This window comes from Nostoc sp. (genome assembly GCF_036917935.1).
Lineage (GTDB): Bacteria > Cyanobacteriota > Cyanobacteriia > Cyanobacteriales > Nostocaceae > Nostoc.
This window is the reverse complement of record NZ_JBALEL010000015.1, coordinates 57,672-101,580: the sequence shown is the minus strand read 5'-3', so window position 1 is coordinate 101,580 and position 43,909 is coordinate 57,672. Positions and strand designations below refer to the sequence as shown.

The following is a 43,909-nucleotide window of genomic DNA, read 5'->3' as shown; positions in this document are numbered from 1 at the left end:
CGCGATGGGGTCTCCCCAAGTGGAGCGACTGGCGTGGGTTAGGGGGGATCAAAGTGCCTAAAATCACAGCCAAATACTTTTCAAACATCCTCTAATTGATATGATATAGCGTTTCCTAATCAGATGAGGTACATCATAGCCCCCTCCTCGCTTGCGGGGAGGGGGTTGGGGGTGGGGTTCCTTGTACCTCACTCAACCGATAACCGCTATACTCTCTAGGAGACGCGGGGCGTAGATTGCTTCTTTGCAGGAGTATGCAGACTCGCTACAGCTACGCTATCAGTGTGAGCTTCTGTACCCTCTTAATTACGAATTACGAATTACGAACTAGTAATTATTTAGTCAGCCTTTACACCTGATTATTCTCTCTCTATATCTAACTGTACTTGCAATCCATCATTGTCACTCCCTGACTGAGTTGGTGCTAAAAAGACCGAAGTGTCTGGCTGTGATAATGATTCGTTAAAGTGGATTTTAACTGGAGTTTTATTGTTTCTTCTATTATTGTTGGAAATGTTTGCTGGATTAGTTTGCTCAAAAAAACTTCTAAAGTCATCTTGGGCTGTTTTATTATCAATTCCAAATAGAGAATCACCAGTTAGTCTGTATTGTCCCGGATTTGAGCTTGATGTTGCAGACTGAGCGTAGACTGGGCTTCCTAAGCTGGCAAAGGCTACCGTAATTCCTAAGAAACCAATAATTTTGGCGTTCATTTGTTTTATCCAAATTCTTTTTAATATTGCTTGTCTATTATTTTCTCGGAAAACTATTTTAATTAACTCTATCGTTAGGTTGTATTACAATAATTGGATTGCGTATATACTTAGCGTGTCACTTATTTTTGCTGTTTTAGGCATTACCAAGCAATAAGTTAGGTATCCCTTTGGGCATGGGATTATCTGGTTTCGTTTCTAAGCGATCGCAGTTAAGAGGTTGTTTGAAAAATCCTCTTGTCGGTATCAAAATATTTTAGATCCCCCTAAATCCCCCTTAAAAAGGGGGACTTTGAGAGAGGTTGCCCCCCTTTTTAAGGGGGGTTAGGGGGGATCAAAGTGCCTAAAATCACAGCCAAATACTTTTCAAACATCCTCTAAGTTCGTTGAGATATACTAGCCTTCAATCTCTTCTATATGTTCTGTCTACGACGGGCTACGTCTACGCGCAAAGTCAATGTTTTAATCACGAATTAGTTGTTTAACAAATCGCCCAAGGCTTTTGGAGAGTAAAGCTAAATTGTTCAAGCTAGTAGCTACATTGGGATAGTCGCCAGCAAACAGGTTTAATTACCAACACTACGGTTTTCGTTACAAACATCATAATTTTCGTTACAATCTTACGAGTTTAGTTACCACCACTACGATTTTCGTTACAATGTTACGAGTTTAGTTACCACCACTACGATTTTCGTTACAAACATCATAGTTTTCGTTACAATGTTACGAGTTTAGTTACCACCACTACGATTTTCGTTACAAACATCATAGTTTTAGTTGATATTGCTGAGTCTATCGTTACATTAAACACCAACTTTGTGGATTTTACTCAACCAAAATCAAGCTTTAATAAGGCAAGCTAGTTCTAGAACACAATAAAAAGAACATAATTATGCCTCGTCAAAAGCGTACACATCGCGTTCTAGAAAAAGCTGAATTGAGAATCGCCGGACTCAAAGCAATTGATCCCACTATGGATTTTGGGGATGCTCGCAACTTGGAAAATATCACACAACTAATTCAGCAGTACCGTAGCAAAATAGATGCTTATAATACCACTCTGGCTGTGATTGACTCTTATAAAAATGAGATGGAAGAGTTGGAAAAAACTCTGAGCGATCTGAATGAAAAAATGCTCCTGGGAGTTGCCTTTAAGTACGGTAAAGACAGCCATGAATATCAGATGGCAGGTGGTGTCCGCAAAAGCGATCGCATCCGTAAAAGCACAGCAACACGCTTGAGAGCGATCCCAGAGGAACCAGCCACTAAGAGTGCTATAACTGCATAAAAAGCGCCCTTCAAGTCTGGAAATACTAAAACAAAGCCTGTTTTTAGCCGGATTTTAGGCATGAACAGGAGTTATGCAAAGTGGAACAATAACTGCTAATCTGTCATGCTTGAATTTGGATATTTTTTTTATTTTAAAGTCCCCACTCCCTACTCCCCCGCCTTTTTCCAAGGAAGCTTGACTGTAAATCGACTGCCTTTGCCTAACTGACTTTCGGCGTGGATAGTCCCACCATGCAACTCGACAATTTTTTGCACTATCACTAATCCTAAACCGGTGCCTGTAGAACGACGAGTGGAGGCATTTTCAACCTGCACAAAAGGTTGAAATAATTTGAAAAGGTCATCGGAAAGCATACCAATACCTGTATCTACTACGCTGAAAAAGATATATTCATTTGTAGAATTTGGCTGAACTTCAATCCAGACTTCACCTCCTTCTTTAGTAAACTTGATCGCGTTAGTCAACAAGTTGATAAATACTTGGCGGATGCGGCGTTCATCGACTTGGATGGGTTCGAGTTCTTCAGGTATTTGTGCCCTCAGCCGGATATTTTTCTGAAACGCCAGATGTTTGACAAAACTCAGGCAGAAGTCACATAATCCCTGAATCGAAGTAGCAGCTAGTTGTAGTTCTATCTTGCTGGATTCGGTGTCAGTAAGATCAAGGATTTGGTTAATTAATTCTAGTAGATTATTACCGCTAGATTCGAGCATATTTAACGACTGGCGTTGTTCTTCACTCACAGGGCCGTACATTCCATCTTTGAGTGCTTCTGTGATTACCAAAATGGAGTTTAAAGGAGTCCTCAGATCGTGGTTGATGTTTCCTAAAAAGGTTTTTTTGGCACGATTTGCCATTTCAGCAGCTTCTTTAGCCTCGCGCAGAGCGGATTCTGCACTTTTGCGATCGCATATTTCTAAAGTCAGGGCGACAAATTCCGCAATTGAGCTAACGAAGTTTTGCTCACTCATTTCCCATTTTCGGGGAATATCAACCTGTTCAGACAATACTGTTCCCACCATTTTGCCCCCAGCCCAAAGACTGGTATCAATTAGGGATACAATATTATTTGGTTCGAGCCATTTATCCCATAATTCTTGTATCCGTGGATCGGTGCGAGTGTCGGAAACGGCAATGGTACGAGAAACCGCCAAAGCTCTAAAGTAGATTAAATAATCTGCAAGGTTGCGTTCTAAATCTGCCGAATGTCTTTGATTGCTACGTTCATAGAGACTTATGCATTGTAGCTTGGTGCAATCGCTATTGAATAACCACACACTCACTCGTTCTACTTCTAAGGCATTAGCTGCTTTTTCTGTGATAACTTTGAATGCTGTTTGCAGATTTCCTTCAAAAACCGCTTTGTGATTTGCCAGTTCTGCTAATACTTGATGATGCTGGCCCAGTTTTTGCTCACTGTGAATGCGTTCTTGAATCTCCTGCTGTAATTCTTGAGTTCCCTGCTTAACTTGCAGTTCTAAATCTTCATTTTTGGTAATCAGTGCAGTAAAGGTTTTGCGTAACTGCTGCGCCATCTCGTTAAAAGATCCACCCAGCACCTCTAGTTCTTTAATGCCTTGTACTATCATCACTGAGTCTTTGCCATTGGGAAAATCGGCTAAATCTTTCGTCACCCGGCTGAAATACAAAATTTGCTGAGTTATCCAACGAGCGGTAACAATTCCTAGTATTGTAGTTAGTCCCAATGCTCCCAGACAGAGAAAAATTGTAGTTTGAATGTTGCGATTAATTTGTCCCATAAAGTCTGCTTCTGGGACAGCCACGATAATCAACCAGTTTACATTTGGTTCGCCCTGGAAAGGTCTAACTTCTAAAAATTGCCGTTTGCCGTCAAAGGAGAAATCTAATTGCTGTAAACTTTGAATTTGGTCAAAGTTACTAAATTTAGTTGTTAAATATTTAGCGGTTGCTTGAGTCAAAGCATTCCGGCTCTGGGAAGCTGCCAACCTAATGGGTTTACCATTTTGGAAGCGGAATGGTTCTTCGGTTGTGGAACTTGCAACTAATAGCCCCGATCGCTCGATAATAAAAATTTGGTCAGACTTGCCAACTTTGATGTTTTGCAGCAAATCCCCAATTTGTGATATGTGAGTGAGAGTGCTGTTGACTCCGAGTAATTCACCTTGGGAGTTATAGATGGGAAGAGAAGCACTAATCAGTAGTGTTGGTTCAGTGCGGGGTGTAAAAATCTGACTAAAGCTGAATTTTTTGGCGGTAACTGCTGTTTGATAATCAGGACGCGATCGCGCATCATAGTTTTTAATCACCTCTGGTAGTTGAGTACGTTCACCTTGAGAGTCAACTATGTAGGTGTAGAGGTTGTACCCAGTTGACTTTCCGGCTTTTCTGAGTAAAGATTGGCGATCGTTGAGCTTCTCCACCGCTAAATATTCTTGCTGTTCATTGCTTGCCGTTAAGGCCAATGCATCTGGAAAAATCTTTAACTGCTCTATTAAATATGACTCCCAGGTTGCAAGATTCTCTATTTTCAGTAACCCCATATTAATCAGATTTTGATTACTGCGTAGTACCTGACGCGGAGTTGACAAATAAGTTTCTAAATTTTGTTCTACTCGATTGGCAACTTCATGACGCAATTCGCTAGCTACCTCATTGACTGCCTTTTGCCCATTGCGGATTGATAAGTATGCAGTCAATCCCACAGCTAGCAACATTTGCAGCAAAAACAACGCTACCAAGATGCAACTTAGAGGTACGCCTTTAAACAGGGAAAAAACACTACTTTGCCCAGTATTTTTGTTCATCTGCCCACTCCCCCTGCTGCCCCTTCCTGTCCTGTAGTACTGAGTACAACACATCGAGTTTGCTGTCCTGTGGGCTTATCCATAGTTTGTACTGGGTCGGGTCAAGTGCCAATATAACACTTCTGGGAACATCCCGCTTTGCTTCATTCGCAATCACAGCTGATGTTTTTACACATTTGGGATGCTCCCCCACTTCTGGTAAAAGAACAAAACGTTACTTAGCTGTACCTGTAGATTTTACCAGCCAAAATATGACGATATGATATCGTGTCCGGTTAAAGACTTATTATTTACAGCAGTTTGCAAGTAAGTGAGGTACAAAATGCAAGACTCACAGATATAAAGAGTTTCTACCTCCTGCCTCCTGCCTTCTCTTTTGACACTCCCCGGCGTGAACGCACGGGGATTCTTTAATCTACGAAACAACTTGCTCATGCAGGATTTCTCCAACAAGAGTAGAGGTAGTTTCTCCTAAAGCGTTGCTTGCGTCTGTCTTGGAAAGGTTGACGCGGGAATCCTCCCGCGCCCAACTTTCCGCTAGCGCAAAGGTTCCGGTATGCCCTACCGCACCCAATCCTAAATTAAGAATGTTTAGAGAGGCGTTGTGATCTCTATCTAGCTTGCAGCCACACTGACAAACGTGTGTGCGAGTGGACAGAGACTTTTTCACAATGGAGCCACAGTTAGAACATTCCTGGCTTGTATATGAGGGATTTACCGAAATAGTAATCCTCTTAAATACTCTCCCAAAATACTCCAACCAAACTCTAAATTGATACCATCCCGCATCATTGATTGATTTTGCTAAACAATGATTTTTCACCATGTTCTTAATCCTCAAGTCTTCGTAGACGACTACATCGTTTGATGTGATTACGCACCTTGCCAGTTTCACGGCATGGTCTTTACGCTGCCTACTTATTTTGAGGTGAACTCTACCTAATCTATTTCGAGATGCGCGCCTATTGCTAGAACCTTTAACTTTGCGAGAAACAAGCCTTTGCGACCGTTTCATCTTCCGTTCCCCAGTTCGATAGAACCGAGGATTTTCAATCTTTAAACCATTCGAATCGGTGTAGAAGCTCTCCAACCCAACGTCCAACCCAACTGTCTGATGAGTTGGTTGTATGAACTCAAGGCGTTCTACATCAACACAAAATTGAGCATACACACCATCTGCACGTTTTACCAATCTCACCCGTTTTATCTGGTTGATTTGGTAGAAGTGCAGGTCACGAGTGCCTTTAAGCTTTAATCTTCCGATACCATTTTTATCAGTGAAAGTTATCGATTTACGATCATCTGCAAGCTTCCAGCCCGTTGATTTATATTCAACAGAACGACAATTTTTCTGGAATTGAGGGAATCCCTTTTTACCAGATATCTTTTTCTTACAAAGTTCTCCGGGGGGAGTATCCCCCCGGCAGACTTTGCGCGAAATGCGCCACGGGGATACTCCCCGGTGGTCACTTTCGCGCTTCTTGCAGTTGTCATAAAATCGAGAGATAGCAGCCCATGCCCGTTCTGCTGCGGCTTGTCTAGCCATTGAGTTTAACTTATTCGCAAAAGGAAATTCCTTAGCTAATAATGCACAATGCCGCGATAGTTCAATCCACGACGAAGCAAGACCTTCCATCCACAATCTGATAGCTTTGTTCCGAATGAACTGAGTCGTTCGGATTGCCTCATCGATTGCTTGGAATTGGAATGCTTTGCCGTAGGTTTTGAACTCAAAAACTAGCATGGATATGTTTTATTTCACTTATCTTATTGTAGCACACCTATCATAAGACTATCAAAGTATTCTTTTGGAAATATAATACAAAGCCGTGCTAGAAGCACGGGGCTTTTACCCAATTTTTTGGTAAATATGAAAGAAATTGATCAAAAGCTGAATCAATTCGTAGCTAGTTGAGATTTATCACTTATAACTGTTATTCTTATAATAAATCTAACTATAGACAGATGAAATTGCAAACGCTATTGCTGTAATAAGCGTGTCTTTTGGTGTTCAGACTATCTTCTAGTCTAGGCGCTAAAGAAAAGGAGTTAATCACTTAAAGATTGCTCCTAATTTTACAGCATCCTGCCCACAGCCAGCCCCAAGACATAGGTTTTATCACTCATGCTCAACGTATCCACTCACAATTCTCAACAAAATCAGCAATTAATTGACAATACTGACTGGAACGTTATTGAAACGGAGTTTAACCCGACGCAGTTACATCACAAAGAAACCGTCTTTACTCTTGGTAATGGGTTGCTAGGAGTGCGGGGTACATTTGAAGAAGGGTATTCACAGGATTTTCCAGCCATACTCATCCACGGTGTTTATGATGATGTGACAATTACTCATACCGAATTGGTAAACTGTCCCAACTGGCTGCCATTGGTGGTAAAAGTAGCAGGCGTTCGCTTTAATCTGGACAGTGGTGAAATTCTCAACTATGAACGTCGGCTTGACCTGCGCTTAGGTTTAGTTAGCCGTGATGTGCGGTGGCGTAGTCCTAGTGGTCATACCCTAGATTTTCACTTCCAGCGTTTCACCAGTTTAGCAGACCAACACGTTATGGCGATTCGCGCTCAAATTACATCCGTAGACTTTGAGGGTGAAATTACCGTTGAAGCAGGATTTGACAGCGAACCAGATACTCAAGGCGTCAAACATTGGCGAACCTTAAACCAAGGTGGCATAGAGGAGATTATCTGGTTAAATAGTAAAACTCTCCACTCAGATATTCAACTTGGGATGGCAGCTAAGTTAGTGGTAGATGGTGACGAGAATGAGACTACACTCGTGAGCGTCGAAAATGCTTCTAGTTCTCCCACTTTGACAACCACCTTAGAGTTATATCCCGGAAAAACGATAACTGTAGAAAAGATTGTCACCCTGTTTACTTCACGAGAGACAGAAATCCCCATTGCCGCCGCCTTACAAAGACTCGCTGATGAACCGAGATATACTACTCTCTTGGCAGCTCATATTGCGGCATGGGAGCAAGTGTGGCAAGACAGTGATATTATTATAGAAGGCGATCGCTTGGCTCAATTGAGCGTCCGTTATAATCTCTTCCAATTACTAGCGGTGACACCGCGTCACGACAATCGAGTAAGCATTCCTCCCAAAACCCTCTCCGGTTTTGCCTATAGCGGGCATATCTTTTGGGATACAGAAATATTCATCCTGCCTTTCCTCACCTTAACTCAACCAGCGCTCGCGCGTAACTTGCTCACCTACCGCTATCACACCCTACCAGGAGCGAGACGCAAAGCTCAAGAAGCAGGTTATCAAGGGGCAATGTTTGCTTGGGAAAGTGCCGCTACTGGCGATGAAGTAACTCCGCGCTGGGTACCTGCTCCCAACGGTGAATTAATCCGCATCTGGTGCGGTGACATTGAAGTGCATATCACCGCAGATATCGCTTATGCAATTTTACACTACTGGCAAACTACCAACGATGATGATTGGATGCGGGATTATGGCGCGGAAATTATCCTTGATACGGCTGTTTTCTGGGAAAGTCGGGTGCAGTGGAACCAAGAGCGCCACAGCTATGACATCCTAGATGTAATTGGCCCGGATGAAAATCACGATCGCGTCGATAATAATGCCTTCACCAATCTCATGGTACAGTGGCATTTGCAGTCAGCTTTGGCGCTGTGGGATTGGCTCAAACAAGCTTATCCTGAAACCTCAGCCCAACTGGTGCAAAAACTCAACTTAACCACAGAGCGTCTGCACCTTTGGGCGGAAATTCAAGAGCGTCTATTTGTCAATGAAGATCCCCAAACAGGTTTAATTGAGCAGTTTGAAGGCTTTTTCCAGCTAGAAGACGTTAACCTCGCTGATTACGAACCGCGCAGCAAATCTCTGCAAGGTTTGTTGGGAATTGAAGCCACCAGCCAAAAGCAGATTCTCAAGCAGCCAGATGTATTGATGCTCTTGTATTTATTGCGCGAACGTTATGACCATCAAACCCTCGCCACCAACTGGGACTATTACACCCAACGTACCGACCACAGTTATGGTTCTTCATTAGGCCCAGCCATTAACGCTATTTTAGCTTGTGACCTCAATCAACCAACCGAAGCCTATACACACTTTCTGCGAGCGGCCTTGGTTGACTTAGAGGATGTGAGGCATAACGCCGCCGAAGGAATTCACGCCGCCAGTGCTGGAGGAGTATGGCAAGCAGTAGTTTTCGGGTTTGGCGGCATTCGGATGACTCAATTTGGCCCCGTTGCCTGTCCCAACCTACCACCTAACTGGACGCGTTTGAAGTTTCGTCTGCAATGGCGTAACGAGTGGTATGACTTTGACTTACAAGCCGAAACAGAAGTTAAAATTCCTACCTTGGCAGATACACACTCGAAAATTGTCTAATAGACTTCTTGAAGCCCTCACCCTAAGTCCCTCTCCCAAGCTTGGGAGAGGGATTTAGGGTGAGGGATATATATAGCGTTTCCTAAGCAACTGAGGTACACCCAAATCTTATTTACCAAGGTTAGTAGGTTTGAAAATGTACCTAACCAGGGCGGGAACTGCTATAAGTCTGATTTTGTACAGAAAGTTTTTGTTCAGAAGATTTAAGAGATGGGAACTCTAGCTAATAAGCTTAATCACAGTATCCCACCCAACACTCCTAATCATGTCCCATCTTGCTCATTCCACATTGGGCCAATCTTCTTACCCTCGCTTGACTAGAAGCTTGAGTGCTGTTGAAAGTTGGGGCTTTGGTTTGACAGCGCATATTTCTTGGACAGCATTGGTTCCAGCGATTCATGCTGCTTTAGGTTCCCAAGCTATTTTTGTCTGGATACCTGCGGTGATTTTCGGAATGCTGCTTAACTATCAGGTAAAACGTTTGGGTATGCATTTCATCAATGTAGCTGGAGGAACACCTAACTATGCCACCAAGCTACTGCAAAACTACCCAGGACTAGCTCGCTATGCAGCTATTGGATACCTCCTCAATTGGGTTTCCTACCTGTCAGTGAATACAATCGTACTCAGAGATTTAATTAAAGTGAATTTGGAGGCGCTGGGTATTACCTGTCCAGACATATTTCTAGATATTAGCTTTACACTGTTGCCCTTTATCGTGGCGTTTAGTGGGACTCGCGCCCTGAGTATTTTACATTTGTTTTTTGTGATTCCCGCCTTTGGACTGCTAATGACCTTCTGTGTCCAAGGTCTTGGCTGGTTAGCGTTTTCTCCGGTAAGTCCTGGGTTTTTTCCTAGCAGTTGGTCATCTTTGAGCTTTGGGGATTGGGCAAAGTGGTTCTTTTTTGTCACTTACGCAACCTACAGCTGTGAAACGGCTTCTTCCTTTGTCGCCGATAGCCGCCACCCCACCCAGACGCTGCGGTTTCTAGACGTTGCCGCCTGGATGATGCCACCTATCTTTTTGGGAGGGTCTTGGGTAGTGATGCGGTTAGCAACAAATCCCAATCTTAAAGACAATGCTTTCCTAAATCTTGTGGCGGCTTCCCAGCCCTTTTGGGGAAGATTTGCTAGTGTAAGTGTTTCTTTTTTGCTAGTAGCTGCTTGTCTTTTAGGTTCGGCAACGGTGGTTTCTAATTGCCCGCGAATTTTGTATCAACTGGCGTTAGATAAGCAGATTTCACCAGTATTTTCTGTGGTCTCACGTCGGGGTGTGTTTGTCCCAGCATTGACATTAACACTGGTATTGTGCTTAATTTATCTGATTTGGGGAGATGTCGCGCGAATCGTAGCTGTTGGTAACATCGGGTGGTTTGTCTCCTTTATGTTACTGCATCTGGGGCTTTGGCTTCGGCGCGATCGCCCGGAAGTTTTGTTTCCTCGCATATCTCTGGGCATTCTGCTGTTAGAAGTTGTGGTGCTGTTCGTGGGCGGACTTGCCTGGGGTTGGCTCAACTTCCTAATTGGGCTATTATTTCCCATTGGTGTGCTGGGAATAGATGCGGTGATTCGCCGTGTGGACTTCCCTCCATTCCATCCCAGTTGGTGGATGCGGCGATATCGCACGCGCCCTGTAGTAATCATTAAAGACTCAGTAGTTCTTCAGGTGAGCATCCTGATTTTTTTACTGTGTAGCGCCGTGGGAGTTGGCTGGTTACTTGGTCTCAAACTTAATAAAGTGACAACTGCGGGGGGTGAGAATATATTTGTGGTGCTACTGATGAGTGTGGCATTTGTGGGAGTAGCGATCGCTTGTTGGACAAGTTTACCTCAAGTGGTGGCGATCGCAGAAGCGCGAGAAGCTGCCGAACACCTGTTTACTGTCGCCCAGGATGGTATTTTAGTCGTAGACGATCAAGGCATTATCCGGCAAGCTAACCCAGCCACTGAATCGTTCTTTGGTGTCAACCCCTCTGAGTTGCCAGGAAATCACCTCAACAAATGGCTACCCGCATTAGTCTACTATCCAGAGCAGTGGACAAAGCGTAGCGAACAAATCCTCATCGGTAATGGAAAAAACAGAACTCTGGAAGTTTCCATCTCAGATAGACCTCATCAGGATTTTCAGGAATATGTCGTCATTCTCCACGACATTACCCAGCGCAAACAAGCAGAGCAGATATTGCGATACTCAGAAGCACAATTGCGCCAAGAGGCAAAGCAGCTAGCATCTCAACTGGTGCATAGTGAAAAAATGTCGAGTTTGGGGCAGTTAGTAGCAGGTGTGGCGCACGAAATCAACAACCCAGTCAACTTTATCTATGGCAATATCGGCTATGCCAATCAATATATCCAAGATTTATTGAGACTGCTGCAATTATACCAGCAAAACTATCCTAATCCAGTAACAGAAATTCAAAAACAAACAGAAGCAATCGACTTAGATTTTCTGATTGCAGATTTGCCAAACTTGCTAACTTCTATGACAGTTGGTGCGGAACGAATTACAGAAATTGTCTTATCTCTGCGAAACTTTTCCCGGTTAGATGACGCAGAAATGAAAGCTGTGAATATCCATGATGGTATAGATAATACATTGATGATTCTGGAACATCGCCTCCAACCTAAATCTCATAATCTAGCAATTGAGGTGATTAAAGACTACGGCCACCTGCCATTAGTAGAATGTTATGCTGGACAACTGAATCAAGTATTTATGAATCTTTTAGCAAATGCGATCGATGCTTTAGAAGAGGCAGTGGAGAATGGTGAATGGGAAGTAGGGGAAAAAGCGCTCTCTACTCCCCAGATACGCATTAATACTAAACTCACGAGCGATAATCAGATAGTGATTTGTATTGGCGACAATGGTATAGGCATTCCAGAAAAGGTACAAAAACAATTATTTGAACCGTTTTTTACGACTAAACCAGTTAATAAGGGTACTGGGTTAGGTTTATCTATTAGTCATCAGATTATCACCCAAAAGCATCAGGGAAAATTAGAATGTATTTCTGCTCCTGGGCAGGGAACAGAATTTGTAATTGTAATTCCGCTAAATCAGCAAGCTATCTAAGAGGATGTCTGAGAAGTATTAAATATTTTGCTTGATCCCCCCTAGCCCACGCCAGTCGCTCCACTTGGGGAGACCCCTAGATCCCCCCTAGCCCCCCTTAAAAAGGGGGGAACCGGAATCAAAGTCCCCCAATTGATCGGGGGATTTAGGGGGATCTAAGAGTCTCGAATACAACACCAAAAAGTTTTCAGACATCCTCTAATTGTCAACATTATTTTGCGTGGTTAAATTTTTAACTAAAGTGAAAATTTAACCCTTGGCGTTGCTTGCTATTTATTAGAATGTTAGGCTGATATTTTCTGGCTAAACCACCTGTGTAGGCTGTTACTCAGAAAAAGTCCGGCTATGACTCCGATTTTGGTAGTGAGAGAAAGGATTTGCTCATGGCAAGAGATAAAGCTTATCAAGAAGCAGAGCAGCGTATTAAAAAGGCACGGCAAGAGGGAGCAATAGAACTCGATCTCAGCGATATGAAACTTACTGAGATACCAGAAGCGATCGCATCCCTGACTCAGTTGCAAGAGCTTGACCTCGATGACAACCAACTGACCGAACTGCCAGAAGCGATCGCATCCCTGACTCAGTTGCAACAGCTTGACCTCAACAATAACGAACTGACCGAACTGCCAGAAGCGATCGCATCCCTGACTCAGTTGCAACAGCTTAACCTCGACAATAACCAACTGACCGAACTGCCAGAAGCGATCGCATCCCTGACTCAGTTGCAATCGCTTAACCTCGACAATAACCAACTGACCGAACTGCCAGAAGCGATCGCATCCCTGACTCAGTTGCAATCGCTTTACCTCAACAATAACCAACTGACCCAACTGCCAGAAGCAATCGCATCCCTGACTCAGTTGCAACTGCTTTACCTCGACAACAACCAACTGACCCAACTGCCAGAAGCAATCGCATCCCTGACTCAGTTGCAACTGCTTTACCTCAACAATAACCAACTGACCCAACTGCCAGAAGCGATCGCATCCCTGACTCAGTTGCAACAGCTTTCCCTCAACAACAACCAACTGACCCAACTGCCAGAAGCGATCGCATCCCTGACTCAGTTGCAACAGCTTTCCCTCAACAACAACCCTCTTAACCCTGATCTTGCAGCCGCTTACAAACAAGGCACAGAAGCTGTTTTGCAATATCTGCGGGCACATGCAGAAGAACAGATAACTCTGAATGAAGCCAAACTGATCCTAGTTGGCGAGGGTGAGGTGGGCAAGAGTTGTTTGTTAGGAGCATTGCGGGGAGATGAATGGGAGGATGGTCGCCCCACGACTCACGGGATTGAAATTAAATCTGTAATCGTCACCGATCCCGACAGTGGCACAGAGATATCACTCAATGGTTGGGATTTTGGCGGTCAACGGGTTTATCGACCGACGCATCAGTTGTTTTTTAGTGCGCCAGCCGTATATCTGGTGATCTGGAAACCACGGGAAGGCCCCCAGCAGGGCTTTGTCAAAGAGTGGATTACGCTGATCAAAAATCGAGAACCGGATGCAAAGGTGTTGGTAGTTGCAACCCACGGTGGCCCTGGACAGCGACAACCGGACATTGACAGACAAGAAATTATCGATCAATTTGGCAAAGATACGGTAATCGATTTTTTCCATATAGACAGCAAACCCAACCAAGATACCACGCATTGCACCGGGATTGCAGAATTAAAAGATACTATTGCTCGTGTCGCTGCATCTCTTCCCGAAATGGGGCGATCCGTTCCAGCAAAGTGGCAACGAGTGCGGGAAACCTTACAGACAAGTCACAAAGCCTATCTCCCCTACGATGATGTCATTAAAATCTGCGCTGAACAGGGAATCGATGAGGAGCAAGCAGAACTGTTCCTTCGCATCTCCCATATACTAGGGCATTTTATCCATTATCATTACGACTCAACACTACGCGATATCGTCATCCTCAAACCCGACTGGCTGGCAAAGGCGATCAGCTTCGTGCTAGATGATGAAATGACACGCAAACGCAACGGTTTGGTGGAATTTCAGCATCTCAGTCAGTTGTGGAGCCATCCGCCGTTTGCAGGCGAAGAAGGCTACCCCTCAAAATTGCATCCAATCTTTCTGCGGCTGATGGAACGCTTTGATCTATCCTACAAAGTGGTATTAGATCGGTCAGAAACTAGCAATACCAGCCTGATTGCTCAACTTGTCCCCGACACACGCCCGGAGCCATTGCCCAATTGGGGAGAACAACCGGAAGCCGGAGACAGACAACAGGTGCAAATCTGCCGGATTGTGGACAGTCGCGGACAGTTTGCAGTTGCAGAAGGATTATTTTACCAGTTGATTGTCCGGTTGCACAAATACTCACTGGGGCGGGCGAATTACGAAGACAGCATTCACTGGCAACGGGGCTTAATGCTTGACAATGACTACAATGGTCGGGCATTGCTGGAGTATGTTGGCACCGATGTAAAAATTACAGTGCGGGCAGCTTATCCTGAACGTTTCTTGTCCTATCTCACAGAAGAGATTAAATGGCTAGTCGAGAATTTCTGGGAAGGATTACGTTGTAACGTCATGGTTCCTTGCATTGAACCTTGCAGCATGAATGCGCCTGGAAACGGATTGTTTGAGGTACAGAAACTAATTGAAAGTAAAAAGAAAAATCGCCATGAGTTCCCGTGTCCCATTTCCGGGTGTGGCGAATGGCAAAACATAGACCGACTACTGAATAACGCGCCGACTGCTCAACCCCCATTGCAAGAAATTAGCACTGAGCAGTTCCGAGACATTATGAAAGAGGGGTTAAACGTCATCCGCCAAGATTTGATTAAGTACAATCGTCTAGATCATGCACGCTTTCAGGTATTATCTCAGAAGCAACGCTCCATTTTAAGCCAAGTCGATCAGCAGTTTGCAGAACTGATGCAGATGCTCACCGATGAAGCAAAAGATGGCCCGCGCCTGTTTAGCTTTCAGCCTGTCGATCCGAAATTTTTCGATCGCCCCAAATGGATTAGTGCCAAATTTCAACTCACCCTCTGGTGCGAACACGCACGTCAGCCACTTCCAGCCTTAAATCCCAACGACAAGAAAAAGGGAGTCTATGAATTAGACTTGCCGCGTGAGTGGTTCATCAAAGCAGTCCCCTATCTCAAAATTTTGACCGGAACCCTGAGCTTAGTCTTACCTGTGGCAGGTTCGGCAACTAAATTTATACTGGATGATACTACCTACAAAGCCATTGAAGAACAACTCGATTTGGGACAAAAAAGCATCGAGTCTACCTTGAAGGGCAGCGATATGGCTTTGGCTGGAAAGTCCAAAAGCGATGCCTCCTTCTTGGAAGGCGATGCAATCCGCGCTCAAGGCTCGATTTTGCGAGAATTACACGCCTTATTGAAAGAAAAAGATCCTAGTTTTGGTGGTTTAGTGCGGGTGCAGAACAAACGCCGTGAATTTCTGTGGGTTCATCCTCAATTTGTGGATGAGTATTAATTGACAACGGATATTAGAGGATGTTTGAAAAGTGGTCGGCTGTGATATCAGGCACTTATCGATCCCCCCTAGCCCCCCTTAAAAAGGGGGGAAACGGAATCAAAGTCCCCCTTTTTAAGGGGGATTTAGGGGGATCTAAAATATTTTGATACATCAATCACGACTTTTAAAACATCCTCTTATATCATGTCCGCTTGATTACTTACTAAACCCCAAGAACCCCACCCCGCCAAAGCTGCGCTTTGTCTCCCCTCCCGAAGAGCGGGGAGGGGCTGGGGGTGGGGTGCAATGACTGTGGGAATCATAACTAATTATGCGGACATGATATTAGAGGTTGTTTGAAAAGTATTTGGCTGTGATTTTAGGCACTTTGATCCCCCCTAACCCCCCTTAAAAAGGGGGGAACCGGAATCAAAGTCCCCCTTTTTAAGGGGGATTTAGGGGGATCTAAGAGTATTTGATACATCAATCACGACTTTTAAAACATCCTCTTAGAGCTATTTCGTAATTTTTCATGATTATACAGGAAACAGAGTAATGTTGAAGGTTTTTGCTGACCGTGGTGGTACATTCACAGATATTGTTGCTGTTACTAATAATCAAGCAATTATCGATGGAGTTTCAAAACATCCTGAACGTTTTTTAATTGTGACTCTGCCTAATCAGCAATGGATTATAGTCTACAAACTACTTTCAGAAAATCCTGAACAATATCAAGATGCAGCTATCCAAGGTATTCGGGATATTATGGGTATTGCTAGCAACGAACCCATTCCTACTGAAGCGATAGAAGTAGTAAAAATGGGGACAACTGTAGCAACAAATGCCCTATTAGAAAGGAAAGGCGATCGCCTCGTTCTTCTCATCACCAAAGGCTTTAAAGATGCGCTGCGAATTGGCTACCAAAACCGTCCTAACATCTTTGCCCGCCAGATAATTTTACCAACGATGCTTTATGAGCAGGTTGTTGAGATAAACGAACGCTACGATGCTCATGGAAATGAATTAATACCTGTAAATATTCAACAAGTTAAAACTGACTTACAAGCAGTTTACCATACAGGAATTCGGAGTTGTGCTATTGTTTTTATGCACAGCGATCGCTATCCTGAACACGAACAACAAATAGCCCAGCTTGCTTTAACAATCGGCTTTACCCAAATATCCGTATCCCATCAAGTTAGTCCGTTAATGAAGTTGGTTAGCCGAGGAGATACAACAGTAGTCGATGCTTATTTAACTCCTATTCTGCGTCGCTATGTCAACCAAGTAGCGAGTCAGTTACCCGGAGTCAACTTAATGTTCATGAAATCTGACGGAGGTTTAGTCGCAGCCGAACAATTTCAAGGAAAAGATAGTATTTTAAGTGGCCCGGCTGGCGGTATTGTTGGCGCAGTTCAAACTAGTAAAAGGGCAGGTTTCGAGTTAGTTATTACCTTTGATATGGGAGGGACAAGTACAGATGTCGCCCACTTTAAAGGAGAGTATGAACGACAACTAGATTTGGAAATTGCTGGGGCGCGGATGCGAGTTCCTGTATTAGCAATTAATACCATTGCTGCTGGTGGTGGTTCTGTTCTCTTTTTTGATGGTTCTAGTTATCGTGTTGGCCCTAAATCTGCTGGTTCAAATCCTGGGCCTGCTTGTTATCGACGTGGTGGGCCATTAGCGGTTACTGATGCCAATGTCATGTTAGGTAAAATTCATCGACAATATTTTCCCTATGTTTTTGGCATTGATGGTAATTTACCTTTAGATAAAGATATTGTTACTGAGAAATTTACCCAATTAACCCAAGATATTCAAGCCGCTACATTAAATGATTGTACCCCCGAAGAAGTAGCCGCTGGATTTATTGCGATCGCAGTGGAAAATATGGCGAACGCAATTAAGAAAATCAGTCTGCAACGCGGTTATGATGTCAGCCGATATGTGCTTTGTTGTTTTGGTGGTGCAGGTGGGCAAGTTGCTTGTTTAATTGCTGACACCTTGGGAATGAAAACAATATTTCTACATCCTTATGCTGGCGTTCTCTCTGCTTATGGAATGGGATTAGCTGATGTCCGGGCGATTAGAGAAGGGGGAGTAGAACAACCTTTAACCCAAACATTAATCCCTAAATTACAGCAGTTAATGGAATATTTAGAAACACAAGCTAGAAGTGAAATAAATCAAGTGGGTAGTCAAATAGAATTAATCAAAAAAATAAACTTAAAATATGAGGGTACTAACTCTACATTAACCGTTAATTTTGCTGATGAAGTAGCAGTGATGCGGCAAGAATTTGAGATTGAACAAAAATCTCGCTATGGTTTCATTCAATTAGAGAAAACCTTAATTGTCGAATCCGCTTCAGTGGAAGTAATTCAGAAGATGGATACTCCTGAAGAACCTTTAATTATTCGTACCCGTTCTCTAGATGAAGCCCCCGGATGTGTTGAGATAGTAAGGATGTTTACTGGTGATCAATGGCATAATACTCCTGTTTATCGACGGGAAGATTTACAACCAGAAGATAGTATTAAGGGGCCTGCGATCGTTGTGGAAAAAATTAGCACAATTGTAGTGGAACCTAACTGGCAAGCGAGACTAACTGCACATAATCATCTAATTTTGCACCGTAAATATTAATTCATCAGGCTTCACCTATATTTGCAGGATAATCAATATCAGTTACCTCTGATAAACAAAATAGAAGTCAAAAATGTACACAACATCTCAACCTGATCCCATCCGCTTAGAAATATTCAAAAATCTCTATCAATTTATCGCCGAAGAAATGGGAATTGTGTTACAAAACACGGCTACATCAGTAAATATCAAAGAAAGGCTAGATTTCTCCTGCGCTATTTTTGAATCATCAGGGTTATTAGTTGCTAATGCTCCCCATATTCCTGTGCATTTAGGCTCAATGAGTGAAAGTGTCCGCAGTTTAATTAATGACAAAGGCGACACCCTAAAACGAGGAAATGTCTATCTATCTAATAACCCCTATAATGGCGGAACCCACCTTCCTGATGTCACTGCAATTACCCCTGTTTTTTTGGAAAGTAGTGAAAATAATCCATGCCCAATGCCCCGATTTTTTGTTGCTTCTCGTGGACACCAAGCCGATATTGGGGGAATTACTCCCGGTTCAATGCCTCCTCACAGCACCACAGTAGAAGAAGAAGGAATTCTCTTTGATAATTTTCTCTTGGTTGAAGAGGGCAACTTTCGAGAAACCGCAGTCAGACAGCATCTCTCAAATCATACTTATCCTACTCGCAACCCTGACCAAAACATAGCCGATTTAAAAGCCCAAATTGCCGCAAATGAACGGGGAGTTCAAGAACTTTCTAAAATGGTTTCACAATACGGGTTTGATACTGTTCAAGCTTATATGACATTTGTGCAAGCTAATGCTGAGGAGTCTGTTAGACGTGCGATCGCAGTTCTCAAGGATGGCTCATTTACTTATAAAATGGATGATGGGGCACAAATTCAAGTTAAAGTGACGATTCACCTAGAAAACCGCAGTGCTACCATTGATTTTACTGGGACTTCTCTACAACTAAATAGTAATTTCAATGCTCCTAAAGCTGTAACTCAAGCAGCAGTCTTATATGTCTTTCGTACTTTAGTTGATGATAATATTCCTCTCAATGCCGGGTGTCTTAATCCTCTAAAAATTATTATCCCGGTTGGCTGTATGCTCAACCCAACCTATCCAGCCGCAGTAGTCGCGGGTAATGTAGAAACTTCTCAAACTATTGTTGATGCTTTATATGGTGCTTTGGGTGTCATGGCTGCTTCTCAAGGAACGATGAATAATTTTACTTTTGGTAATGAGCAATATCAATATTATGAAACTATCTGCGGCGGCTCTGGGGCAGGAATTGATTTTGATGGCACTGATGGTGTTCATTCTCACATGACTAACTCCCGCTTGACCGATCCAGAAGTTTTAGAAACCCGTTATCCTGTACTTTTAGAAAGCTTTAGTCTTCGTCCTGATAGTGGTGGCAAAGGGAAATATTCGGGTGGTAATGGAGTTGTCCGCCGCATTCGATTTCTAGAACCGATGACAGCTAATATTCTCTCTGGTCATCGGCTGGTTCCTCCCTTTGGATTAAATGGTGGGGAAGCCGGAAAAGTAGGACGCAACTGGATACAACGTCAGAATGGAATTGAAGAAAATTTAGACAGTACAGCAACAGTAGAGATGAAAACTGGAGATGTTTTTGTGATAGAAACTCCTGGCGGCGGTGGTTTTGGTAAATTCTCTTAAGGGACTTCCAAATAAAAAAATACTTAACTACTTCTTATTTGGATAATTTATTTGTTGGAAGTCCCTAATACCATTTTCCAAAATTTTTCCAACACTGAATTCACCACGCAGCTTCACCGAAATCTAAAATCAAAAATCTAAAATCAAAAATTGCTATAAGCTGGCTTCAACTTCCCCAGAAAATTCAGCATAGCTGAAACCACAACATCAGGCGACTCAATCAAGAAGCCATGACCACCACGGTCAATGACTACAAGTTCAGCATTGGGAATACCTTGAGCAAGTTGCTGGGAAAACTTTAGCGGGGTGAGAATATCTTGTTTACCAACCAAAACTAAAGTAGGACAATGAATTTGTTGAAGGCGGTCTGTTGAGTCACTGCTAAGGATAGCTTGGCTGTGATTATAGAGTGAATGAGTTGCTGGCGGGAAAGGATATCTGATGGCAAATTCAATCAGACCTTCGATCATTCCAGGAATCGAGTAGAATTCATCTGTAAATATCCAGGGCAATACGACTTTTTCATAAAGTTTTAGGTCTACATTGCTGTGGAGGTCGCCCCAAGTTTCGATGATGCTGTTGAATAATGCATCACCCTTTGCCAAAGATGAAAGTAGCATCAGACTTTTTACCTTTTCAGGGCGTGCTAAAACTAGCTCTTGGGCTATCTGACTACCCATTGAATGACCTGCTAGATGCACCTGATTAATTCCGATGCGATCGAGCAATGCTGCAACGTCACTAGCCATCTGCTTCAAACTATAGGGACTTTCGGGAGCAGAACTTCTCCCCATACCTCGGTTATCCAAGCGAATGACTTGATACTGCGAAACTAGCGATGGCATGATCAGCGACCAATAAGTATGATCGCAAAGGAAGCCAGCGATTAATAGCAAAGGCTCACCCGTTCCCTTAATGTCGTAGAACAAATCAATCCCGTTAATCTGAACCTTGGGCATAGTAAATAATTCTGCTAAACCTTATTTTAAGCAGGGATAGACAAGGCTATACTGCTACGTCTTAAATTTCTCGTCCACCGGTATTTGATAGCCGTTGGCGAGGCGATTGGTCATATTGGCAGTGGCTGCGATCGCCATTAGTTCCCCGAATATAGTATCATTCATACCCTTGGCACGTGCCGCCGCTGTGTGCGAGGCGATGCAGTACTCACAGCCATTCGTCGCACTCACAGCGATATAAATCAGTTCGCGCATGAGTGGATCAATCTCACCGGGGCTAACCATCACTTCTTTTACCGCTTGCCACGTTCGTTGCAGGGTGGGGGGATGGTTGGCTATAGCTTTCCAAAAGTTATTGATGTAGTCATTCTGACGTGTAACGCGGATGTCGTCATACACTGCACGTACTTCGTCGCTGGCTTCTTCGTATTCGATCAGCTTAGTCATGTTTTGATTCCATATAGTTTCCCCAGCGAGTGGGAACCCCTAGATTGTAATACTGAGTTGCAATTGAAAGATAGTAACTTGAGTCTTTGATGCTGAAACTTTTACCTTGTTCTCGTCTAAAGGCTCTGTGTATACCTTAGTGGGGGATTAAAAAAAGGGTTTGCGAACCTGCAACGCCACGACAGTCTACAAACGACTTGCCATAAACTAGCATTTTTTAGGCGTTCTAATAGAACAGATTAAACAGGAAATTTACACTATCCTATTCAGACAGATAAGTAGGATCGTCCATGAAAAAACTGATCCAGCGTATTAAGAGATTGCTCAAACGTATCCTCAAGGGGTTTGCATCCAATTCTCAGGAACCATCGCCCCTAATAAATTCTCGCCCATTAGAAACTTCTATTCCAACTATTTCTCCCCGATGGGAGTCTGGTTTGGTGCTTGTGTGTTCACAATGTGCAAACGAGCAGTCAAATAGCTCTCATCGAACTAGCAGAAGCTCAACAGCTTCCGAAGACTTAGAGAATTGGTTAAAATCTAGTTTGAAATTTGAGGGATTATGGGGTGAATTTCGGGTTATTAGCACCAGTTGTTTAGGAGTTTGTCCCCGGATGGGTATTACTGTCGTTCTTGTAAGTAATGGAAGTCACGGGAATAGTCCATGCTTAATTGTAAATCCTCAGAGCGATCGCGAACTTCTTTATTCATACATCAAACAGAATAAAGGCTGACTGTAAAGGTTTGCTAAAGCTTAAAATTATTGAATGCAAAACTGTATTTTACCTGGCACTATATTTTGCTCAAGTGGCAAATAAAAAAGGGGTGAATATAAAATATTCACCCCTTTTTTCAGGTCATAAGGGAGGTAAAGAATACTTATCCAACCCGTATTAGTGTTATTCCAATCTAAACAATTATTCTTTTAAACGAGGTATATTTGGTCTGATAAAGGTAGCTGAGGAATTAGCGCTTCGGGCATTAGTGCTTGAAGAAGCAGTAGTTGGGGAACTGAGATTCAAGAAATCGATGAGTTTAAGGGTACGATTACGAATTTTCCAGCGCCCATTTCTGTTAACGACTTGATCTTCATAAGTGCCATTAGCGACATCAATGCTGGTTTCCGAGCGTTTGTGAGTCGCATGGAGGTAAGAAGTCATCGTTGCTTGATTATTTTGAACTGAAATATTTATTGTACCCATCAAGTGTTGAGTAGCTGTATAACTATTTCCTTGAAATACTGAATAGACAAAATCTGCCCAAGAATCTGTCCCATAACTTGTTTGAGTTGCCCCATCAGGAAAAATGGCAGTGAGAACTGCATCTTGAGTAAAACAATCCCGATAAATATTCTTTCCTTCTAGGAGATTTCCTCTACCAATGGCGTCAGTTCCCAGGGCGTAACAGGATGTTAATTTTTGAATCTCAAATTCTGCGTTAGGTTGAGTTGCACTTGCTAGTTCAAACTTACCTCCAACAAACAGCACAAGAGTCACTGCAAGCACAATCAAAGTTATACGATTTAACAGAAACGAAATAGCCTTTGAAACTATTCCCCCATTTTCTCTTCTTTTTTCCACAAGATGACTCCCTTAATTATTTACGATTTTCGCATCTTGTACTTTACCAAAAACTAAAGTTTTAGCTAATAATTTTAGCTCAGAAAACCTGGCTAAAATGCTTGCAGATTTCGCTAGCAATTGCGTTTTATATCTGCTAGAAAATCGTTTTTCTAGTAAATGATAAAGCTAGTACATACAAGATTCGATGTATACAATTAGTTATAACAGTTAATTGATAAGTTACAAGTGCTAATTGTGACTAAGTTTGTGTTGATTTGATTAAGTAATAAAGTCACCACTTACATACAGGACTTACGCAACTGTCACCCTTAAGGAACAGTAAATTTATCGAAAATTCACTTTATCAAAATTGCCAATGCAGATATAAACCAATTTAACTAAGAATACTGCAAACCGTCCGCACCCATGCCGAAAGTTGAGGAACAAAAAGAATCTGCGGCTACAACTATCAAAAGTCCCTTATTCTCCCAAAATGGGAATAGAAATTATAAATTGTGTTCCTTGTCCCAAGACTGATTCACAAATCAAATTTCCTCCATGATTTTCTACTATAATTTGCCGACTAATAGACAATCCTAATCCTGTACCTTTTCCGACGCATTTTGTAGTAAATAAATTCTCAAAAATGCAGTTTCTAATTTCTTCTGTCATTCCTTTCGCATTATCTTGAATCTTAATTACCACATTTTCATTATCTACTTGCAAATTAGTTTGAATAGTAATAATATTCGGATACATTTCTTGAATTTCTAAAAAATCACGACCGCTGTTTGCTTCTTCTAAAGCATCAATTGCATTAGCAATAATATTCATAAACACCTGATTTAATTGTCCCAAATAGCATTTTACTGATGGAATCTCTGCATAATCTTTAATTATTTTAATTGCTGGACGATTATGATTGGCTTTCAGACGATGCTGTAAAATCATTAAAGTACTATCAATGCCTTCATGGATATTCGCTGACACTTTTGAGGTAGTATCAGCGCGGGAAAAAGTACGAAGAGAGGTACTAATATTACGAATGCGCTGTGTCCCTACTGTCATACCATCAATCATTTTTGGCAAATCTTTTAGCAGAAAATCTATATCTATTTCTTCGGCTTTTTCTTCAATTTCAGCGCCAGGATTGGGGAATTTTTCTCGGTACAATTGTAGATAGTCTATTAAATCTTTAACAATATCTTTTGCTTGGGCGATACTACCTGTAATAAAACCAATAGGGTTGTTTATTTCGTGTGCTACACCTGCAACTAAATTTCCTAGATAAGACATTTTTTCACTTTGGATAAGTTGTAGTTGCGCCTCTTGTAAATCTTTTATCGATTGCTCTAATTCCCTAGATTTGTCTTGCGCCCTTGTGTACAATCTGGCATTTTCTATGGCAATCGCCATTTGAGAAACTAAGACTTTTAAGACCTCTACCCTTTCTGAAACAAAAGCTCCTGATGATAACTGGTTTTCTAAATAAATAATACCAGTAAGCTGTGATTGATACATAATTGGCAAACAAAAGATTGATTTTGTTTGAGATTTCTGAATACAAATATCAAGGTTAAAAGGTTCTGTAGTTATCGCATCATTTAATACAAGATATTGCTGAGTTCGGAATACGTAATTAATTACAGAAAGCGGTAAATCCTGATATGTTTCAACAGGAATAGCGCCTAAAACTTTCACCACATCGTCAGTAGCATTTCCAGAAGCTTCAATATATAGGTGATTATCTTTAAGTAGCAGTAGTGCTGCTTTTTGTGCGGCAGCATTTTCTAGTAAAATTTGGATCAGCTTGACCAATAAATTTTCTAAAACAATTTCATTGGTAATCGCTTGTGAAAACTTGATGAATGCATTAAAATCTAGAAAATCGCTCAAGCTGCTATTGGTAGTAGTGTTAGTGGTAAAATGAGTTGTATCAATTTTTGAACTAGTGTTTTCTATAGTAGTAGTTTGTCCTACTAGAAAAACATACTTTGATTCTAAGTGTCTAACTTTAGCGATCGCACCCCAACGAATATAGGCATAATAGGCTTTAGTTATATAAGTTTGATGAATTAATTCTTTACCTAAAGATTGATAAAATTTTCCAGCTAACTCATAAGCTAAAGCTTCTTCTTGGAGAAAACCGTTTGCTTGAGATTTGGCAATAGAGTTTTCATAATAGTCCATTGCTTCTAGCTTTTGACCCAAAACCTGATACCGTTCTGCCTCCACGAGATAAAATCTATGTAAGTGATTCGTGGGAGCATGAATAGCCCAGAGTTCCATCTTTTGCTGATTAGCTTGGACTTTTTCTAGAATAGCTTGCTTCTCAGACACTTTAGCAGTATGATATATTGCCAAGTGAGCTAAAGAATCGTAGAAATAAAACACTGGAACAACAAACAACCCTGTAACACCACCTAAAGATTTTTCTGCGATCGCAGCATTTTCTACAGCTTTAAAATACTCCCCAAATATGTAAGAGAGCATGAGCTTATTGACAAATAGATGGTTAATTGTGTAAAGGTCATTTACTTGCTGGTGAATTGGTAGCATACTTTGCTCGTCATAAGCTTCTCCAATTAAATAGTCTACATTTTCAAAATTTCCTTTCAAGTTCAAAACTGTTTGTAAATATACTAAGTTCCAAGTTAAAGCTACTTGTTGCTTGATTTTTTTCAGAGAATCACAATAAGCTATCAGTTCTTTTTCTAGAACCCAAAGTTCCTTACCCATCCAAAATGAATGATAGGGATAAATGTAACCACAATAACCAGCATATTCTAAATCTCCAGTTTCCAGACCACTAGAATACCCTGCCATTGATGATGTTAATGTCTCCCTAACATGCTCTTTCCAATGCATAACATGGGCACTAACAACCGTCAAAATCTTAGCCTTGAGTTCTTCAGAATTAAATTGTGACACCAAACTAGAAGCTAATTTCCCAAATTTATAGCCAGAATCAATTTCTCCTTGAACTCCACAAAGAAGTAATCCATAAAGACTATAACCATAGGCAGATACAGCAGTATTCCCATACCTTAAGGACAAATTGACCATTTTGCAGACAATAATTGGCATCATTGCAGGAGCAGTTTGGAAAGCCGCAGGGAGAACTCCCATTAAGATTCGCATAGCTGCAATCTTGTTAAGATCAGTCATTAATGGTAAGTTAATCAAATCTGCGATCGCTTTCCTCTTCAAAGAAGCAGCGATTTCATCCATCCCCTGCTGAATATCAGTTGATGTCGGCTCATCTGGAAAACTTATTCCTAACAATTGCAGAATTGATACTGCTATCTGAATGGCTTCCAGTTGTTTACTTTGAATGATAGAAGCGATAATTTGTACTTCATAGACTTTCACTTTATCTAAAAGGGTTTTTGCTTGTTGCTGCACCACTTCAGCCCATTGTTGCATCTGCTCAAAATCACCACTCAGATAGGCTACCTCTGCGGCTCCTTCATATAAACCGATGGTTAAGGTATATTCAGTTTGCCAAGCGTCTATATTTAAAAGTTCTATCCCATTTGTGAAGTATTTAAGAGCAGCTTCGTAAGCTGTAGAAGCTTTAGCTTTTCGCCCTGCAATTAAATTTAATCGTGCCAATTCAGTTTTTTCAGATTGCTCTGTAAGGTTAACAATACCTACATTCAACTGATTGACAATATCAAAAATATTAGCTTCTATTTCCTCTTTAGGTATGTTTTGAAGAAGCAATTGCCCAATTTTCAGATGAGTAGATTTCTTCAGTTCTTCTGGAATTAAGGAATATGCTGCTTGTTGTACTCTGTCATGCAAGAACTTGTAACCCACCCGTGAACTATCGAAATTTAAATTAACCGCTTCTTCTTGATTAAAAACTAAAGGAATGCGATAAGCTTCACTTAAAGGTAGAATTAATCCCGCTTGCAAAGCCGAGTGTAAATCATTTGCCGTCAAAGAAGGTGATTTTTCATTGACTATTGATAAAACATCCAGACTAAATCTGTCACCTATACAAGCTGCTAGTTTTAAAACATCTTGGGTGAACTTTGGTAGTTTCTCAACTCGGCTGGCAACTAACTCAACTACATTTTTATCGGTAATTCCAATTGCTTGAATCTCCTCTAAACTCCATTGCCATTTAGCATTACTAAAGTCAAATTTTAAGAGATTTTCTTGATGAAGTGCCTGAATTAGTTGTGTTATAAAAAATGGGTTGCCACCTGTTTTATTACAAATTAACTCAGCTAGTTTAATAATTTCCTTGTTAAAGACTCCGATTTCTTCATCCTGGTTAACCTCTGTTTCTTGGAGAGTTTCGGCAACTAGCTGAGTTACATTTTCTAACTTTAAAGGTTGCAATATAAGATTATTAACAACCGTGCCACTATTCTTAATTTCTTCTATTTTTTGGATTAAAGGATGTGCCGGACTAACTTCATTATCTCTATATGCCCCAATCAATAAAAAATATTTGCTATCGGTGTCAGTTATCAGCAGTTGGATTAAATTCAATGTGGCTGAATCTGCCCATTGTAAATCATCTAAAAAGATGACTAAGGGGTGTTCTTTTTGAGTAAAAACTTGGATAAATTCTTTAAAAACATGATTGAAGCGATTTTGTGATTCTGTTGCTCCAATTTGGGCAACTTCCGGCTGTGTACCGATGATTAATTCTACTTCTGGAATAACGTCAGTTATAACTTTTCCATTTGTTCCTAAAGCTGATAATATTTTATTACGCCATACTTCTATTTTTTCATTATTCTCGGTCAGCAAATACCGCATCAGATAAGCAAAAGCTTGAATTAAAGAAACATAAGGTATATTTCGCTTTAACTGATCAAACTTACCAGAAATAAAGTATCCTTGTCTGCGAGTAATGGGTTTATTAACTTCGTTAACTAGAACTGATTTGCCAATACCAGAATAACCAGAAACTAGCATCATTTCTACCCCCCTGAATCCGTGGGATTCAGGGGGGTTAGCAACGCGCTCAAATGCAGCTAACAGTTCATTAACTTGTTCTTCACGACCATATAATTTTTGAGGTATTAATAACTGGCTCAAGATATCTAAACGACCTGGAACAAAATCAGTAATTATTCCCTTACTTTCTAACTGGTTAAGACATAATTCTAAATCTGCTAATAATCCTGTGGCACTTTGATATCTGTCTTCCGCATTTTTTGCCATCAGCTTCATCACAATTTCAGAGACGGCGGTAGGAATTTGTGAATTTAATGATTGCGGGTTTATCGGTTGGACAGCAATGTGACTATAAACTACTTCTAGGGGATCTTGGCTAAAAAATGGTGTTTTATCAGTGAGCATTTCATATAAAGTCACACCAAGAGAATAAAAGTCAGTGCGATAATCAAGAATGCGATTCATTCTCCCAGTTTGTTCAGGAGACATATAGGCTAGTGTGCCTTCAACGCAGTTAGGATTATTAAATTGGGGATTTTCTTTATTGAGGCGGGAGGCTATACCAAAATCAGTGAGTTTAACAATACCTGTCTGGGAGTTAATGATGATGTTACTAGGTTTGATATCTTTATGAATAATCTGATTATTATGCAAATAATCTAAAGCTTTAGCCAGTTGAATAGCAATCTTTAAATGGTTAATTAAGTCAAGTTTTTCTATTTGTAGCAGTTGAGATAAAGACTTACCACCGAAGTCTTCTAACAATAGTCCCACACGATTTTCAAAGGTTTCTAGACTGATAGCTTTAACTATATTGGGATGGTCTAAACCTTGCTGAATTTGATACTCATTTTTAATCCGAGTAAAGGCTTCGAGAGTCGGATATTCGTTTTTAAGCAGCTTGAGGATAACTCGCTGTTGCGTTTTTGGCGTTTGTGTTTGATAAATAATTGTTTGGATTCCTTCGTGGAGAGTCGAGTTGATTTGGTATCCAGTACGATTTGGCATTGATTTTTGACTATAAAGTTACAACATTAGCATCACCCCCTGTCTTGTCATGAAAGGGGTTCTAGTTTAATTATTCCCAGCGGGAGAAAATTATTAACATTGGGATTCCGTACCCAAGGGTTGTAAATTAAAAAGCCTTGCAACGGAAACTAGTAGCTACAACCGGACTGTAATTTTTACGCCAACCGCAGATAAGGACACTTTTGTAAAAACCCTGATGCCTTATTATGGGCCTCTAAATTATGAGTATGCGTTGGCGTAGGTCGAATAATGCCACCAAATAAGTCATCCAACCCGTAGGGTGTGAAAAATTGCCATTGTCTTTGTGCATCTAGTCGAACTCCGACAGCGGTAGCGGTGTGCAGCCAATCTGTGATGGCATCCTCTGTACTAGTATAAGGTCTGCTACCAAGACGCCAACGAGCAAAACTGGCTTGATTTTTGACATCAAAATCGTCATGAGAAAATTCTTCTGTGAGAGTCGTCTTTGCTGCTTGTTCTTGGGAACGGTTCCCCTCTATATCAAAGAATGCAATATCAAAGTCTTTGATATCTAACCCACACTTATCGCCAAAAATTGAATACCAAACGGTGTTTCGGACTGCACCCCCGGCTAACCACCAGTTAGGTAGATTTAGTTGTGCGATCGCAGGTAATACTGTATTAATACGTGTATCAGCTAAAATCATCTGTAGGCGAGTGTTACTATTCATATCAAATTCCTGGGATTGTCAAGTAGAAGGTGAAAATATTATCATTCACATTTCATTAAACTTACGGTATTGATAGTCCTGTTATGACACTTTGCAGGTCAATGTTTATCAGGAGAACTTCTGTAGTTATAGTATAAATAAAACAGGTTAGACAGAAGGTTAAATTGTGAATTTAGAATTTAGAATTTTTATTTATGGAAGATTTATTTGCGCGACTAGAACGCACACTCAATCCTGAACTGCCTTCCCTAACAGAGTCACAACAACAACTCTTACAAGAACTCAGTATTGATGAAAATCAACCCGGTACGATTCTACATGACTTTCAAACCCTGATAGATTTCTTGCAACCAAATGGAGTGGAAGTTAGTAGTGTTAATAACCTTCTACCGCTAAAAGTCCTATCCGAACTTAATTCTCAGTTAAGTCACCCGATTGAAACTAAACTCAAACGCCCCGTACAAAAATCATACCCCTATATTAATGGACTATATCTGTTATTACGCAGTTCTGGAATAGCCCAAATTAGATCGCAAGGAAAAAAGCAGGTTTTAGTTTTAGACGCCGCAACTTTGCAATCATGGTCAACTCTGAACTCAACAGAACGTTATTTCAACTTATTAGAAGCTTGGTTAATTTGGGGAAATAACGAAATTTTGGGTGAACATCAAGATTCATTCGGTAATTTATTTAGATGTATTCAACTCTGGACTCGCGTCCCAGATAAAGGTTTAAAATTTCCTAAGTATGAATACCAACACGATATTAGTTATTACCCTGGACTGCATAATGTTGCCCTGTTAGAGTTATTTGGATTGTTATCTATCAAACATGGAAAACCAGAAGAAGGCAAGGGATGGCGCATTACTAGTTTACAACGCTTACCCTTTGGTGATGCTCTGTTGCAATTACTTTTTCCATTGGGTATACGAGGAGAATTACAGGATGATGTAAATGTGAATTTTGGAAAATTACAATCACATTTACAAGGATTTTTTCCAGAATGGGAGCATAATTTAGTTGTTCAAAAACAAGGCTTCACCGATGGTATTTATATTTTTAAAGTGTCTATTTCTAAGGCTTGGCGACGCATTGCCATCCCAGCAAAAAAACCATTAAGCTGGCTAGCAGAGACAATTCTCGATACTTTTGACTTTGATTACGATCACCTGTACGAATTTAGTTATAAAGACCGTTTTGGTCGCATAATAAAAATCGGTCATCCCTACATGGAAACACCCCCATTTGCAGACCAAGTGCAGATTGGTGATTTGTCTCTCGAACCAGGTGCTAAAATTACCTATCTTTATGATTTTGGTGACAACTGGAAATTTGATGTGCAGTTAGAAGCAATTAATCCACCTGATAACAAAATCAAAAAAGCAAAAGTTTTAGAAGTTCACGAAAATGCACCTCAACAGTATTGGGTTGAGGATGATGAATCAGATGAAGATGAAGAATGAGGGGGATTTAGGTAAGTGCAGAGAATGAAAATTTCCTCGTGTCCACATATCTTCTGTTTGTATCTATTAAAACCCGCTTTCCGATTGAGATAGTTTTAGTTACAATAAAGCAACACAAATTATCAGGAGGTAAAAGCTGTGAGTCTTCCATATACTGGAGGTTGTCAATGTGGACAGATTCGTTATGAAATTCATGCCCAACCGTTAACCCTTTACCTATGTCACTGCAAGGAGTGTCAAAAACAATCGTCTAGTGCTTTTGGAATGTCTCTCACAGTATTACGAGATGCTGTTGCAATTGTTCAAGGAAAACCGAAAGCTTGGACTCGGAAAAATGATAGCGGACGTGAAGTAAATAACCTGTTCTGTGGCGACTGCGGAACGCGATTGTTCCATGAACGGACTTATAAACCAGATACTATCAATGTCAAAGCTGGAACCTTAGATGATACAAGTTGGTTACGCCCAGTGGGTAACATTTGGACACGCAGTGCCCAGTCATGGGTGATAATTTCAGATCAATTACTTAACTATGACGGGCAACCAGAAGATACGCAGCCTTTATGGGAAAAATGGAAGCAACAACATTCATAAATGCATAACTCCTGATATCAGACATCATACTCCTGACACTTAAAGCATCTAACTAATGACTGTACCAAAAGATATAATAATAAAATTTTACTGGTAAAGTGCTTTAATGAACATATTAAATTATTTAAAACAGTAACAGTAAACTGAAATTATAAGTTAAATTTGTGTATCATATATATTTCCACTTATCTGCAAATCATTAATAAATAATATTTCACATGAAAACTTACTGGGCATTTCTAATCAAGTAATTTAAGTGAAATTAGATAAGTAAGGCGATTTTGGTTCATTCTCAACACTTTTAACAGTTATTTCTAGACAAGCTTGATGAAAAACGATACACCGCAAGAATTGAACCCAGACCAAGAAATTGGGCGCTTGATTGATGAGGTAATGTCTTCATCTCTGACTGATGAACAGTACCGCAAAAAGATGCAGCGACGCAAAGAAGTGCAAGACAAGCGCATAGCAGAAGCTGTACCAGAAAAAGGGTTAATTATTGTAAATACTGGTAACGGTAAGGGTAAAACCACTGCGGCTTTGGGGATGGTGTTGCGATCGCTCGGTCATGGGTATAAAGTAGCGATCATCCAATTCATCAAAGGTAGCTGGGAACCTTCCGAAAAAAGGGTTTTCAGCTATTGGGAAGACCAGATAGAATTTCACGCAATGGGCGAAGGCTTTACCTGGGAAACTCAAGACCGCGATCGCGATCTTGACAAAGCTAGCGCCGCCTGGGAAAAATCATTAGAATACATCCGCAACCCAGATTTTCATCTGGTATTGTTAGACGAAATCAATATCGCCCTCAAAATGGCTTACTTACCAGTAGAAGACGTTTTAGCCGGTTTAGCAGAAAAACCCGCTAACAAACACGTTATTCTCACAGGTAGAGGCGCACCACCTGCTTTAATTGAACGTGCTGACTTAGTAACCGAAATGACCCTAGTTAAGCACCCTTTCCGCGATCAAGGTGTGAAAGCGCAACCGGGAATTGAATATTAAATCAGAATTCAGAATTATTAAAAAACCAGGTTTCCGACTCAGCAGAGATCAGAAACCTGGTTTTTAATTCTCGTATGTCAACAGTATCCTACTAGCGTTGGGGAGTAAAATTCAAAGCCTCTCTCTTTTTAGGAGAGAGGTTAAAGTGTATTGCATACAAACGAGAAAGGTTATATACGTCCCATTTGTTTACTTCTTATTCCACAGACTTAAAAATGCTTGAGAGATGGCTGGGGTAATCTGACTTTGTAAGTGATTTAGTGCATCACGATGGTTTGCATTGTTGTCATCATAATAAGTAAACAGATTCGTCAGCTTGACAATCTCAGGATTTTGATCATTTGTTCCCCTCCATTTGTTAGTAACCTTGTGTAAAACGTCCTTGGGTAAATTTTGTTGTAAGTTATTTAATGCTGCAATGTAAGAAGGATTTTGAGGATTTTTTTTGAATTGCAAGCACAAATCTCTCAGCTTGAGTTGTGACTGTGGCTGTGGCTGTGGCTTATCTGTTAAACTAGATTGTTGTAGAATTTGACGCTGTTCAATAGTAGCAATACCATTTTCAGTTAAACCCTGAGATTTCTGAAATTTCTTGACTGCTGTATAAGTAGCTGGCCCATAAAAAGGCAAGTCTTGAGGAATTTCGGCATTGCTAGCAAAACCGTGAAACTTCAATCTATTCTGAAGTCCTTTGACTGTATCTTCGATGACAGTTCGAGTCTCAGAATCAGCGTTACCATTAACCACAAGTTTTTGTGAATACTGTTTCTGAAATTTTTTAATCGCTTCTTCAGTAGGATCATCTGTCAATGAGTTGTTATTCCGCTTCCAGGGAGCAAATTTAGTGAGATCCGGCTTAGGATCAATCTCAGGAGCTAAATATCCCAGCCCAATCAATATATGACGGATGACTTCAGGGCTACTAACGGCCATACTTTTTGGTTCCTTTGCGACTAAACTACCATTTAATGTATCTTGTTTTACAAAAATTAAGTAAGTAGAAATAAATAAATCTAACATTTCTTGTTTGTAATGCGTTCCAAAAGTTAAGCGATGTGTGACGACAAGCTGCAACTCTTTGAGACGTTTGGCGTAGGCGACTACACACCGTGAAAAAGAAAGGGCAAGAGCGATCGCTCTTTTTCAACTATTGATGATCATACTACGTAATGTTTACTTTACACCAGCTTGGAAGCGGCTCTCCGTACTTGTGCGATCGCTCTTTGCTATTTTGCCACATTTGTAAAAGAAAATTGCGATGTCTACGCCAGATACTAATATTTATATCTAAACTAACTACCTTCAGTTTTTTTACTTAGTTTATAAGGACTCCATCTATCTTCTATTTTTTGTCCTTGGATACTATCAATCTTTCCCAACAATCGCTCAATATCTTCAAACATTTTGAATATAGTAAAAATAATCGGATCGTGAATGTAAGGATTTGTATCCATATTAAACGTTACAAAAACTGTAAGATGCTTACCTTGTTTTATCTTTAGCAAAACATCAAAACTTTCGTGGGATAAGTCTTTATAAATATCTTTTATGTTAATCGTTTCAAGAATCATTTCTTTAAGAAGAATATCCCAGATGTGCTTACATTTTCCGTCTGGTGTTTGCTTCGATTCTGCCCATTTATTTACGACAATATCATCAGCACTATACTTCATAAAATTTCCCTCGGTCAAAAATTGCAGAAACACTAAGGAAACTGCGATCGCTAGTTATTGTTACTTCTTCTTTCACGATCCCAACCATACAGCTTAGAGGATGTTTGAAAAGTGGTTGGCTGTGATTTTAGGCACTTTTATCCCCCCTAACCCCCCTTAAAAAAGGGGGGCAACCTCTCTCAAAGTCCCCCAATTTATCGGGGGATTTAGGGGGATCTCAAAGTATTTGCTACCAAGAAGAGGACTTTTCAAACAACCATACAGCTTAGAGGATGTTTGAAAAGTGGTTGGCTGTGATTTTAGGCACTTCTAGATCCCCCCTAACCCACGCCAGTCGCTCATGGGGGAAACCCCATCGCTTTTAGCGTCTCCCCTTGGGAGAAGACCGCGCTGGCTCCCCTTAAAAAAGGGGGGCAACCTCTCTCAAAGTCCCCCTTCTTTAAGGGGGATTTAGGGGGATCTCAAAGTATTTGCTACCAAGAAGAGGACTTTTCAAACATCTTCTTAGAGGTTGTTTGAAAAGTGGTCGGCTGTGATATTAGGCACTTATCGCTCCCCCTAGCCCCCCTTAAAAAGGGGGGAAACGGAATCAAAGTCCCCCAATTTATCGGGGGATTTAGGGGGATCTAAGAGTATTTGATACATCACTAAGGACTTTTCAAACATCCTCTTAGACGTTATTCATTGCTCAGTAGCCAAAAAATCAAACTCCGATTTAATATTCCAGCGCTTACCGTCGTGAAGCAGCAGGGTTAATTTATCAGCAGTAAACTCAAAATGTAACTGACGCTTTTCAAATTCTGGCCAAGCAGTTTTAAAGTTTTGCTTTGTTAAATCCCGAAACGCAACCGTTATATGGGGGGCAAAAGAGCGGGTATTAGAAACCTTGTCAACAATTCCCAAGTTGCTTTCTGTATAAGCCATTAAATCAGCTTGCAAAGTTAAAAGTTCTTGACTTCTGGCTACATTAATGTATACAACACGAGGCACAAAGGCATCAAACCCCCTGAGTGTAATTGCTACTGACTGCTGGCCACTTGCAAACTCCTTCAAAGATGCTTCTAGCAGTGGCAAGTTAGCATCTGCCCATTCAAAAGGCGGTTGCAGGGTAATATGAGGCGGAGACTTTAGCGCCCCGCTACTAGCATAGCGATCGCTAAAGTACTGTTTAATCTGGTTGGCGTAGTCTTGAATGTCTTGCGGTGGTAAAAGGGCGACAAAAAAACGGCTCATCTATCTATATTAATCATTTTTATTCCTTAGTAATTGGTGGTCAATGGGAAAACTTAGGGAAGGCGGATCGAGTTGGCGCTTGATCCGCTATGTTGTTTATCGAAAGAGAAAACTAAATGAGCGATCAAATTATTCTGTCCGATGACGATGTTGTTTCTATGGCTGAGGATGCTAATTTTACTGGCGCTTCAACATCTCCACTGGATGATTTGCGATCGCACCTAGATATCTAATAGTCACAGATGCGTCGCTTCTGCTGTTTTAGTTAAATATTCAGTAAGCTTCTGTAGTTAGTGTATATTGCTACTCAAATGCTACTCAAAATAGTAGTAATTTAAGCAAGATGTCTGTTGTAACGGGAGTTAAGAAGGTTATGCCGTGGTTTGTAAAAATTGAAGAAGGCAAAGTCGATAAACCTACCTTTGACCAATATGTACCCGCCCACAAAGCCTACATTCAAGATTTGATTGCTAAAGGACACAAAGCGCGAACAGGGTATTGGGCAGAGCAAAGAGGCGGGATGTTGCTATTTGAGGCAGCCTCAAAAGCTGAAGCAGAAGCAATTGTCGCTGATGACCCCTTGGTGCAAAACGGCTGCGTCAACTATCAGCTTTATGAATGGCGAATTGTTATGGAATAACACACACTTACTGAATTTTAATGTTATGCTTTTGAAAGACCTGGATCTATGCGATCGCAACACCCAAATCTTGTCAGAACCGGAAGGTAGCAGCAACACGGGAGGCTTGTGGTAGGCGTAGTCTCCGGGTCGCCCTATTTTTAGGAGCGTTCAGCAACAATGCCTGGTTTTGGAGATATTGTTCAAAAAGCTTTTTACCTCGGAGTTGGATTAGCTTCTTACGCAGGTGAGAAAGCAGGGGGAAAATTAGCCCAAGTGCGATCGCAAGTCCAAAAACTGGCAGATGAAATGGTTGCAAAGGGCGAAATGAGTACAGAAGAAGCCCGCCGCTTCGTTGAAGATATGATGAAGCAAGCCCAACAGGCCCAACCATCTGGTGAAACCTCTGAGAAACCACCGTCTTCTGAACCTCGCCGCATTGAAATTTTAGAGGAAGATGAAGAGCCAACGGTGAAAGAGGTATCAAATGATGAGAATGTAGATAAATTACGCCAAGAAGTCTTAAACCTGCAAGACGAGTTAAAACGATTGCAACGCGATTAATAAAAAGCATTATTTGATCGAAATATCAGTAATAAGTGGCATTTTGACATCAAGTTCGGATAAAAACTTGATAAGATACATTGCCTAGTGTGTATTTTAGTGGTTCAAGCCAGATAACACAAAGCGTCCTGTTTATAGCCTGCAAAGGTGTCAAGTTTATGGAACAGTGGCAAAAAGATTTAGTAGAAATCGTTGAAACAGTAGCAGATGAAGTAGAGCGTTTCTTCCTGGGAATGAGTGAAGTGATAGACGCATTCTTTGAGCTAACGGAAGAAGTCACCGAGCAAGTACACAATAATATTGTCACAGAAGTCGATCAGTATCTACAGGATTTGGCTGAACCAATGTTAGAAGCTTACTGGGAACTGGAAGACATTGTAGCAGATGTAGATCCGGGTTTTCCTTATTCAGTTGAACCCACAGCCGAAAAAAATCCTGCCTGTATCGGTTGTACTCACTACCACGGTCAAGTTTATAGTGGTAATTTGTTAGTTTGTGCCATGCATCCCCACGGTTGTGAAGATGAGAATTGTCCAGATTGGGAGAAGGAACAGTATTGAGAAAGTTCTGAGTCATGTTAGCGGATAGCTAGGGTTTAGCCCGTCCTGAGTAAGGATTTATGATTTATTAGTCTGCCGATCTTCTCCTTTGCCCAAACTAGAAAATAATCATATTTAAGAACTTATGAGTAATTCCTCACCTGAAAGTGTATCCCAGGCAAGCCAAGAGATGAAGTATGGCGAACGCGACATTGCCGAAGGTAAACTAATTACCTTTCCGAATCCGCGTGTGGGCAGGCGATATGACATTAACATTACTTTGCCGGAATTTACTTGTAAATGTCCATTTTCCGGTTATCCTGACTTTGCGACAATTTATATTAGCTATGTGCCTGATGAGCGGGTAGTAGAATTGAAGGCACTCAAACTTTATATTAATAGTTATCGCGATCGCTATATTTCCCACGAAGAATCTGCCAATCAAATTTTAGATGATTTTGTGGCTGCTTGTGACCCGTTAGAAGTCACCGTGAAAGCAGATTTTACGCCTCGTGGGAACGTACATACCGTGGTTGAAGTGCGTCACCAAAAGTAATATCATCACTGATGAGCGCTGATGGGATTAATCGGCAATCTTCTTTGCCGCAGATTGCACTTGCAGCACAACTTTTTTAGACAAAGGAATATATCCAAGTTCCAAACTGGATTTTTGCCCGTCAATCACAGCCCAATCAACAAAGTTTTTCAGCGCTTGAGCTTTGACTCGGTTGGGATATTGGTGATAAGTTAAAAGCCAGCTGTAAGTGACGATAGGATAAGATTGGGCATTGGTAGGATCGGTAATAAAAGCAATTAAGTTATTGTCGGGTAATTTCACTGCTTCTAAAGTTTTAGCTACAGATTCTGGTGTCGGCGTAATATAGTTACCAGATTTATTTTCTAAAGCAGCCACAGGAAGTTCATTTTGTTTGGCGTAAATGTATTCTACATAGCCAATGGCTCCTGGTATTTGTTGAATCAGAGCGGTAACACCTTCGTTACCTTTTCCACCAATTCCCACTCGCCATGCTACAGATTTACCAGCCCCAACTTTGCTTTTCCATTCTGGACTTATGGTACTTAAGTGTTGCGTCAACACGCTTGTAGTTCCACTACCATCAGTTCGGTGTACAACCTGAATCGGTAAATCGGGTAAACTTACTCCTGGATTAGCTGCGGCTATTCTAGGATGATTCCAATTCGTAATTTTTCCGAGAAAGATATCTACGTAAACTTGGCGTGGTAGCCTGAGAGCAGTTGGCACATTGACTTGAGGCGACTGCTGTGCAACTTGTGTGAGGTTATAAGCCAGTACAATAGAACCGGCAGTTAGAGGTAAAGCGATGACTCCCCGTTTTATCTTGGCTGCTTGTTCATTTGTAATTCCCACATCACTAGCTGCAAAGTCTACAGTACCATCGATAAGCTGTTGCACTCCAGCACTGCTCCCTATAGCTTGATAGTTAATTTGGACATCAGGATTTTGCTGGTTATAATCTGAAAGCCAGCGCTCATACAAAGGTGCAGGAAAACTTGCTCCGGCACCTACAAGGGAAATATGTTTGATGTTTCGATTATTGGCGCTGCAAGAAGCGATATTTAATAAAACAGCGATTAAGGGTAGAAGGTAAACGCGTCCCTTAAATTGAAGTTGAGCAGACATAGAAATCTTTTGTTCCAATTTTTAATAAATACCTCTGGTAACTCTCAAATTTATATAGGAATCATATTTGATTTCTGAAAAAATCTCGGTAGCCTTGTAGTGAACTGTCATGGCTTTAATGTTGCAAAAAAATTGCTTTGTTGGGTGGAGGCTTGGCGTAACCCAACATCCTGATAATCAGTTGGGTTGCGCTTCGCTCCACCCAACCTACGTCTAATGCACTATTTTAGCCTAGAGGGTCTACTACCTGCATTTCAAAAATCAAATACTAGTCCTATAGCTATGTAGATGTAATATCATGTCCGGTTAATCAAGCTGAATAAAAAATGTTCTTTCGTAGTCAGGACTTTAGTCCTGGTTTTGGGGACTGAAATCCCCACTAGAAACTGCTTATGATGGGTGATTTGGCGGACATCATATAATTATTGTAAATAACTTTGAAATGCAAAGGAACGCAAAGTAATCCTTTGCGCCCTTGGAGCATTTAAACTTCAATCGCTGCCTCTTTATCCTCACCTTTTGGCTGTGAACTCAGCCGATCTAAAATCTCTAAAACCTCTTGTTCAAAAGCAACTTGGGCGCGATTAGTTTTGCCACCCACATACAAGCGATCGCCTTTTTGCAATGCCCATATTTGCGAGTGAGAAAAGTAACTCATCACTACACCCAGCATGAGTAAGCCAAACCCTGTGTAAACAATTGGTATGCCTGGATCGGCTTTAATTTGTAAGCCAGTACTGCCAATCACATCCAAAATTTTCAGCTTCACGCCATTCACTTCGGTGAACATCCCAGCGCGGACTGTATCAACGAGTTTACCAGTGGCATCATAAATTAATACCATCCCTTGTAAGTCTTTAGCTAACAGGGAGACACCCTCACTCAAATCGGGTTTAGTTGGCACCCACGTTCCCCAAATCCGTCCGTTACCGTTGGTGTTTAATTGCGCCATCGGTAACTGAAAAATCGGGCTGTTGTTAAATTGGACGCGAACACCTGCAATTCCCCAATCAGTTTGATAGAAAGTGATGCCATGATAGCGTAGAGGCTCGTTGACAAAAATCTTCTTGTGGTCAACTTCCTGTCCTTGATTATTCAAGACAGACATATCCGAATAAAATTGATCAATGCCGCCAGATGGTGTATAGTCAATCCAAAAACGATTGACTCGCACAGACCAATCTTTCGGAATTTTGGCAGCTAAAGGGCCAGCATCGACAATATTTGTCACTTGAAATGTATCGCCACTGGCAACCATTTCCTGAGCGAGAAACCCAGTCATCGCTCCCCAAATTCCCCCTAGTAAAATAGCGACGATGCCAATATGAACGATAATTGGCCCGATGCGTCCGACTATTCCCTTGCGGGCGTAAAGGAGATTTTCTTTTTCTTGATCTTGAAAAATTTTATAGCGGTGTTTCTGTAATATTTGGTTGAGAGAATTCAGGGAACCAGTATCTAGTTCTGCACTTAAAGCTAATTTTTGAAATTGCCGTGGTTCTTCGTAATATTTCCAGCGCTGGGCAGCTTTTAAGGCTGGTAACTGACGGGTAAATGAACAAGCAGTTAAGCTAGTACCAAATAAGATGAGTAATGCCAGAAACCACCAGGTACGATATACGTGGTCTAACCCAACTACTTGAATTACTTTCCAAGTTAGGAAACCAAATAAAGCTGGATGTTCTGGGTAGTTGGCTTGGTAAAATGCGGGTGACTGACCTTGCTCAATTACAGTACCGGTGGAGCTAAAGATTGCAATCAATAGCAGTAGTGCGATCGCTAGTCGTAAGTTGGTCAGTACAGGCAAAAGCTCTTGGCGTAAGAACTGCCCAGGTATCGCCCACCATTTTAATTCTTTGGACGCGGAATCTTCTAAAGTCATTAGGTGTAAAATATAACAAAGATATTGATATTAAAAACTACCGAGAGGAATCCGAGAAATTAAAGAAAACACACCAAATCCTACCAACAGCGCCCCACTAACTGGGTTAATCCAGCCAGACCAGCGACGCAATTCCAGTATTTTTTTAATTGAAGCTGTAAAAGTACCTGCCAAAATCAACGGTGCTACATAACCGGCTGTATAAGAAAGTAGCAAAACAGCGCCTAAAATTAAGTCTTGTGTATTGGCAATCCAACCTAGTAAGCTAGCTAAAACAGGCGTGCTACAAGGGGATGCCACTAAGCCGAAAGTCAGCCCCAGCAAATAAGAACGCAATCCTGCTGGTAAATCTGGCGAAATCCAATTCGTTTCACCCAAGGATGGAAATTGTAGAGGTAGTGCTTCTAATAAGTTCAGACCCATGAGAATGGCGATAATGCTGACGATAATCGGCAAACCAATTCCCACTTGACCGTAGACTTTTCCGATAAAACCTGCTAAAATACCTAGCCCTGCCAATGTAGTTGCTAAACCTAAAGCAAACCAAGTTGATTGGGCAGCTGCTTGCAAGCGGCTTTTGGCTTCATAACCGCCGATGTAACCAATGGTAATTGGCAGCATCGAAAGCATACAGGGTGTAAGACTGGTGAGCAAGCCAGCTGCAAAGATGATACCAATACTCGCCACGCTAAGGTGTGTCAGTTGGTTAGAAACGAGGCTGTTGGCAAATTGTTCTAATTGGTAAATTTGGGTTTGCAGGTTATCAAACATGGGGAGTCTCTGAGCGGGAAATGCTTACTCTGCTTGAATTGTAGCTTATTTTTGGCTTTTGAGTCAGCAGAAGTGATTATCCGAAGCTGATATCATCTAAATTTCATCTGCCCAAAGAAATGTATCTAAAATACAATTAAGCTCGGATTATCCCTGAAGAAGCACGGCTGGAGTATTTGGCATGATGATTGCATTACCCGGATTTAAAATTGTTACTTTGTTAAAAGCAGGGGTAAAAGCAGTCATATATCGTGGAATTAAGGTTAAAGATCAGTGTCCGGTAATTATCAAAGGGCTACATCCAGAACAGTGTACACCCAATAATATCGAACAACTCAAACATGAGTATGCGATCGCTCAAAGGTTAAACACCACAGCAGCAGTCAAAGTCTATGCCTTAGAGATGCATCAGGGAATCCCTTATTTAATTATGGAGGATTTTGAGGCGCGATCGCTCGATCAGTTTCTAGACCAATTTCAACAGCCTCTACCGTTTCTGAAGATTGCCATTGAAATCACCAGCAAACTTGCCCAAATCCACACTTGTAACATTGTCCACAAGGATATTAAGCCGCAAAATATCTTAGTTAACCTGGAAACTAATCAGGTTAAAATTGTCGATTTTGGAATTGCTGCCTTTATTCCATACCAGCAGCAAATAGTTAGCAGTTCCAGTCGCATTGAAGGCAGTCTACCTTATTTGTCACCTGAGCAAACCGGGCGGATGAATCGAGGAATTGACCATCGTAGTGATTTGTATTCACTGGGAGTCACCTTTTATGAGATGCTCACAGGTCAGCTACCATTTCAAGGCAAAGACCCTTTAGAGTGGGTGCATTGTCATATTGCCAAATCTCCGTTATATCCGAACAAGCTGAACTCTGATATTCCTCAAATGCTCTGTGAGATTATCATCAAATTGCTGTCGAAGGTTGCAGAACAAAGGTATCAGAGCGCTTTAGGTTTGCAATTTGATTTGGAACGATGCTTAAAGCAATTGGAGACAACCGGACAAATTCAATCCTTTGTTTTAGGTGAGGAAGATATCTCAGAGCGCTTTCAAATTCCTCAAAAATTGTATGGGCGAGAACCAGAAATTGCCAAGCTTCTACAAGCATTTGAGCGAGTTGTTAGTCAAGGTAAACCAGAAGTTGTCCTCGTTTCTGGCTATGCTGGCGTTGGTAAATCTTCGCTGGTGAAGGAGATTCACAAGTCCATTGTCAGAGAACGCGGGGTTTTTATCTCTGGTAAGTTTGATCAGTATAAACGAGATATTCCTTATTCCACCATTGTTCAAGCTTTTCAAACACTTGCTCGACAAATTTTAACTGAGCCAGAAAATCAACTTGCTACCTGCAAAAAGCGAATACAAGCAGCATTAGGGAACAATGGCAGACTAATCACAGATGTAATTCCAGAAGTTGAACTAATCGTTGGAGAACAGCCTTCTATCCCAGAGTTGGGGCCTGCCGAATCTCAAAACCGATTTAATTTGGTGTTTCAGAATTTCATCAATGTCTTTGCTCAAAAAGACCATCCACTCACTGTTTTTTTAGATGATATGCAGTGGGCAGATAGCGCTACTTTGAATTTGATTCAAACTATTATTACTGGCTCTAATATCCAGTATCTCTGCTTCATTTTGGCGTATCGAGATAACGAAATAGATGTTGTCCATCCCTTCAATTTGATGATGGAGGAGGTTCGCGAGTATGGAGCAAGAACTACTGAAATTTTGCTGACACCGTTGAATCTTGTCTATGTCAATCAGTTAATTGCTGATACCTTGCATAGTTCAGCAGAACAAGTAGAACCCCTCGCTCAATTGATTATCCAAAAAACTGACGGGAATCCTTTTTTTGTCAATGAATTTCTCAAAATACTGCATCAAGAAAATCTGCTAAATTTTCACCCCTTTACTTCCCCCCTTAGCAAGGTGGGAAGTAAAGGGGGATGGCAATGGAATCTAGCTGAGATTGAAGCTCAAGGTATTACAGATAATATTGTTAGTTTGATGATTGAGGGGATGCAAAAACTTCCACTTGCAACTCAAAAGGTGCTTAAGTTAGCCTCTTGCATCGGTAATCGCTTTGATTTAGAAGTTTTGGCACTTGTTGGTGAACAATCTATTGAAGAAACGGCAAATGCACTTATTGAAGCAATTTTAAGAGGATTAATTATTTCCATTGAGTCAGATGAAAGTGTTGATAAAAACTATCGTTTCTACCATGACCGAGTTCAACAAGCCGCATACTCCTTAATTGCCGATGAATCAAAGTCGGCTGTTCACCTGAAGATTGGGCA

29 protein-coding genes and 1 other RNA gene (1 of these 30 running past the window's edge) are annotated in these 43,909 nt (G+C 41.2%); 16 read left to right on the top strand and 14 right to left on the bottom strand.

Annotated features, from left to right (window positions below):
• Positions 1 to 359: 359 nt before the first annotated feature.
• Complete coding sequence (locus V7K62_RS07075) at positions 360 to 713, bottom strand: hypothetical protein (protein ID WP_334863059.1); 354 nt, start codon at positions 711 to 713, stop codon at positions 360 to 362.
• Between the two features lie 892 nt (positions 714 to 1,605).
• Here V7K62_RS07075 and V7K62_RS07070 point away from each other — a divergent pair.
• On the top strand, positions 1,606 to 2,001 hold the full coding sequence (locus tag V7K62_RS07070; RefSeq protein ID WP_334863057.1) for a hypothetical protein: 396 nt from the start codon (positions 1,606 to 1,608) through the stop codon (positions 1,999 to 2,001).
• A gap of 149 nt (positions 2,002 to 2,150) precedes the next feature.
• Here the strand turns inward: V7K62_RS07070 and V7K62_RS07065 are convergent, their stop codons facing one another.
• Complete coding sequence (locus tag V7K62_RS07065) at positions 2,151 to 4,790, bottom strand: sensor histidine kinase (RefSeq protein ID WP_334863054.1); 2,640 nt, start codon at positions 4,788 to 4,790, stop codon at positions 2,151 to 2,153.
• Positions 4,791 to 5,205: 415 nt separating this feature from the next.
• Positions 5,206 to 6,534: an RNA-guided endonuclease InsQ/TnpB family protein gene (locus V7K62_RS07060; RefSeq protein WP_334863052.1), complete on the bottom strand. Its 1,329-nt coding sequence runs from the start codon at positions 6,532 to 6,534 to the stop codon at positions 5,206 to 5,208.
• Positions 6,535 to 6,915: 381 nt separating this feature from the next.
• On the opposite strand from V7K62_RS07060, the gene V7K62_RS07055 reads away from it, so the two are divergent.
• From V7K62_RS07055 to V7K62_RS07035, 5 genes are all read left to right on the top strand, one after another.
• Positions 6,916 to 9,174: a glycoside hydrolase family 65 protein gene (locus tag V7K62_RS07055; protein ID WP_334863050.1), complete on the top strand. Its 2,259-nt coding sequence runs from the start codon at positions 6,916 to 6,918 to the stop codon at positions 9,172 to 9,174.
• 265 nt (positions 9,175 to 9,439) lie between these two features.
• The gene (locus tag V7K62_RS07050; protein WP_334863048.1) at positions 9,440 to 12,250 is read left to right on the top strand and encodes an ATP-binding protein; all 2,811 of its coding nucleotides are present in this window, start codon (positions 9,440 to 9,442) and stop codon (positions 12,248 to 12,250) included.
• Positions 12,251 to 12,633: 383 nt separating this feature from the next.
• A complete protein-coding gene (locus tag V7K62_RS07045; RefSeq protein ID WP_334863046.1) occupies positions 12,634 to 15,720 on the top strand; it encodes a leucine-rich repeat protein in 3,087 nt (1,028 codons plus the stop codon).
• 537 nt (positions 15,721 to 16,257) lie between these two features.
• Complete coding sequence (locus V7K62_RS07040) at positions 16,258 to 18,351, top strand: hydantoinase/oxoprolinase family protein (protein ID WP_334863044.1); 2,094 nt, start codon at positions 16,258 to 16,260, stop codon at positions 18,349 to 18,351.
• Between the two features lie 73 nt (positions 18,352 to 18,424).
• Complete coding sequence (locus V7K62_RS07035) at positions 18,425 to 19,990, top strand: hydantoinase B/oxoprolinase family protein (protein ID WP_334863042.1); 1,566 nt, start codon at positions 18,425 to 18,427, stop codon at positions 19,988 to 19,990.
• Between the two features lie 143 nt (positions 19,991 to 20,133).
• Here the strand turns inward: V7K62_RS07035 and V7K62_RS07030 are convergent, their stop codons facing one another.
• Together V7K62_RS07030 and V7K62_RS07025 are read right to left on the bottom strand one after the other, a co-directional pair.
• The gene (locus V7K62_RS07030; protein WP_334863041.1) at positions 20,134 to 20,949 is read right to left on the bottom strand and encodes an alpha/beta fold hydrolase; all 816 of its coding nucleotides are present in this window, start codon (positions 20,947 to 20,949) and stop codon (positions 20,134 to 20,136) included.
• A 54-nt stretch (positions 20,950 to 21,003) separates the two neighbouring features.
• Complete coding sequence (locus V7K62_RS07025) at positions 21,004 to 21,396, bottom strand: carboxymuconolactone decarboxylase family protein (RefSeq protein ID WP_334863039.1); 393 nt, start codon at positions 21,394 to 21,396, stop codon at positions 21,004 to 21,006.
• A 290-nt stretch (positions 21,397 to 21,686) separates the two neighbouring features.
• Between V7K62_RS07025 and V7K62_RS07020 the strand changes: the two genes are divergently transcribed.
• Positions 21,687 to 22,130, top strand: a complete 444-nt coding sequence (locus V7K62_RS07020; protein ID WP_334863037.1) for a (2Fe-2S) ferredoxin domain-containing protein — start codon at positions 21,687 to 21,689, stop codon at positions 22,128 to 22,130.
• Between the two features lie 183 nt (positions 22,131 to 22,313).
• On the opposite strand, the gene V7K62_RS07015 is transcribed toward V7K62_RS07020, so the two are convergent.
• The 3 genes from V7K62_RS07015 to V7K62_RS07005 form a co-directional block, all read right to left on the bottom strand.
• Positions 22,314 to 22,976, bottom strand: a complete 663-nt coding sequence (locus tag V7K62_RS07015; protein WP_334863035.1) for a nuclear transport factor 2 family protein — start codon at positions 22,974 to 22,976, stop codon at positions 22,314 to 22,316.
• 462 nt (positions 22,977 to 23,438) lie between these two features.
• A complete protein-coding gene (locus V7K62_RS07010; RefSeq protein WP_334863033.1) occupies positions 23,439 to 28,886 on the bottom strand; it encodes a trifunctional serine/threonine-protein kinase/ATP-binding protein/sensor histidine kinase in 5,448 nt (1,815 codons plus the stop codon).
• 176 nt (positions 28,887 to 29,062) lie between these two features.
• Complete coding sequence (locus V7K62_RS07005; protein ID WP_334863031.1) at positions 29,063 to 29,599, bottom strand: nucleotidyltransferase family protein; 537 nt, start codon at positions 29,597 to 29,599, stop codon at positions 29,063 to 29,065.
• A 194-nt stretch (positions 29,600 to 29,793) separates the two neighbouring features.
• Between V7K62_RS07005 and V7K62_RS07000 the strand changes: the two genes are divergently transcribed.
• The 3 genes from V7K62_RS07000 to cobO all read left to right on the top strand — a co-directional run bounded on the left by V7K62_RS07000 (position 29,794) and on the right by cobO (position 32,661).
• Positions 29,794 to 31,062, top strand: a complete 1,269-nt coding sequence (locus V7K62_RS07000; RefSeq protein WP_334863029.1) for a plasmid pRiA4b ORF-3 family protein — start codon at positions 29,794 to 29,796, stop codon at positions 31,060 to 31,062.
• Positions 31,063 to 31,200: 138 nt separating this feature from the next.
• Entirely contained in the window at positions 31,201 to 31,656 is a 456-nt protein-coding gene (locus tag V7K62_RS06995) for a GFA family protein (RefSeq protein WP_334863027.1), read from the top strand.
• 327 nt (positions 31,657 to 31,983) lie between these two features.
• Positions 31,984 to 32,661: a cob(I)yrinic acid a,c-diamide adenosyltransferase gene (gene cobO / locus V7K62_RS06990; protein WP_334863025.1), complete on the top strand. Its 678-nt coding sequence runs from the start codon at positions 31,984 to 31,986 to the stop codon at positions 32,659 to 32,661.
• 189 nt (positions 32,662 to 32,850) lie between these two features.
• On the opposite strand, the gene V7K62_RS06985 is transcribed toward cobO, so the two are convergent.
• The 3 genes from V7K62_RS06985 to V7K62_RS06975 form a co-directional block, all read right to left on the bottom strand.
• Entirely contained in the window at positions 32,851 to 33,681 is an 831-nt protein-coding gene (locus V7K62_RS06985) for a peptidoglycan-binding domain-containing protein (RefSeq protein WP_334863023.1), read from the bottom strand.
• Between the two features lie 272 nt (positions 33,682 to 33,953).
• Positions 33,954 to 34,334 carry a hypothetical protein gene (locus V7K62_RS06980; RefSeq protein ID WP_334863021.1) on the bottom strand — a complete coding sequence of 127 codons (381 nt, stop codon included), beginning with the start codon at positions 34,332 to 34,334 and terminating at the stop codon, positions 33,954 to 33,956.
• 681 nt (positions 34,335 to 35,015) lie between these two features.
• A complete protein-coding gene (locus V7K62_RS06975; RefSeq protein ID WP_334863019.1) occupies positions 35,016 to 35,567 on the bottom strand; it encodes a 2'-5' RNA ligase family protein in 552 nt (183 codons plus the stop codon).
• Between the two features lie 373 nt (positions 35,568 to 35,940).
• Here V7K62_RS06975 and V7K62_RS06970 point away from each other — a divergent pair, with 373 nt between their 5' ends.
• From V7K62_RS06970 to queF, 5 genes are all read left to right on the top strand, one after another.
• Positions 35,941 to 36,207, top strand: a complete 267-nt coding sequence (locus V7K62_RS06970; protein WP_190896032.1) for a YciI family protein — start codon at positions 35,941 to 35,943, stop codon at positions 36,205 to 36,207.
• Between the two features lie 37 nt (positions 36,208 to 36,244).
• Positions 36,245 to 36,341: signal recognition particle sRNA small type (gene ffs, locus V7K62_RS06965), an RNA gene on the top strand.
• A 25-nt stretch (positions 36,342 to 36,366) separates the two neighbouring features.
• Positions 36,367 to 36,750, top strand: coding sequence for a phasin family protein (locus V7K62_RS06960; protein WP_334863017.1), 384 nt, complete (start codon positions 36,367 to 36,369; stop codon positions 36,748 to 36,750).
• 158 nt (positions 36,751 to 36,908) lie between these two features.
• A complete protein-coding gene (locus V7K62_RS06955; protein ID WP_334863015.1) occupies positions 36,909 to 37,310 on the top strand; it encodes a hypothetical protein in 402 nt (133 codons plus the stop codon).
• Positions 37,311 to 37,434: 124 nt separating this feature from the next.
• Complete coding sequence (gene queF / locus V7K62_RS06950; RefSeq protein WP_334863013.1) at positions 37,435 to 37,845, top strand: preQ(1) synthase; 411 nt, start codon at positions 37,435 to 37,437, stop codon at positions 37,843 to 37,845.
• 27 nt (positions 37,846 to 37,872) lie between these two features.
• On the opposite strand, the gene pstS is transcribed toward queF, so the two are convergent.
• The 3 genes from pstS to V7K62_RS06935 all read right to left on the bottom strand — a co-directional run bounded on the left by pstS (position 37,873) and on the right by V7K62_RS06935 (position 41,605).
• On the bottom strand, positions 37,873 to 38,952 hold the full coding sequence (gene pstS / locus V7K62_RS06945; protein WP_334863011.1) for a phosphate ABC transporter substrate-binding protein PstS: 1,080 nt from the start codon (positions 38,950 to 38,952) through the stop codon (positions 37,873 to 37,875).
• Positions 38,953 to 39,436: 484 nt separating this feature from the next.
• Positions 39,437 to 40,834 (bottom strand): cytochrome c biogenesis protein, encoded by a 1,398-nt coding sequence (locus V7K62_RS06940; RefSeq protein WP_334863009.1) that lies wholly within the window; start codon positions 40,832 to 40,834, stop codon positions 39,437 to 39,439.
• 30 nt (positions 40,835 to 40,864) lie between these two features.
• Positions 40,865 to 41,605 carry a cytochrome c biogenesis protein CcdA gene (locus V7K62_RS06935; protein ID WP_334863007.1) on the bottom strand — a complete coding sequence of 247 codons (741 nt, stop codon included), beginning with the start codon at positions 41,603 to 41,605 and terminating at the stop codon, positions 40,865 to 40,867.
• Positions 41,606 to 41,786: 181 nt separating this feature from the next.
• Between V7K62_RS06935 and V7K62_RS06930 the strand changes: the two genes are divergently transcribed.
• Positions 41,787 to 43,909, top strand: partial view of an AAA family ATPase gene (locus V7K62_RS06930; protein ID WP_334863006.1) — the beginning only. The gene runs 5,041 nt beyond the window's last position; 2,123 of the gene's 7,164 nt are visible here — the first part of the coding sequence; its start codon is at positions 41,787 to 41,789; the stop codon falls past the right edge of the window.

Coding starts and splice junctions, on each gene's coding strand:
- V7K62_RS07030 (WP_334863041.1), bottom strand. CDS start 20,949: ATGCCCAAGGTTCAGATTAACGGGATTGATTTGTTCTACGACATTAAG.
- V7K62_RS07045 (WP_334863046.1), top strand. CDS start 12,634: ATGGCAAGAGATAAAGCTTATCAAGAAGCAGAGCAGCGTATTAAAAAG.
- cobO (WP_334863025.1), top strand. CDS start 31,984: ATGAAAAACGATACACCGCAAGAATTGAACCCAGACCAAGAAATTGGG.
- V7K62_RS07050 (WP_334863048.1), top strand. CDS start 9,440: ATGTCCCATCTTGCTCATTCCACATTGGGCCAATCTTCTTACCCTCGC.
- V7K62_RS07065 (WP_334863054.1), bottom strand. CDS start 4,790: ATGAACAAAAATACTGGGCAAAGTAGTGTTTTTTCCCTGTTTAAAGGC.
- V7K62_RS07000 (WP_334863029.1), top strand. CDS start 29,794: ATGGAAGATTTATTTGCGCGACTAGAACGCACACTCAATCCTGAACTG.
- V7K62_RS06960 (WP_334863017.1), top strand. CDS start 36,367: ATGCCTGGTTTTGGAGATATTGTTCAAAAAGCTTTTTACCTCGGAGTT.
- queF (WP_334863013.1), top strand. CDS start 37,435: ATGAGTAATTCCTCACCTGAAAGTGTATCCCAGGCAAGCCAAGAGATG.
- V7K62_RS07020 (WP_334863037.1), top strand. CDS start 21,687: ATGAAAAAACTGATCCAGCGTATTAAGAGATTGCTCAAACGTATCCTC.
- V7K62_RS06970 (WP_190896032.1), top strand. CDS start 35,941: ATGCCGTGGTTTGTAAAAATTGAAGAAGGCAAAGTCGATAAACCTACC.
- V7K62_RS06935 (WP_334863007.1), bottom strand. CDS start 41,605: ATGTTTGATAACCTGCAAACCCAAATTTACCAATTAGAACAATTTGCC.
- V7K62_RS06980 (WP_334863021.1), bottom strand. CDS start 34,334: ATGAAGTATAGTGCTGATGATATTGTCGTAAATAAATGGGCAGAATCG.
- V7K62_RS06955 (WP_334863015.1), top strand. CDS start 36,909: ATGGAACAGTGGCAAAAAGATTTAGTAGAAATCGTTGAAACAGTAGCA.
- V7K62_RS07060 (WP_334863052.1), bottom strand. CDS start 6,534: ATGCTAGTTTTTGAGTTCAAAACCTACGGCAAAGCATTCCAATTCCAA.
- V7K62_RS07005 (WP_334863031.1), bottom strand. CDS start 29,599: ATGAATAGTAACACTCGCCTACAGATGATTTTAGCTGATACACGTATT.
- V7K62_RS07075 (WP_334863059.1), bottom strand. CDS start 713: ATGAACGCCAAAATTATTGGTTTCTTAGGAATTACGGTAGCCTTTGCC.
- V7K62_RS06940 (WP_334863009.1), bottom strand. CDS start 40,834: ATGACTTTAGAAGATTCCGCGTCCAAAGAATTAAAATGGTGGGCGATA.
- V7K62_RS07025 (WP_334863039.1), bottom strand. CDS start 21,396: ATGACTAAGCTGATCGAATACGAAGAAGCCAGCGACGAAGTACGTGCA.
- V7K62_RS07070 (WP_334863057.1), top strand. CDS start 1,606: ATGCCTCGTCAAAAGCGTACACATCGCGTTCTAGAAAAAGCTGAATTG.
- pstS (WP_334863011.1), bottom strand. CDS start 38,952: ATGTCTGCTCAACTTCAATTTAAGGGACGCGTTTACCTTCTACCCTTA.
- V7K62_RS07040 (WP_334863044.1), top strand. CDS start 16,258: ATGTTGAAGGTTTTTGCTGACCGTGGTGGTACATTCACAGATATTGTT.
- V7K62_RS06985 (WP_334863023.1), bottom strand. CDS start 33,681: ATGTTAGATTTATTTATTTCTACTTACTTAATTTTTGTAAAACAAGAT.
- V7K62_RS07055 (WP_334863050.1), top strand. CDS start 6,916: ATGCTCAACGTATCCACTCACAATTCTCAACAAAATCAGCAATTAATT.
- V7K62_RS06975 (WP_334863019.1), bottom strand. CDS start 35,567: ATGAGCCGTTTTTTTGTCGCCCTTTTACCACCGCAAGACATTCAAGAC.
- V7K62_RS07035 (WP_334863042.1), top strand. CDS start 18,425: ATGTACACAACATCTCAACCTGATCCCATCCGCTTAGAAATATTCAAA.
- V7K62_RS07010 (WP_334863033.1), bottom strand. CDS start 28,886: ATGCCAAATCGTACTGGATACCAAATCAACTCGACTCTCCACGAAGGA.